At 64.2% G+C, this 57,159-nt stretch carries 52 protein-coding genes, 1 tRNA gene and 2 pseudogenes (2 of these 55 cut by a window edge); 36 read left to right on the top strand and 19 right to left on the bottom strand.

The genetic code is table 11. The features are described from left to right. The 4 genes and pseudogenes from glmM to MLD63_RS13540 all read left to right on the top strand — a co-directional run. Positions 1–217: pseudogene (glmM, locus tag MLD63_RS13555) on the top strand (phosphoglucosamine mutase); its annotated part reaches 1,121 nt to the left of the window's first position; the annotation flags it as partial. 87 nt (positions 218–304) lie between these two features. Continuing rightward, positions 305–2,128, top strand: a complete 1,824-nt coding sequence (gene glmS / locus MLD63_RS13550; protein WP_255330430.1) for a glutamine--fructose-6-phosphate transaminase (isomerizing) — start codon at positions 305–307, stop codon at positions 2,126–2,128. Positions 2,129–2,163: 35 nt separating this feature from the next. After that, positions 2,164–3,207, top strand: coding sequence for a UDP-glucose 4-epimerase GalE (gene galE, locus MLD63_RS13545; protein ID WP_255330429.1), 1,044 nt, complete (start codon positions 2,164–2,166; stop codon positions 3,205–3,207). A 260-nt stretch (positions 3,208–3,467) separates the two neighbouring features. After that, positions 3,468–4,454 (top strand): putative glycoside hydrolase, encoded by a 987-nt coding sequence (locus MLD63_RS13540; protein ID WP_255330428.1) that lies wholly within the window; start codon positions 3,468–3,470, stop codon positions 4,452–4,454. Here MLD63_RS13540 and MLD63_RS13535 read toward each other — a convergent pair. Together MLD63_RS13535 and MLD63_RS13530 are read right to left on the bottom strand one after the other, a co-directional pair. Further along, the gene (locus tag MLD63_RS13535; protein ID WP_255330427.1) at positions 4,396–5,748 is read right to left on the bottom strand and encodes a tetratricopeptide repeat protein; all 1,353 of its coding nucleotides are present in this window, start codon (positions 5,746–5,748) and stop codon (positions 4,396–4,398) included. The genes MLD63_RS13540 and MLD63_RS13535 overlap by 59 nt on opposite strands. 1 nt (position 5,749) lies before the next feature. Beyond that, positions 5,750–7,882, bottom strand: a complete 2,133-nt coding sequence (locus tag MLD63_RS13530) for a polysaccharide deacetylase family protein (protein ID WP_255330426.1) — start codon at positions 7,880–7,882, stop codon at positions 5,750–5,752. 400 nt (positions 7,883–8,282) lie between these two features. Between MLD63_RS13530 and MLD63_RS13525 the strand changes: the two genes are divergently transcribed. From MLD63_RS13525 to MLD63_RS13500, 6 genes are all read left to right on the top strand, one after another. After that, positions 8,283–9,821, top strand: coding sequence for a polysaccharide biosynthesis/export family protein (locus MLD63_RS13525; RefSeq protein ID WP_255330425.1), 1,539 nt, complete (start codon positions 8,283–8,285; stop codon positions 9,819–9,821). 152 nt (positions 9,822–9,973) lie between these two features. Further along, on the top strand, positions 9,974–10,786 hold the full coding sequence (locus tag MLD63_RS13520; RefSeq protein ID WP_255330424.1) for a hypothetical protein: 813 nt from the start codon (positions 9,974–9,976) through the stop codon (positions 10,784–10,786). Continuing rightward, entirely contained in the window at positions 10,779–11,591 is an 813-nt protein-coding gene (locus MLD63_RS13515; RefSeq protein WP_255330423.1) for a hypothetical protein, read from the top strand. The genes MLD63_RS13520 and MLD63_RS13515 overlap by 8 nt, the downstream gene beginning before the upstream one ends. Next, entirely contained in the window at positions 11,592–13,097 is a 1,506-nt protein-coding gene (pelF, locus tag MLD63_RS13510) for a GT4 family glycosyltransferase PelF (RefSeq protein WP_255330422.1), read from the top strand. Continuing rightward, positions 13,097–14,713 (top strand): exopolysaccharide Pel transporter PelG, encoded by a 1,617-nt coding sequence (gene pelG, locus MLD63_RS13505; RefSeq protein WP_255330421.1) that lies wholly within the window; start codon positions 13,097–13,099, stop codon positions 14,711–14,713. Before pelF ends, pelG begins: the two co-directional genes overlap by 1 nt. 69 nt (positions 14,714–14,782) lie before the next feature. Further along, positions 14,783–15,655 carry a response regulator transcription factor gene (locus MLD63_RS13500; protein ID WP_255330420.1) on the top strand — a complete coding sequence of 291 codons (873 nt, stop codon included), beginning with the start codon at positions 14,783–14,785 and terminating at the stop codon, positions 15,653–15,655. Between the two features lie 119 nt (positions 15,656–15,774). Here MLD63_RS13500 and MLD63_RS13495 read toward each other — a convergent pair whose 3' ends face one another. Next, complete coding sequence (locus tag MLD63_RS13495) at positions 15,775–16,803, bottom strand: GlxA family transcriptional regulator (protein ID WP_255330419.1); 1,029 nt, start codon at positions 16,801–16,803, stop codon at positions 15,775–15,777. A 35-nt stretch (positions 16,804–16,838) separates the two neighbouring features. On the opposite strand from MLD63_RS13495, the gene bcoG reads away from it, so the two are divergent. The 8 genes from bcoG (at position 16,839) to MLD63_RS13455 (ending at position 26,643) form a co-directional block, all read left to right on the top strand. Continuing rightward, on the top strand, positions 16,839–17,750 hold the full coding sequence (gene bcoG, locus MLD63_RS13490; protein WP_255330418.1) for a 3-dehydrocarnitine:acetyl-CoA trimethylamine transferase BcoG: 912 nt from the start codon (positions 16,839–16,841) through the stop codon (positions 17,748–17,750). Next, the gene (locus tag MLD63_RS13485; protein WP_255330417.1) at positions 17,747–19,216 is read left to right on the top strand and encodes a carnitine 3-dehydrogenase; all 1,470 of its coding nucleotides are present in this window, start codon (positions 17,747–17,749) and stop codon (positions 19,214–19,216) included. Before bcoG ends, MLD63_RS13485 begins: the two co-directional genes overlap by 4 nt. A gap of 6 nt (positions 19,217–19,222) precedes the next feature. Continuing rightward, positions 19,223–19,477, top strand: a complete 255-nt coding sequence (locus tag MLD63_RS13480) for a Clp protease/crotonase-like domain-containing protein (protein ID WP_255330416.1) — start codon at positions 19,223–19,225, stop codon at positions 19,475–19,477. Beyond that, positions 19,474–21,471 (top strand): CocE/NonD family hydrolase, encoded by a 1,998-nt coding sequence (locus MLD63_RS13475; RefSeq protein ID WP_255330415.1) that lies wholly within the window; start codon positions 19,474–19,476, stop codon positions 21,469–21,471. The genes MLD63_RS13480 and MLD63_RS13475 overlap by 4 nt, the downstream gene beginning before the upstream one ends. A 166-nt stretch (positions 21,472–21,637) precedes the next feature. Next, positions 21,638–23,221: an ABC transporter substrate-binding protein gene (locus MLD63_RS13470; protein WP_255330414.1), complete on the top strand. Its 1,584-nt coding sequence runs from the start codon at positions 21,638–21,640 to the stop codon at positions 23,219–23,221. 1 nt (position 23,222) lies between these two features. After that, positions 23,223–24,182 (top strand): ABC transporter permease, encoded by a 960-nt coding sequence (locus tag MLD63_RS13465; protein WP_255330413.1) that lies wholly within the window; start codon positions 23,223–23,225, stop codon positions 24,180–24,182. A gap of 9 nt (positions 24,183–24,191) precedes the next feature. Continuing rightward, positions 24,192–25,010, top strand: a complete 819-nt coding sequence (locus MLD63_RS13460; RefSeq protein WP_255330484.1) for an ABC transporter permease — start codon at positions 24,192–24,194, stop codon at positions 25,008–25,010. Further along, positions 25,003–26,643, top strand: a complete 1,641-nt coding sequence (locus MLD63_RS13455) for an ABC transporter ATP-binding protein (RefSeq protein WP_255330412.1) — start codon at positions 25,003–25,005, stop codon at positions 26,641–26,643. The genes MLD63_RS13460 and MLD63_RS13455 overlap by 8 nt, the downstream gene beginning before the upstream one ends. Positions 26,644–26,646: 3 nt before the next feature. Here the strand turns inward: MLD63_RS13455 and MLD63_RS13450 are convergent, their stop codons facing one another. From MLD63_RS13450 to MLD63_RS13410, 9 genes are all read right to left on the bottom strand, one after another. Then, positions 26,647–27,600, bottom strand: coding sequence for an alpha/beta hydrolase fold domain-containing protein (locus MLD63_RS13450; RefSeq protein WP_255330411.1), 954 nt, complete (start codon positions 27,598–27,600; stop codon positions 26,647–26,649). After that, positions 27,600–28,454: a TonB C-terminal domain-containing protein gene (locus MLD63_RS13445; protein WP_255330410.1), complete on the bottom strand. Its 855-nt coding sequence runs from the start codon at positions 28,452–28,454 to the stop codon at positions 27,600–27,602. Before MLD63_RS13445 ends, MLD63_RS13450 begins: the two co-directional genes overlap by 1 nt. Next, entirely contained in the window at positions 28,451–28,894 is a 444-nt protein-coding gene (exbD, locus tag MLD63_RS13440) for a TonB system transport protein ExbD (protein WP_255330409.1), read from the bottom strand. The genes MLD63_RS13445 and exbD overlap by 4 nt, the downstream gene beginning before the upstream one ends. Next, positions 28,894–29,664 carry a tonB-system energizer ExbB gene (gene exbB, locus MLD63_RS13435; RefSeq protein WP_255330408.1) on the bottom strand — a complete coding sequence of 257 codons (771 nt, stop codon included), beginning with the start codon at positions 29,662–29,664 and terminating at the stop codon, positions 28,894–28,896. The genes exbD and exbB overlap by 1 nt, the downstream gene beginning before the upstream one ends. A gap of 97 nt (positions 29,665–29,761) precedes the next feature. Further along, on the bottom strand, positions 29,762–29,971 hold the full coding sequence (locus MLD63_RS13430; protein ID WP_255330407.1) for a hypothetical protein: 210 nt from the start codon (positions 29,969–29,971) through the stop codon (positions 29,762–29,764). Further along, on the bottom strand, positions 29,968–31,308 hold the full coding sequence (locus tag MLD63_RS13425; RefSeq protein ID WP_255330406.1) for an amidase: 1,341 nt from the start codon (positions 31,306–31,308) through the stop codon (positions 29,968–29,970). Before MLD63_RS13425 ends, MLD63_RS13430 begins: the two co-directional genes overlap by 4 nt. After that, entirely contained in the window at positions 31,298–32,716 is a 1,419-nt protein-coding gene (locus MLD63_RS13420; protein ID WP_255330405.1) for a TRAP transporter large permease, read from the bottom strand. The genes MLD63_RS13425 and MLD63_RS13420 overlap by 11 nt, the downstream gene beginning before the upstream one ends. Positions 32,717–32,770: 54 nt before the next feature. Then, positions 32,771–33,355, bottom strand: a complete 585-nt coding sequence (locus tag MLD63_RS13415) for a TRAP transporter small permease subunit (RefSeq protein WP_255330404.1) — start codon at positions 33,353–33,355, stop codon at positions 32,771–32,773. A gap of 69 nt (positions 33,356–33,424) precedes the next feature. Continuing rightward, positions 33,425–34,570, bottom strand: coding sequence for a TRAP transporter substrate-binding protein (locus MLD63_RS13410; RefSeq protein WP_255330403.1), 1,146 nt, complete (start codon positions 34,568–34,570; stop codon positions 33,425–33,427). A gap of 213 nt (positions 34,571–34,783) precedes the next feature. Between MLD63_RS13410 and MLD63_RS18040 the strand changes: the two genes are divergently transcribed. From MLD63_RS18040 to MLD63_RS13375, 8 genes and pseudogenes are all read left to right on the top strand, one after another. Beyond that, a complete protein-coding gene (locus tag MLD63_RS18040) occupies positions 34,784–35,383 on the top strand; it encodes a twin-arginine translocation signal domain-containing protein (RefSeq protein WP_507185075.1) in 600 nt (199 codons plus the stop codon). Positions 35,384–35,395: 12 nt separating this feature from the next. Next, entirely contained in the window at positions 35,396–37,867 is a 2,472-nt protein-coding gene (fdnG, locus tag MLD63_RS13405) for a formate dehydrogenase-N subunit alpha (RefSeq protein ID WP_507185074.1), read from the top strand. Next, complete coding sequence (fdxH, locus tag MLD63_RS13400) at positions 37,864–38,853, top strand: formate dehydrogenase subunit beta (protein WP_304364000.1); 990 nt, start codon at positions 37,864–37,866, stop codon at positions 38,851–38,853. The genes fdnG and fdxH overlap by 4 nt, the downstream gene beginning before the upstream one ends. Beyond that, positions 38,853–39,533, top strand: a complete 681-nt coding sequence (locus tag MLD63_RS13395) for a formate dehydrogenase subunit gamma (protein ID WP_255330401.1) — start codon at positions 38,853–38,855, stop codon at positions 39,531–39,533. The genes fdxH and MLD63_RS13395 overlap by 1 nt, the downstream gene beginning before the upstream one ends. 39 nt (positions 39,534–39,572) lie before the next feature. Then, entirely contained in the window at positions 39,573–40,487 is a 915-nt protein-coding gene (gene fdhE, locus MLD63_RS13390) for a formate dehydrogenase accessory protein FdhE (protein ID WP_255330400.1), read from the top strand. After that, positions 40,487–41,854, top strand: a complete 1,368-nt coding sequence (gene selA, locus MLD63_RS13385; protein WP_255330399.1) for an L-seryl-tRNA(Sec) selenium transferase — start codon at positions 40,487–40,489, stop codon at positions 41,852–41,854. Before fdhE ends, selA begins: the two co-directional genes overlap by 1 nt. Continuing rightward, a pseudogene (gene selB / locus MLD63_RS13380) lies at positions 41,851–43,662 on the top strand (selenocysteine-specific translation elongation factor); the annotation flags it as partial. The gene selA and the pseudogene selB, both read left to right, overlap by 4 nt. Positions 43,663–43,764: 102 nt before the next feature. Then, positions 43,765–43,860, top strand: a tRNA-Sec gene (locus MLD63_RS13375). 11 nt (positions 43,861–43,871) lie between these two features. Here MLD63_RS13375 and MLD63_RS13370 read toward each other — a convergent pair. Together MLD63_RS13370 and MLD63_RS13365 are read right to left on the bottom strand one after the other, a co-directional pair. Beyond that, positions 43,872–44,285, bottom strand: a complete 414-nt coding sequence (locus tag MLD63_RS13370) for a hypothetical protein (protein ID WP_255330398.1) — start codon at positions 44,283–44,285, stop codon at positions 43,872–43,874. Positions 44,286–44,367: 82 nt separating this feature from the next. Further along, a complete protein-coding gene (locus MLD63_RS13365) occupies positions 44,368–45,408 on the bottom strand; it encodes an A/G-specific adenine glycosylase (protein ID WP_255330397.1) in 1,041 nt (346 codons plus the stop codon). An 86-nt stretch (positions 45,409–45,494) separates the two neighbouring features. Between MLD63_RS13365 and MLD63_RS13360 the strand changes: the two genes are divergently transcribed. The 3 genes from MLD63_RS13360 (at position 45,495) to mscL (ending at position 47,321) form a co-directional block, all read left to right on the top strand. Continuing rightward, on the top strand, positions 45,495–46,055 hold the full coding sequence (locus tag MLD63_RS13360; protein ID WP_255330396.1) for a DUF721 domain-containing protein: 561 nt from the start codon (positions 45,495–45,497) through the stop codon (positions 46,053–46,055). Continuing rightward, entirely contained in the window at positions 46,049–46,732 is a 684-nt protein-coding gene (locus MLD63_RS13355) for a DsbA family protein (RefSeq protein ID WP_255330395.1), read from the top strand. Before MLD63_RS13360 ends, MLD63_RS13355 begins: the two co-directional genes overlap by 7 nt. A gap of 151 nt (positions 46,733–46,883) precedes the next feature. Next, on the top strand, positions 46,884–47,321 hold the full coding sequence (mscL, locus tag MLD63_RS13350; RefSeq protein WP_255330394.1) for a large conductance mechanosensitive channel protein MscL: 438 nt from the start codon (positions 46,884–46,886) through the stop codon (positions 47,319–47,321). Between the two features lie 336 nt (positions 47,322–47,657). Here the strand turns inward: mscL and ald are convergent, their stop codons facing one another. Next, on the bottom strand, positions 47,658–48,776 hold the full coding sequence (gene ald, locus MLD63_RS13345) for an alanine dehydrogenase (protein ID WP_255330393.1): 1,119 nt from the start codon (positions 48,774–48,776) through the stop codon (positions 47,658–47,660). Between the two features lie 136 nt (positions 48,777–48,912). Here ald and MLD63_RS13340 point away from each other — a divergent pair, with 136 nt between their 5' ends. Next, the gene (locus MLD63_RS13340; protein ID WP_255330392.1) at positions 48,913–49,374 is read left to right on the top strand and encodes an Lrp/AsnC family transcriptional regulator; all 462 of its coding nucleotides are present in this window, start codon (positions 48,913–48,915) and stop codon (positions 49,372–49,374) included. Here MLD63_RS13340 and MLD63_RS13335 read toward each other — a convergent pair. After that, entirely contained in the window at positions 49,369–50,094 is a 726-nt protein-coding gene (locus MLD63_RS13335) for a DUF8692 domain-containing protein (RefSeq protein WP_255330391.1), read from the bottom strand. The genes MLD63_RS13340 and MLD63_RS13335 overlap by 6 nt on opposite strands. A gap of 185 nt (positions 50,095–50,279) precedes the next feature. Next, the gene (gene rpsU, locus MLD63_RS13330; RefSeq protein WP_255330390.1) at positions 50,280–50,486 is read right to left on the bottom strand and encodes a 30S ribosomal protein S21; all 207 of its coding nucleotides are present in this window, start codon (positions 50,484–50,486) and stop codon (positions 50,280–50,282) included. Positions 50,487–50,587: 101 nt separating this feature from the next. Here rpsU and MLD63_RS13325 point away from each other — a divergent pair, with 101 nt between their 5' ends. Genes MLD63_RS13325 through MLD63_RS13315 form a run of 3 tightly spaced genes read left to right on the top strand, consistent with a single transcriptional unit; the run spans position 50,588 to position 53,540 of the window. Beyond that, the gene (locus MLD63_RS13325; RefSeq protein WP_255330389.1) at positions 50,588–51,247 is read left to right on the top strand and encodes a COQ9 family protein; all 660 of its coding nucleotides are present in this window, start codon (positions 50,588–50,590) and stop codon (positions 51,245–51,247) included. Beyond that, on the top strand, positions 51,244–52,233 hold the full coding sequence (locus MLD63_RS13320; protein WP_255330388.1) for an NAD(P)H-quinone oxidoreductase: 990 nt from the start codon (positions 51,244–51,246) through the stop codon (positions 52,231–52,233). Before MLD63_RS13325 ends, MLD63_RS13320 begins: the two co-directional genes overlap by 4 nt. A 50-nt stretch (positions 52,234–52,283) precedes the next feature. Next, a complete protein-coding gene (locus MLD63_RS13315; RefSeq protein ID WP_255330387.1) occupies positions 52,284–53,540 on the top strand; it encodes an MFS transporter in 1,257 nt (418 codons plus the stop codon). On the opposite strand, the gene MLD63_RS13310 is transcribed toward MLD63_RS13315, so the two are convergent. Then, positions 53,537–54,190, bottom strand: a complete 654-nt coding sequence (locus MLD63_RS13310; RefSeq protein ID WP_255330386.1) for a ribonuclease T2 family protein — start codon at positions 54,188–54,190, stop codon at positions 53,537–53,539. The two genes, MLD63_RS13315 and MLD63_RS13310, sit on opposite strands and share 4 nt — an antisense overlap. A 181-nt stretch (positions 54,191–54,371) precedes the next feature. Between MLD63_RS13310 and MLD63_RS13305 the strand changes: the two genes are divergently transcribed. Genes MLD63_RS13305 through MLD63_RS13295 form a run of 3 tightly spaced genes read left to right on the top strand, consistent with a single transcriptional unit; the run spans position 54,372 to position 57,004 of the window. After that, positions 54,372–55,148 carry a DUF1013 domain-containing protein gene (locus tag MLD63_RS13305; RefSeq protein ID WP_255330385.1) on the top strand — a complete coding sequence of 259 codons (777 nt, stop codon included), beginning with the start codon at positions 54,372–54,374 and terminating at the stop codon, positions 55,146–55,148. Further along, positions 55,148–56,365: a glutathionylspermidine synthase family protein gene (locus MLD63_RS13300; protein ID WP_255330384.1), complete on the top strand. Its 1,218-nt coding sequence runs from the start codon at positions 55,148–55,150 to the stop codon at positions 56,363–56,365. The genes MLD63_RS13305 and MLD63_RS13300 overlap by 1 nt, the downstream gene beginning before the upstream one ends. A gap of 51 nt (positions 56,366–56,416) precedes the next feature. Beyond that, positions 56,417–57,004, top strand: coding sequence for a DUF1190 domain-containing protein (locus MLD63_RS13295; protein WP_255330383.1), 588 nt, complete (start codon positions 56,417–56,419; stop codon positions 57,002–57,004). A 67-nt stretch (positions 57,005–57,071) separates the two neighbouring features. Here MLD63_RS13295 and MLD63_RS13290 read toward each other — a convergent pair whose 3' ends face one another. Then, on the bottom strand, positions 57,072–57,159 hold the final stretch of the coding sequence (locus tag MLD63_RS13290) for an NAD-dependent succinate-semialdehyde dehydrogenase (protein WP_255330382.1). It continues 1,388 nt past the right edge of the window; 88 of the gene's 1,476 nt are visible here — the last part of the coding sequence; the start codon falls outside the window, past its right edge; its stop codon occupies positions 57,072–57,074.

Below are 57,159 nucleotides of genomic sequence, written 5' to 3'. Positions count from 1 at the left end.
CCGTAACGTCCCGATCCTGCGCGGCACCAGCCCGCTGGACCAGCGCGAAGTCAGCGACGTCATCGACCGGATGACACGGCGTCTGGGCGGGTCGGGGCGTCTGATGGTGCGCGCTTCTGGCACCGAGCCGCTGGTCCGCATCATGGCCGAGGGCGACGACGTCGACCTGCTGTCCGAGATCGCCGACGAGATCGCCGACGCCCTACGTGGCGAGGCTTGCCCCCATCCTGCCGCTGTTGAAGCGGCGACCGCAGCCCGTCCGCTGCACCCGCAACTTGTCCGCAGCACCTGACGAGGTTCAACCATGTGCGGTATCGTCGGCGTCATCGCTAATCAACCTGCGGCTCCGATCCTTCTGGCGTCGCTGAAGCGACTTGAATATCGCGGATACGATTCGGCCGGCATGGCGACGCTTGAAGGTGGCGTGCTGGACCGGCGCCGCGCCGAAGGCAAACTGTCGGCGCTGGCGGCGCTTTTGCTTGACCAGCCGCTGCGCGGGACCACCGGGATCGGCCATACCCGTTGGGCGACGCATGGCAGCCCGTCCGAGGCCAATGCACATCCTCATCGCTCTGGTCCCGTTGCAGTCGTCCACAACGGCATCATCGAAAACTATCTGGAGCTGAAACGCGACCTCGTCGACGCCGGCTACAGCTTTGAATCGCAGACTGATACCGAGGTCATCGCGACGCTGTGCGCATCCATGCTCGCCCGGGGTCTGGATTGCGAGGATGCGGCTGCGGCCACGATCGCCCGTCTGCGCGGTGCCTATGCTTTGTGCTTCGTCTTCGACGGTCGGCCCGACCTGCTGATCTGCGCGCGCCGCGGCTCTCCGCTGGTGCTGGGGTTCGGCGAGGGTGAAAACTTCGTCGGCTCCGACGCGATCGCGCTGGCGCCGCTGACCGATCGCATCTGCTATCTGGAAGAGGGCGACTGGGCCGTCCTGACCCGCAGCGACGTGCGCATTCACGATGCGGCGGGCAACCCGGTCACGCGGGATGTCCAAACCGTCGCTTTGGAAACCATCGTCGCCGACAAGGGTCAGCATCGGCATTACATGGCCAAGGAGATCCATGAACAGCCCAGCGTCATCGCGCGGGCCTTGGGCGCCTGGATTTCCGAAGACCGTACCCGGATCGCTTGCGCGGCCGAGAACGTGGATTGGGCCAGGGCTCCGCGCCTGACGATCGTGGCCTGCGGCACGGCCTATTACGCGGCCCACGTGGCAAAGGTCTGGATGGAACGGGTCGCCCGGATCCCGGTCGAGATAGAGATCGCATCCGAATTCCGCTACCGCGAGCCGCCGCTGCCCGACCGCGGCGTGACGATGGTCGTGAGCCAGTCGGGAGAGACGGCGGATACCCTGGCGGCTTTGCGCTACGCGCAGTCGCGCGGTCAGATCACGCTGGGTCTGGTCAATGTCACGACCTCGACCATCGCACGCGAGGCGGATGTCATCCTGCCGATCCATGCGGGACCCGAGATCGGGGTTGCCTCGACCAAGGCATTCACCGCGATGGTGTTCTGTCTGTCGGCGCTGGCCGTCCTGATCGCGCGAAAGCGCGGAGAGATCGGCCTGGACGAGGAGCATGGCTATGTCGAGCTTCTTTCCACGGTGCCGCGCCTGATGTCCGAGACGATCGCGCTTGAGCCACAGTTCGAGGCGCTGGCCCATGATATCGCACGGTCGAGCGACACTTTGTTCCTGGGCCGCGGACTGATGTATCCGCTGGCGCTTGAAGGGGCGCTGAAGCTCAAGGAGATCACCTACATTCACGCAGAGGGCTACGCGGCCGGCGAGATCAAGCACGGTCCGATCGCGCTGGTGGACGAACTGACCCCGATCATCGCGCTGGCCCCCTTCGATGGGCTGTTCGACAAGCTGGCGTCGAACCTGCGCGAAGTGATGGGTCGCAAGGGCAGGGTTGCGCTGATCGGTGACGCCGAGGCGAGCCGGGATCTGGCGGAAGAGGTATGGCGCCGCGTCGAGATGCCGGCGGTCGATCCGCTGATCGCTCCCTACATCTATGCAGTTGCGGTCCAGTTCATCGCCTACCACGCAGCGGTCGCGAAGGGCACGGACGTGGACCAACCCCGCAACCTCGCCAAATCCGTCACGGTGGAATGATGATGATGGGCGCATCTTCGGCTTCGCGACTGCCAATGGTCAGAAACATTCTTACGACAGGCGGCGCCGGATATATCGGGTCCCATGTCGTGGTCGAACTGCTTCAGGCAGGCCACCGCGTCGTCATACTCGACAATTTCGAGAACTCGGACCGACGCGCCGTCGCGCGCATCCCTCAGCTTGCCGCCGGCATGGTCGTTCTGGTCGAAGGCGACGTCCGCGATCAGACGGTGGTCGCCGAGGCGCTGGAACAATATCGGATCGACGCCGTCATCCATCTGGCAGGCAAGAAGGCGGTGGGCGAGTCGGTTTCAAATCCGCTGTTATACTTTCACGACAACCTGTTGGGGGCCATTTCGCTGCTGCAGGCGATGCAGGCGACGCGGGTGCGAAAGCTTGTGTTTTCGTCTTCCGCGACGGTCTACGGTGTTCCGAAGGAATTGCCCATCTCCGAGACGGCGCAGACCGGTATCACCAACCCCTATGGCCGAACCAAGCTGATGATAGAGGAAATCGTCGATGACCTCGTCGAAGCAGATCCAAGGTTCACCGCGATCTCGTTGCGGTACTTCAACCCGGTCGGGGCCCATGCGAGCGGACTGATCGGCGAACGGCCCAAGGATACGCCTAACAACCTGTTCCCCTATGTCGCGCAGACAGCGATCGGGCAGCGGCAGGAGGTGCAGGTTTTCGGCGACGATTACGACACGCCGGACGGGACTGGCGTGCGCGATTACATCCATGTCGTCGATCTTGCACGGGGCCATGTTGCCGCGATCGACCGCCTGTTCGGTCCGCCGCTGAAGGATCGGCACATGCGCATCAATCTTGGGACGGGCACCGGCTACAGCGTCCTGCAGATCCTCGACGCGTTCTCGGCAGCCTGCGGGTTTCCCATCCCCTACCGCATCACGGCTCGCCGTCCGGGCGACGCCGCGATCTCACTGGCCGATCCGAGTCGGGCCGAAACGGTTCTTGGGTGGCGGGCGACCCGGGATTTGGCCCAGATGTGCGCAGATCACTGGGCCTTCCAGCAACGCGCGGCACTGGACAACTCGCCCTATCTTGTGGCGAACTGAGATTTCGGACCACAAGCCTCCGCGAATCTTGAAGCGCCGGATTTTCAGATATTCGCAGCACGATGCTTGGCGCAACGGGATGTGCAGACGCCGGATCGGACCGCGCGCCGGGGGTGCGGCGCCTTCGGGGATCAACCGTGTTGAAGGTCAGGTTATTGTTCTGGTTCGCCAGCCTCTGCGGATCATTGGTTGTATGGCTTCCCGCACATAAGGCCCATGCTCAGGCTGCCCCTGCGACACTTCCGGATCAGGAATGCATCATGTCCAGCGCCCGATCGCGCGCCGCCGAACTGGCCCTTGCCCTCAAGGACGGGTTCGGCGTCCAATATTGGGGTGCGGGTTACGACGCCGAGTCGCTGGCGAGCCAGCCTCATGGCCTTCTGATCCTGGAAGCGACGAAGGTTGCAGCGCCCTACAGTGATACGGGTCACGAGATCCTGTTCACACCCGATGAGATGGCACTGATCGAACAAAACGGACTTCGGCCCGCCCTGGGTTATCTCAATGTCAGCGAGATCGCCGACTATCGCGACTATTGGATCGACCAGATGGATGGGGTCGACATCGGCGTGCCGGACAGCCTTCCCGCCTGGTACGGACCAAGGACCGCGCATGGCGAGCATCTTTCGGTCTACTGGACCGATGCCTGGCGATCCGTCGTTCTCGCCCAGACTGACAGGCTGATGCAGACCGGGGTAAAGGGTCTCTTTCTGGACGATGTGCTCCATTACTATAGCCACGCGATGGACAAGACCCTTCAATGGCCGAACGGGGTCAGCCCAGTCGCTCCTGACGGAGCGCCGGCCATGGCGATCGAAATGATGGAGCTGGTCGTCCTGATTGCGAAACGTGCCCGACAATGGAACTGCAACGCCTATATCGTCGTGAACAACGGCGTCTTTATCGGCCGAGATGCAGCTGCGGCACCCGGCGTCGAGGGCCGTGTGGCTTTCGCTGCCTATCTGGAGGCGATTGACGGCATCATGGTGGAAAATCTTTCGGCGCCATCGACCCATCCTCATACGATTGAAGCGCTGCAAGAGGACTTCCGCCGTCACGGCGTCGCCGTCCTTTCGCTGGATGTGGCTACGAATTTTACCGATCAGAAGCCCGAGGATCTGAGCGGTTCGATTGCCCGGAAGGCGGCCGAGCTTGGCTATTATCCCTATGTGAGCGCCGACGACGTCTTCAACCAGCTATATCCGCCGATCCGGATGCCGTCACGCTCGCTGGCCGGGCTGGAATGACGCTGTCGCGCAGTCGCTGGCGAAGGCCAATGTTCTGGGCTTCGCCGGCCAGAAGGGCACGATGAAACGGGCTGCCTTTCAACCGGTCCAGAAGTGACATCCAGATCAACTGATCCCACTCTGACTGATCCTGCCCCCCTGCGGCGACGAGATGGCGATAGGTCGAGGCCTGGTCGCCCTGCCAAGCCGACCAGGCCGCGCCCAGCAGCGGCGCCTCCTTGTACACGTCTTCGTTCATCAAGCTGCGATAGGGAACCAGCGCCTGCGCCCCCCGATATCGCATGAACTGCATCAGCGCCCTGCTGGTTGGACCCGCGCCCGCCAGCAGGTTCGACGATAGCGCAACCTGCAGCCCGCGCATGTCGCCCGTGCTTTCGGCAACGATGGTCAGCGTGTCCCATTCCGCCTCGGTCAATGTCCCTTTCGAAGCGAGCCACTCATTCTGAAGGATGCGCGCGATACCGCCGTGCCCGCTTTGCGCGAAGATCGGCAGCACCACGTGGCTATCCTGTGGGGCAAGCCGGAAGCTTTCACGTGCGACGAGGATCGCCGCGTCTATTGCGCCGCGACCGATCAGCGCACGGAGCGAGACGTCCAAAGCTTCGGCCGCGCCCGGTTCCTGCGCCCAGTGCGACGCGACCGCGACCGCACCACTGGATCGGCCGGACTCGACCAGAAATTCCAGCAGGCTGCGCTTGAAGGCGAGATGGTCCTCGACATCGCTGTTGGCTAGGGAAGAGATCAGCGTTTCGTATTCGTCGATCCGTTCGTCATGGATCAGCAGCAACGCGAGACGTTCGATTTCCCACGTTGTCAGTGTCTCTGGCGGCGCCGACAGAAGCAGATCGCGCTCGGCCTCGGGTTGGCGCAATGCTCGATACCATCCCACCAAACGAAGACGCCTCTCGGGAGATGGAAAGATGTCATAGGCCTGTCGCAGGTAGCTGGCGGCGGTCTTCAGATCACCGGCGGTCGCGTTGATCCCCGCGAGAGTGTCCAGAACCTCTTCGGACGGTCCCGCGCGCTTCAGCAACGTCAGAAACGATCTCTGCGCAACATCCAGATCGCCGTCCGCCAGCAGCAGTCGTCCGTATAGCAGTTCCAGATTGTCGTCGAACGCTATGCGGCCATCGACCTCGCGCAGTTCTTGAAGCGCATCTTCAGGTTCCAGGCGTGACAATTCAGCTTCGAGCCTGACGCTAGGGTCGGGCTGCAAGGCCAAGATCCCACCCAAAGCGCCTGCGGCGACAAGCAGCGAAATCATCACGAAATCACGCTTCACGTCGGGACGCATCCTAGCATCCTCCCGCCACGGACAGGCCACGAAGTCCGCCGGGCGCGGTCGGAACACGAATGGTCAGGACGCCCGCTTCGTCTGCGAAGGTCGCGTGGGGTCGTGCGTCATCCATGCCAGAGATCGCGACGTGATATTCCGTCCTTGGATCGGCAGCGAGCGTCACGTCGCCTTCGGAAAAGCCGGACAGTTCCATCTCGATGCTGCACGCGCTGCGGTTCCAGCTTTCGACGATGGGCCGACTAGCCAAAAGGGCGGGCGCGCGCGTTTCGCGGACAATTCCGTCGGGACGGTTGTTGTCTGTCAGGGCAACCAACGGCGCTTCGACGCCGGGTGCCAGCGCGACGTATAGGCTGTCACCCTTTCGGTGCGCGCCCATCACGCCGTCGCTGGCGTCCATGGAAAGCGAGCGATCCCTTGCGTGATCGAACCGCACAGTTTGCAGCGCCCCACGATCATGGACACGCCAAAGGCCGTCCCCTTCCGATGTGATCCGCGCAGACATGAAGCCTTTGACGGCGGCGACGTAGGCTGTGGTCCGGATCGGGACCAGATCCGGAGAACGGCCCAATTCAAGATTGCTCTCAACCGCACGCCGCGTTTCGAAATGGATCATCGAGCGGGCGGCGAACGACAGATGGAAGGGCTTGATCCTGCGCGGCTCCTCCGTCCGGCGCAACGTTTCCGGCAGGCCGTGAAATCCGTACAGTGGGGACGTCCAGTCATCGGTGAAATCCGCATCACCGCCCAGCGCGTCATGTATCTGATGGTGACTGCCCACCTGCGTGACCATCGGTGACAGCGCGGTCAATGACGGTTGCGCCGCCAGCACGATACCGCCGCCCCCGCCGATGCTGTCGATGCCTGCCAGATCCACCGCCTCAAGCGCCGCCTCGAACGGACGGGCGTCCCCGCTCCAGGCATAGAGCCGCGCCGGAATCCTCCCCTCCGACAACTCATTGACCTGGCCGATCGCCGCAGTGACCTCCTGATCCAGGGCAAAGGGCGTGCTGGCGTATTTTCGTGGAGCTCCCGGTGTCCGCGAAAAGGTCGATGCGCCCGTTTCTGCAAAGGCATCCCGCAGCGTCTGCATGGCTGTGTCGACCAGCGCACCTTGGTCGTCGATCACTTCTGGCGTCGTCAGCATCTCTGCCTCGCGGGCGGGATCGTAATGCGCGAAAAAGCCCCAGTTGCGAATGTCGCTGAATCCTTGGACGGCGCCTTCGACATTCGGTGCCGCAAGCAACTGCATCGCAGCTTGGCGACCACGTTCCGCGCTCGGTCCGCCCAGCTCGGGCGACAGATCTCCGGCGAGGATCGCGATCGTCAGCGGCAGATCACCGAAGGGCTCGATCAAGCGCTTTACTAGTAGTTCCGAGGCAAGCTGCTGTTGCTCTCCAATCACCTGACCGGGCATGAGATCGAGCCAGCCCACCGACGAGACAGTGACGAAAAACGTACGTAGGCCCTGAAGCGTGGTCGGATCCGGTTTGGGCTCGTCGGTGTTCCGAAGGATCGCCTCGAAGAAACCGAAAGGATCTACGATCCAGCCGGCTTGCCCCCCCGGGCCGGCGGCGACCGCAGCCGTGGCATGAACATAGCCACCCCGGGGTCCGATAACCGCCAAGGCAATATCCTTGCCATTGGCTTTCAGCTGCAACAGCGGGCGGGCGTCTGGTTCGGCGGCGATGCCCTGGTAATCGCCGGGACTGATCAGGAAATCGTCCTCGTAGTCAACCAAACCGTCAACCTTTTGGGTCACGGTGGCCGAAACACCGACAGCATAGGTGATACCGTCAGTGCGGATGCCCATGGCGGTCATCGCTTTAGACGATAGCACTGGCGAGGCGTCTGTCCAAAATCCGACTTCTCCGAACGCGACGAATTTCGGCCCGTCGCTGCAGAAATCCGTGTCTTGGGTCAGCCACTCATCCAGTGCTGCGGTCCCGCGGACACCCCTGTCGAACCAGGAAATCACAAGTCCGACCTCAGCAGGATCGACCTGTGGCGGCGTCGGGTCGGTGACATCGTGATAGACCAGGACCTGTCCCAAGTGATTGAGAACAAGCTCGGCAAATCGATGGATACGCGTGTCACGAATATCGCCCTCACGACTGCTGTCGTAGAGCGCCAAGGTCGTTCGAGGCAAAGTTGCGCACGCTTCGGCCATCGCTCCGGCTGGAGACCAAGAGAAGATCGCAGTCAGCAGGAGAAAATAAAGTTTCAAGGTCGATCTCTTCGCCAGGGCACGAAACGCAGATCATTGAGACAATAGATCATTCGACTAAATTCGGAAAACATATTATATATTGTCTAGCATAAGTTAGTGGGACGGGTTGCTTCAATTTATTCGGGGTGTAGTCGCCATTATACTAGAGACTAGTTGACTCACCCTTTGGATAAACCTTCGCGGGCGCAGCAGCGATAAGATCACCCGACAGGTCAATTGAGCGAATATTTCAAATGACGTAATTTCGCGACGCTGCAACAGAGATGTCCTGTGGCGCATCGAGGCGACAAGACAGGAAGTCGGTATGTCGAGTGGTTTGGGAAATTTTCTCGCCAGTGCAGCCATCGTCGTCACGGGAATGACCGGCATGTGGGCGTGGCCGATCCTGCAGGACGGTGGCTTCCGGTCGGTCGTTGCAACTGTCACGGACGTTTATCACCGAGCCGATCTGAGGCTCCGACCCGCGATAGCGGCGCTTCAGACGCCTGGCGAATTGAATGGCGCGGCTCTGATCGACCCCGCTGCAATTTCCGAATCGCTCGCCCCCGACAATCTTGCGCCGATAGAACCGCTTATGGTTTCGGCGACAGCGCCGGTCGTTCCCCCGCAATGCGAGGCAACGGAAGGTGATGAGGATACTGCAGTGATCGGTGATCGGTTGCAGATCAGGATTTTTGAAAGCTCGGCCTTGGCCTCCGTTCCCGCGGCGGATGGGGCCGAGGTGCCGCCAACGGATATTGTCTTCGAGCGGCTGGACCTGTCGGGAACCTACGAAGTGGGTGCAACCGGAGAGATTTCGCTGCCCGCCATCGGACATATCGACGTCGCGGGGCACGGACTTTCCTGCATCGAGATGTTGGTTTCCCGCGGTGCGTTTGAACGGATTCGCACCCAAAACACAGTCAGCGCAGCATTCGCAGCGCGTCCGTCGATCCTCGTGCGGGGTGCCGTTCGCGCTCCGGGCGGATATGCCCACAGTCCGGGCTTGACGGTCGAGCGGGTGCTTGCCCAGGCAGGAGCGATCGATCACGATCCGACGGTCCAGCTTCGCCTTGTGACGCTTCGTGCCCGCAGAATGGACCTTTACAAGTCTCGGACCAGCCTCGCGCTGGAGCGCACGCGCATTCAGGCTGCACTCGATGACCGCGACAGTCTGGACAACGATGATCCATCGATGCAGGCCGCTCTTGCGTTGCTGGGTGAAGAGCGGGTTGAGCGTGAAAGCAGCACGCTGGCGACCGATCACGAGGCAGAGCAGCTGCGTCAGGTCCGCTCTGACGCGTTGATGACCGATTTGACCGCCCGGATCGAAAGCGCGCGCCAACAGGTGGACGCCGCCGAAAAGCAGGTGAACTACTATGACGGCCGTCACGAGCAGCAGAGCGAGATGCTGCAAAGCGGATTCATCACCGATGCAAAGCTGAACGATACGCTCGCGCGGATCATGGATGCGGAACGGATCCTGCTGGAGAAGCAGGATCTTCTGTTCCGGCTTGAGGCGGAATTGCGTCTCGTAGGGCAGGACGCGGCACTCGCCCGGATCGAACGCCGCAAGAGCCTGACCTCCGAGCTGCGCCAGATTACCGCAGCGTCGGACGCGGCCGAAAGCGAGTATAACGGCGTGGTCGCGGAACTGAACCTGCTGGAGGACGAGGACACCAAGCTTGGCGTGACCATCGACCGCCCGTTGGACAGCGCGACCGCGACGACCCTTATCGCCAGTGCCGATACCCTCGTCCGGCCTGGTGACCTGATTACGGTGCAGATCGAACAGAAGGATACCGATCTGGCCAGCGCCCCACGCGAAGTTCTCCAAGAACCTATCCGGAGCGCGTCGAAATAATGGCCCATCTCACCGACACCACGTTTCAGCCGGTAAACAATTCTGCTTCCGGGTCAGGGCTTTTCCTGCGCGGTTTCGTCGGCAGTGCCGTGTTGCTGCTTCTCATCGATGCTGCCGAGCCGATCCTGTTCGGCGAAGGGCATTTTGCCGCGATGGCCTATCACCCGTTCTGGATCGTCATCCTGCTCGCAGCGGTTCAGCATGGAGTCTTTGTCGGGCTCTCGGTCGTGGGTCTGGCGACGATGATGATGGATTGGCCTACCCGCCCAGTCGGTATGGACATCACCGAACACTACGTCGATGTCGCGACCGCACCTGCACAATGGCTCATTGCCGCCTTGCTGATCGGGCTCTACCGGCAGTCTCAGATTCGTCACGAACGCGCGCTGGAAGCCGACAATGGGCGGCTGCGAGAGATCAACCGGACCCTCGCAGAAGAGATCCATCGCCTCGACGCGTTCGTCGCACGAGCCGAGCTTGCTGCGGCAGCCCGCGGTCCGTCTTTCGCCACGGAACAGCCTGATGGCCGCTTCGAGGCGCTGCACCGTCTGGCGAACGCGGATGCCAAAGATCGAATTGCGGCGTTCGTCGAGGCCGGACGCGCCTGCCTGTCAGATCCGGTTGGCTGGCTGCAGCCGGACGCGGCGGGTGAGATGAAGACCGTTGCCGTGACCAGTCCTGATGCCGCGCTTCCCCAGATTGCTTTGGCAGACTTCCCACCTGAAGGTTCGGGCGTGGCGTCGTTCCCGCAGGAAGGCCAGTACGGCTGTACTGATCTGCCATACCTGCGGCTGGCTGACGCGGGTGATGACGGGGGCGTCCTGGTTGCGTTGCCGAGCGATAGTGATCGGGTAGAGGCAGAGTTTGCATTGGGCGTCCTGGGTCACGCCCTCTCCCACAGTCTTAAACAAAAAGCGGATGCCACGGTCGACGAGAGTCGCGAACCGAACCTGGCCGATGCGTGAGATCGCGGTTCCGCAATCACGCAGGGGCAGCATCACGCCCAGTCTTCTGACCGGACTGGCCGCGCTTGCTGATGCAGCGCTGATGAAGGCCTGGCTGGCGGGCGAGTTGCCCATGGTCGGTGTCATCGCGGTTCATCTGATCGTCAGCGTCGCGTTCGGCGCTTGCTATCATGTGACGTGTGGCCGCTCTGTATCCAAAAGCTTGGCCAACACCGCCGTCCTGGTGTTGATCGGTCCCCTCGGCGGCGCGGCGTTGATGTTGATCGGGTCCGCATCCGTTGGTGCACGGGCCGATGTGACGCATGAACGCCAGTCCTATTCCGTCACGCGCTTGTCCCGCGACCCCGCCGAACTGCTTTACGATCAGATCCGTCAGGGCAGACGACATAAGCTACATCATGGCACCGTCGAGAGCTTCATGAAGACCTTCGACGGTGCGCCGCTTTCACAGCAGCAAGAGGCCATCGCCGCCATATCGCGCGAGTATCACCCCGACCTGCGTCCCGCTCTGGCGGCGGCCCTTGCGTCGCCCGTGCCCGCGCTTCGTGTCCAGGCGGCAGCGGTCTACGCCAAGTTGCGCGGCAGTTACGGTGACCGAGCCAAGGCAATGCTGACCAAAGGCGAGCGCTGCGCCAAGAGCGAAATCATGGATGTCGCCGATTCCGGCTTTGTCGATGAGGACACGCGCGCAAAGCTTCTTGAGCTTGTAGAGGAAATCGAACCGAGTTCTCCCTTGCCATCGCTACATCGCGCTTTGGACTCGATGCCGCGATTGAAGCGCTATTCCTGCGGCGGATTGGCCTGAATGGATGATTGGTCGCCCGTCGATGTCTGCATCGTGGTCGAAGGGTGCTATCCCTTCGTCGCCGGCGGCGTTTCATCGTGGCTCGACTGGCTGATCCGGTCCCAGCCCGACACCTCCTTCGGCATCGTGGCGATCGTGGCCGATGAACGCCCGCGCGAGATCCGCTATGAATTGCCACCGAACGTAGTGGCGCTTCAGGTCCTGCCCCTCGCGCCCAAGGTCAAGAAGCCCGGACTTCGGTCGCCCGACCTTGACGGGGCACGCTTCGCCGAACTGATGTACGGCGTCCTGCGCAAAGGCGACCCAACGGATTTCGACGAACTTCTGGACTTCGTGCGCGAACCTGTAAGCCGACGGCCGTTCGGCTTTTTCGATGTGCCTCGCCCCCCGGAGTACGGCGATCTGACCGCGTCGCCGGCGGCATGGCAGGCCATCACCGAATGCTATCGTCGCATCGCGCCCGAGGCGGCGTTCAGCGACTTTTTCTGGGCATGGCGCAATCTGGCGGGCAGCCTGCTCGCCGTGGTGACGGCCCCTATTGCACCGGCGCGAACGTATCATGCCATCTCGACGGGTTATGCCGGTCTGTACGCTGTCCGCGCCGCGCGACTGAATGATCGAACCGTCGCCATCACCGAACACGGAATCTATACCAACGAACGCCGCATCGATCTGATCATGGCAGACTGGATCAGCGACTCGATCGACATTGGACTGGCGGGTGCGGACAGCCGCACCGATGTCCGCCGCTTCTGGATCGACACGTTCGAAACCTTTGCGCGGATTGCCTATCACGGATGTACCAAGATCACGACGCTTTATGGTGCAAACCAGGCCTTTCAGCGGACACTGGGTGCAGACGAATCCAAGCTTCAGGTCATCCCGAACGGGATCGCCTTGGAAAAATTCGACGCGATCCGTCCGTCAAAGGGTCGTCGTCCGACCGTCGCCCTGATCGGGCGTGTCGTGCCGATCAAGGACATCGAGGCCTGCATCGCAGCCGCAGCCATCGTGAAGCGAGCGATCCCGGAGGTCGAGGTTCTGATCATCGGTCCCACAGACGAGGACGAGGACTACTTTGCGCTTTGCAAGCGCCGCGTGATCGAGCTTGGCCTGTTCGATACCGTCAAGTTCACCGGAAAGGTCAACATCGTCGACTACCTGCCCCGCATCGACGTTCTGATCCTGACCAGCATCAGCGAGGCGCAGCCGCTCGTTCTGCTGGAAGCCGGGGCGGCTCGAATTCCCTGCGTCGCGACCGATGTCGGCTCATGCCGCGAAATCATCGAGGGTGCGCCAGACGAGATTCCGAACCTCGGGCCTGCGGGCCGTGTTGCACCGCCGATGGATGCGGAGGCCATAGGCCAGGCCATAACCGAGTTGATGGCCGATCCGGTGTTACGGGCTGCGTGCGGTGAAACCCTGCGCAAGCGGGTCGAGACGTACTTCACGTCGGAAATATCCGCGGCGCGATATGCCGCGCTTTATCGCGAGCTCGTCGCCTGATGCGCGGGCAGGATCGGATCCGCCTCTGGCTGGCCGGTCCTGCCGCGGACGCTCGATGGCTGGCGGGGGATCCGCTGTTGGCGTCGGTCCGGAAATTCGGGGCTGCGGTCATTCTCGCCGCCGGCCCGTGGCTGGTCTCCGTGGCGGCGCTGGCCATCATCTCGGTGACCATGACACCCGCGATGGGCTTTGCGGCGGTCGAGGATCTGCGCCTGACCGTGGTCTACGCCTTCTGCATCGCTCCTTTGGTCGCGGGGCCGATCGGCGCGGTCGCGGCGCGGCGCATATCGGCGGCGCTGGATGGAGGCGAAACAGCCCCCGTCGCCGAAATCTTCCTCGCAGCCGCCGCCTTGTCGGGCGCCGGCGCCCAGATCATCGCCATCGCCATAAGTCTTTGCCTGGGGATCGGACCATCCGGCGTCGCGGCAGGCTTCGTCTTTCTCAGCACCGTGGCCGCGCTGCTGTGGACCAGCTTCGCCGTTCTGGCTGCCGTCTACTCCTATGCCTTCCTCATCGCAGCCTTTACCGGCGGCATGATCCTGTCGGTCGCGTGTGCGCTGCTTGCCGCCATCCATGAGCCGACAACCGAGCTTCTGATCTGGTCCTTCGCCGTCGGAGTGTCGCTGTGTGTCATCCTGTCGATGCGCCACGTCCAGAAGCGGTTTCCCTGCGAATTCGAAACGTTCGTTCCGACATTCATCGGGCTGCTTCGCCAGCTTCGCGCGAATCTGGCCCTTTGCGCCGGTGTTTTCTTTGCCATCTGCGGCGTCTGGATCGACAAGTGGGTGTTCTGGTTCGGCCCCGAGGGGGCGCGCTCTGCTGCGGGCTTCCTGCATTCCAGTTCTTATGACAGCGTCATGTTCTTCGCCCATCTCTCTGTCATCCCGACCTATGCGGCGCTCCTGGTTTTCCACCACGGCGAGCTTCTGGCGATTATCGAGCGGTTTCGGTCGTCGATTGAGGCGCGTTCAACATACGGGCTCATCCGTGATCGCCTCGACAAGCTGGAGGAATCCGTCTGGTCGGGTGTGTTTACGATCGCGTTCGTCCAGGCGGCCGTCACTATCGGCCTGGTGCTGATGGCCCCACTTCTCGCCAAGATTCTGGATCTCAGCTTCGGCCAATTCCTGATGCTGCGCGTCGGATTGATCGCCGTTTTCTTCCACGCGGTGATCTTTCTGTGCTGCGCCCTTCTTCTGGTCGCGAACCGGCTACGTCACTTCGCCCTCATCCAGGCCATCTTCCTTCTACTGAATTTCGGCCTCAGCCTTATCTTGCATGCGACGATCGGTATGTCCGCGTACGCTTTCCTGATCAGCTCGCTGCTCGGGTCAACGGCAGCGTTCTACGCCGCCTACAGGGCGATCCATAGCTACGATTACAATCTTTTCCTTGGAGAAAACGATTCTCTCTTTCAAAATGATTCGGCTTCATTCCGATTAATTCTGTCACAGTTGAATTCGAAGCTTTGCGCGTTGAGCTTCAACCTTAAGCGCTCGTTGAGACGTTTTGTTCACCCTCAGGTAGAAAATAAAGGGCAGAAATTTAAGCAGTCCATCAGCTGGTCGTATCGCCAGCAAGACAATAAGGGTGACACGATTAATCCAGCAGGTTAATATATTATCAGAAGGCTCAGTCACCGTCCTCTCAACTTTTCGGTCTCCAGTCGTTGTTATAAGGAGGACATGCAAGACATGACCTTCTCATCTGTGTTGTTGTTCGATCTGAATGAACTGCGTCTTGCAGCCTTTGGCGCCTTGTTCGAGCCTTGGGCTCGCGAGGCCGAGTTGAAGATCCAGTACGTTCACGACCCTGAAGCGCTTTCGGGGTTGTCGGATGGTGATCTTCTGGCTTGCCTTTTTTCCGTGGGCAGCCTGTCATTGCGCGACCCGACAGTCAGCGCGATCATCGATCGGATAAGGGGATTGTCCCCCAACACACCACTGATCGTTCTCTCAGACATCGTCGACAGTCTGGAAATTGCGATGGCGATCTGTACCGGACTGCGGGGCTTCATCCCGACCACGATGCCGTCACACGTCGCATTGGCTGCGCTGAACTTCATCATCAACGGCGGTACCTACTATCCCCACTCCACGCCAGGCACCGCGCCCGCGATGTCGTCTGTGGGCCCGGTGTTGAACCAGCACGCCGACGATATGCGTGTGATGAATCCGCCCCGGTCCGGTGAACCATCGGTCGTCTCGATCGGTGTGCGTCAGCATCTGGGAACCTCGGCGGCGTTTCCCTCTCAAAGCAGCCCGATACCGCATGAGGTGGTCAAGGACTCGCTGACGAAACGGCGACATGTCGAAGTGCTGAAATTTCTGGCACAGGGCGAGACCAATAAGGAAATCGCCCGCCATCTGAACCTGACCGAGGCGACCATCAAGGTCTACGTACGGGAGCTGATGCGTCATTTCGGAGCCAAGAACCGGATGCAGGTGGCCTTGAAGGCGTCCAGCGGTCAGGGTGGCGACATTCCCGATCTGCCGATTGCCGACCATCCTGACCACGTGCCGAATATCGGAAGCTTTTCCGGCGCGGCGAGACGCTGAGGAAGTTTTCGGCTTGGGCGGAAGCCGCGAACCTTCGCCTTGATCGCCGAATCAGCGGCGACAATTTGCATTCTGAAATCAGGTGGCGGCAGGCGATGTCCCAGCCGCCGCGTTGACATTCAGCGCGCGCGAACTGCGCGTCGCTCAACCGTCGGAGAGGTCGAATAATGCTGCCGATAGGCGCGGGAGAAAGCGGCGTTCGATCCGAACCCGGTCCTGATCGCGATGTCGAGGATCGGCAATCCGGTATCCAGAACCAGCTTTCGGGCCGCGATCAATCGCAGCGACATATAGTAGCGCGCCGGTGACTGACCCAGTTCGCGACGAAACAGGACTTCCAGTCCGCGAGCCGAAAGCCCGCAGTTGCGCGCGATGGATGCCGTCGTGATCGGTGCGTCCAGCGATGCTTGCATCGCATCGACGGCTCGGATCAGCCGCGGATCGAACCGAGCCGACGGACCGAAAGCGACAGGCGACTGATGATCCTCGGGCCGATGCGCGATGTCATAATTGAAGATGCCGGCCGCGCTGAGCGCAATACCCCGACCTGCGCGCAGACGCAGCAGGTCGATCATCAGGTCGAAGGTCGGCGAGGCGCCTGACGTGGTGACGCAGTGTCCATCGACGACGAAACGCTCGGGGCGGACGTCGACTTGTGGAAATGCGGCTGCGAAATCCTCCAGATCCTCCCAGTGCGTCGTCGCGCGGCGACCGTCCAGCAGGCCGGCCTGTGCCATCGGCCAGCCGCCCGATTCGATTCCCAATGTCAGCGCCGCCCCGCGCGCGGCACGCCAGACCGCCCTCGGCAATGCGCGACCCTGCTGTCCGCCCGCGCCGAAGCCGGCCATGATCCCCAGGATGTCGCAACGCTCGGTCGCATCGAACCTGCCGGTGGTCGGCAAGGGCAGACCGGCCGAGGATCGCGGTTGCGTCGCGTCCAGCGAAAGCGCGCGCCAGTCAAACAGGGTGCGTCCGGCAATACGGTTGCCTGCGCGGAGCGGATCGATGGCACTGGCAAAGTTCATGAGTGACGTGCCGGGCAAGACCAGAAAGCGCACGCTTACAGGACGGCGTCGTTCGATGCTGGCCAAGATCGCTTCGTAATCCATCAAGCAGATTTCGTAATTCATCAAGATGACGCGCGCCAAGCCCTGTTCATTCGGCGCAGCGAAAGGAGTTACGAATGCCGCTTGCCATGAACCGCGAAGTCTTCATCACCTGTGCCGTGACCGGCTCGGGTGGGTCGCAGGATCGCAGCCCGCACGTGCCACGCTCGCCTGCCCAGATTGCAGACTCGGCCATCGAGGCGGCGCGCGCCGGCGCAGCGATCGTTCATTGCCATGTGCGCGACCCAGAGACGGGGAAGCCTTCTCGCGATCCCGCGCTGTTTCGCGAGGTGACTGAACGCATCCGCGAATCGCAGGTCGACGTCGTTCTGAACCTGACCGCTGGGATGGGCGGCGACATGGTCTTAGGACCGACCGAGCGGCCCCTGCCGCTCAACGATACCGGCACCGATATGGCGGGCGCTTCGGAACGCGTGCGGCACGTGGCCGAATGCCGGCCCGAGATCTGCACGCTGGATTGCGGCACGATGAACTTTGCCGAAGCCGATTACGTCATGACCAACACCCCTGGCATGCTGCGGGCGATGGGCGCAATGATGACCGAAATGGGCGTGAAGCCGGAAATCGAGGCGTTCGACACCGGCCATCTGTGGCTGGCCAAGCAACTGGTCAGCGAAGGCGTGCTGGCGCCCGACGCGTTGGTGCAGCTTTGCATGGGAGTGCCCTGGGGTGCGCCGGACGATCTGAACACATTCATGGCGATGGTGAACAACGTGCCCTCCGACTGGACGTGGAGCGCGTTTTCCATTGGCCGCAATCAGATGGCCTATGTCGCGGCCTCGGTGCTGGCTGGGGGCAACGTGCGCGTCGGGCTGGAAGACAATCTGTGGCTCGACAAGGGCGTTCTGGCCACGAACGCGCAACTGGTGGAGCGCGCGGTCGGCATCATCGAGCATATGGGCGCGCGGGTCATCGGCCCCGACGCGGTGCGGACGAAACTGGGCCTGACCAAGCGGGCGCCGGCATGAGTATCGTCCGGGCAGCCATCGTCGGCGGTGGGGTGATCGGCGCGGGCTGGGCCGCGCGCCTGATCGAGAATGCCATCGCCGTCACCGTCTTTGATCCCGCGCCTGACGCGCAGGCAAAGATGCAGGCGGTCCTGGACAACGCCGCGCAGGCCTACGCGAAGCTGACCATGGCGCCGCGGCGAGACACCGGCACGCTGCGCTTCGCCGCAGATTTGGCCGAGGCCGTCGCCGATGCCGACCTGATCGTGGAAAGCGTACCCGAACGGCTGGATATCAAGCGCTCGGTCTATGCGGACATCGAGGCCGCGGCGCGCCCGGATGCACTGATCGCGTCCTCGACTTCGGGCATCATGCCGACGGACCTGCAGGCGGGGATGACCCATCCCGGACGGCTGCTGGTCGCGCATCCCTTCAACCCGGTCTACCTGCTGCCGGTGGTCGAGATCGTGGGCGGGAAGGCCACCGATCCCGGCGCGATCCAGCGCGCGATGGACTTCTACCCGACGATCGGCATGAAGCCCGTCCACATCACCCGCGAGATCGAGGCCTTCGTGGCCGACCGGCTGCTGGAATCGCTGTGGCGGGAATCGCTGTGGCTGATCAAGGATGGAATCTGCACCACGCAGGAACTGGACGACATCATCCGCTATGGCTTCGGTCTGCGTTTCGCGCAGATGGGCATCTTCGAGACCTATCGCGTGGCAGGGGGCGAGGCCGGGATGCGCCACTTCATGGCACAGTTCGGGCCGTGCCTGTCCTGGCCGTGGTCGCATCTGACCGACGTGCCGGACTTCAACGATGAATTGGTCGATCTGATCGCCGATCAGTCCGATGCGCAGTCCGGGCACCACACGATCCGCGAACTGGAACGCATCCGCGACGAAAATCTGGTCGCGATTCAGCAGGCGCTGAAAGCGAATGACTGGGGTGCGGGGCAGGTATTGGCCGAGTATGAACGACGGCTGTTTGACGGCGCGGGGCACCAATCCGAACCCGACCTGACCGCGCCGATCCGAACGACCGAGCGGCGGGTGCCGCCTGACTGGACCGACTACAACAACCACATGAACGAGGCGCGCTACCTGCAAGCCTTCGCAGACGCGACCGATGCGTTCCTTCGCATGATTGGCTGCGACGCGGATTATATCGCGTCGGGCGGATCATACTTCACCGTCGAGACGCATATCCGCCATCTGGCCGAGGTCGCGGCGAACGAGCCGATCCTGACCGAGACCCAGGTGATCGCGGGCGCTGGCAAGAAGCTGCACCTGTTCCACTGGCTCAAGCACGCCGACGGCCGGCTGTTGGCCACGGGCGAGCACATGCTGGTTCATGTGTCATTGCAGACACGCGCGGCGACCGAACCCGCCGCACGGATCGCCAAGGCCTTGGATGAAATCGCCCAAGGTCACGCACGACTTCCGGCACCGGATGGCCTTGGTCGCGCGGTCGGGCAGGGGCGATAGGGAGCGGTGAACAATCCCCTGTCCGCTTCGGAAGCGATAGCGAAGGCCAAGCGCGTGCTGGCGGTCGGGGCGCCGGTGGTCTATGTCGCGATCCGATATGTCGTGTGCGAACCTCGGATCGAGGGTAGCCGCTGCACGATGAGCAATGTCATGCAAGGTCAGCATCGCCGCTGTGGTTGGTTCGGCGGATCCGACGATGCCGTTGAAGGTTTGCGCGCCTTCGCCGGCGAGCGTGACCAGGACTGGAAGGGACATCGATGAAGTTCACGACGGATTTCCCGAGGGCGATCGAGGAACAGCCCGATGTCGGAATCGTCATGGAAGATGGCACCCGCCTGTCCGCGCGGATCTGGAAACCCGTCGATGCCGAGGCCGATCCGGTGCCTGCGATCCTGGAATTCCTGCCCTATCGCAAGCGGGACGGCACCACCTACCGCGACGCCCTGACCCATCCCTGGTTCGCGGGCCACGGCTATGCCGGGGTGCGCGTCGATATGCGCGGATCGGGCGACAGTCAGGGACGGCCAGAGGATGAATATTCCGACGGCGAGTGGGCGGACGCGCTGGCTGTGATCGGATGGCTGGCCGCGCAGCCCTGGTGCAACGGCAGCGTCGGCATGATGGGGATCTCGTGGGGCGGATTCAATTCGCTGCAGCTTGCCGCGCTGCGCCCGCCTGCGCTGAAGGCGATCATCACCATCTGCTCGACGGTGGACCGCTATGCCGACGACATCCATTACAAGGGTGGCTGTCTGCTGAACGAAAACCTCGGTTGGGGCGCGAACATGCTGTCCTACATCGCGCGCCCGCCTGACCCGGCGCTGGTGGGCGACGCTTGGCGTGACATGTGGCGCGAGCGGATCGAGGCGATGCCGTTCTTCCCCCAGATCTGGCTGAACCATCAGGCCCGCGACGATTACTGGCGGCGTGGCTCGGTCTGCGAGGATTACGGCGCCATCGAGGCCGCCGTCCTGACCATCTCTGGCTGGCATGACGGCTATCGCAACACCACCGCGCATCTGGTGGAAAACCTGTCCGCGCCGGTGAAGGGCATTGTCGGCCCGTGGATCCACAAATATCCCCATTATGCCGGCCCTCAGCCGGCCATCGGCTTTCTGCAAGAGGCAAAGCGCTGGTGGGATCGCTGGCTGAAAGGCGTGGACACCGGCGTCCAGGACGATCCAGCGATGCGGCTGTGGCTGATGGACAGCGTCCGGCCTGACCGCTGGCACGACGAACGGCCCGGTCACTGGATCGCCGAGGCCGAATGGCCCACGTCGACAATCGGCGCCAAGGTCCTGCATCTGGGCGACGGCAGGCTGCAAGATGCACCCATCGAAATCGCGGTTCCGGTCGCGTCTCCGCAAGATTGCGGTCTGGCGGGCGGCGAGTATTTCCCGTTCATGTTCGGTCCTGAACTGCCCGGTGACCAGCGCGAGGATGATGAGCGCTCGGCCTGTTTCGATGGTGCAGCGCTGGCTGAACCGCTCGATCTGGTCGGCGCTCCGTCGATCGTGCTGACGCTGGACGCAGACCGGCCGCAGGCCAATCTGTGCGTTCGGTTGTGCGACGTCCATCCCGACGGCGCGAGCGAGCTGATATCCTACGGTCTGCTGAACCTGAGCCAGCGCAACTCGCGCAGCGAACCGACCCCCTTGCAGCCCGGCGAGCGGGTCGAGGTTTCCGTCACCCTGGATCAGTGCGCCTATCGCATCCCTAAGGGTCACCATTTGCGAATTGCCGTCTCGACCGCCTACTGGCCGGTGATCTGGCCATCGCCTGAAGCGGCGACGGTGACGCTTCACCGCGGCGCGGTGACCTTGCCGGTGCGTCCGACCGCAGCGGGTGACGAGTGGCGCTTCGAGACGCCGGAAGGCGCCGAACCATGGAAGACGACCCAGATCCGGCCGTCATCGTCGTATCGCCATGTCGAACGGGATGAAGGCGGAGAGGTGCGCGTCATCGTGGAAAACGACTTCGGCTCGCTGACCGATGATGACCACGGCCTGATCAATGACAGCCGAATGCGAGAGGTCTGGACGATTGATCCCGACGACCCGCTGTCCGCTCGGGCGGAAATAGCCTGGTACCAGGCGGGCGGTCGCGGTGACTGGAGCTGGCGGACCGAGGTGCAGGCAAGCATGCAGTCCGACGCGGAGTCTTTCACGATGCAGGCGCGACTGACCGCCCATGAAGGCGACAGACCCTTCGCCCAGCGTGACTTCAATACGGTCATTCCACGGTTCGGGCTGTGAATTCGTCAGCGCTAACGTGGTTTGACTTGATGTTTCGGGTCAACGTGTTGTCCTATGGCGCCAACATGTCGGCCGAAGAACGGCGCAACGTCCTGCGGACCGATTGCGCCACCAAAGCCAGACTGAACCAACAAGCCGCAAAGCGGCAGATCAGGGAGAGGTAACGATGTCAAAGGAACTGGAATATCTGAGCCGCCGGGTGATCCTCGGCCGTTTGGACCGGCGCGCGTTTCTGGGTCGGGCGGCGGCGCTTGGCGTTGGCGCGACATTCGCAAACACGCTGCTGAGCAGCGCGGCCCGGGCGCAGGAAGCGGTGCGCGGCGGCGTGATGAAGGTCGGCCTGCAGGGTGGTGCGGCGACCGACAGCCTCGATCCGGCGACCTGGCTCAGCTCGGTCATGTTCGTCTTCGGACGGCAATGGGGCGAGCAACTGGTCGAGCTTGCGCCCGATGGCAGCCTTGTCCCGGCGCTGGCCGAAGAATGGAGCTCGACCCCAGACGCGAAGGAATGGACCTTCCGCATCCGCAAGGGCGTGCAGTTCCACAACGGGCAGGAAATGACTGCGCAGGACGTGCTGGCGACGCTGGAGCGTCACGCCGACGAAAGCTCGCAATCCGGCGCGCTTGGCGTTCTGACCGGCATCTCGGGCCTGTCGGCCGATGGCGACAGCGTCAAGATCACGCTCAGCGAGCCCAACGCCGACATGCCTTATCTGATGGACGACTACCATCTGAAGATCCAGCCGAACGGCGGCAAGGACGATCCGGCCGCGGGGATCGGCACCGGCCCCTACAAGGTCGTCGCGAATGAGCCCGGCGTCCGTCATGTGGGCGAGAAATACGAGAACTATTGGCGTGATGATCGCGGATGGGCCGACCAGATCGAGGTCACTGTCATCAACGACGCGACCGCGCGGATGGCCGCGCTGCAAAGCGGCCAAGTCCACATGATCAACCGCGTCGAGCCGAAGATCGTGGACCTGATCAAGCGCGTTCCGGGTGTCACCGTCCAGAACGTAGCCGGCCGCGGTCATTACGTGTTCATCGCGCATTGCAACACCGCGCCCTTCGACAACAACGACCTGCGGCTTGCGCTGAAATACGCGATCAACCGCGAAGAGATGGTCGAGAAGATCCTGCTGGGCTACGGATCGGCTGGTAACGATACGCCGGTGAACCAGGCCTATCCGCTGTTCACCCAGCTTGAGCAGCGCAGCTACGATCCCGAGCGCGCGGCCGAGCATTACAAGAAATCCGGCCACGAAGGCCCGATCCTTCTGCGCACGTCCGAAGTCGCCTTCCCCGGCGCGATCGATGCCACGCAGCTGTTCCAGCAAAGCGCGGCCGAAGCAGGCATCACGCTGGAAATCCAGCGCGAGCCGGGGGACGGCTACTGGTCCGAGGTCTGGAACGTGCAGCCCTTCTGCGCGTCCTACTGGGGCGGTCGCCCGACGCAGGACCAGATGTACACGACGGCCTACTATTCCAAGGCCGACTGGAACGACACGCGCTTCATGCGCGAGGATTTTGACAAGATGCTGATCGCCGCGCGGGGCGAACTGGACGAGGCGCGACGCACGCAGATGTACGCCGACATGAGCCAGATAGTCCACGACGAGGGGGGCGTGATCACCCCCATGTTCAACGATTGGGTCGAGGCGACGGGTCCTGCGGTCGGCGGTTGGGTGCCTGATGGCAACCACGAGATGATGCAAGGTTACGCGCCGTCGAAATGCTGGCTGAACAGCTAAGGTGCGTGGCGCTGTCGCCAAACTGATAGCGCAGCGGGTCGGTTTAGGCCTGCTGCTGCTTTTCGCGGTCTCGCTGCTGATCTTCGTCGGCACCCAGATCCTGCCTGGTGACGTGGCCCAGTCGATTCTGGGCCAGACCGCGACCCCGCAGGCGCTGGCGAACCTGCGCGAGAAACTGGGCCTGAACGAACCTGCCTACATGCGATACCTGTCCTGGCTGGGCGGAGTCGTGACCGGCGATCTGGGCACGTCATTGACCAGCGGGCAGAATATCGCGGCCACGATCGGGCCGCGGCTGAAGAACACGCTGTTCCTGGCGGGTGTCGCCGCGATCATCGCGGTGCCCCTGGCGATCCTGCTGGGCTTGCTGGCCGTTCGCTTCCGCGGACGGTGGCCGGACAAGCTGATCTCGGGGGCGACTTTGGCGTCGATCTCGCTGCCCGAATTCTTCATCGGCTATCTGCTGATCTACTTTGTCGCGGTGAAGCTTGGCTGGTTCACCTCGGTTTCGACGGTCTATGACGGGATGGGCTTCGGTGCGCGGCTGAACGCGGTGGCGCTGCCCGCCGCCACGCTGACTCTGGTCGTGCTTGCGCACATGATGCGGATGACGCGCGCCGCGATCCTGAACGTCATGCAATCGGCTTACATCGAGACCGCCGAACTGAAGGGCCTCAGCCAGTTCCGTGTCATCCTGCGCCACGCGTTTCCCAACGCGATCGCGCCGATCGTCAACGTGGTGATGTTGAACCTCGCCTATCTGGTCGTCGGCGTCGTCGTGGTCGAGGTGATCTTCGTCTATCCCGGCATGGGCCAGTTCCTGGTCGATCATGTGGCCAAGCGCGACGTCCCGGTGGTGCAGGCGGCGGGGCTGATCTTCGCGGCGGTCTTCATCGGGCTGAACATCGTGGCCGATGTCGTCTCGATCCTCGCCAATCCGCGTTTGCGACATCCGAGGTAGATGATGTCCTTGCGTCGCATCCCCATCAGCGCCTGGATCGGTATCATCCTCACGCTCATGTTCGTTTTTGCCGCGGTCTTCGCGCCGTGGGTCGCGCCGTTCCCAAACACCCAGATCGTCGGCGGCGTGTGGGAGCCTTCGTCTTCCACGCATCTTCTGGGCACCGACAACCTGGGCCGCGACCTGCTGTCGCGACTGATCTACGGCGCGCGCACCACGATCCTGATTGCCGCGCTGGCGACGGCCTTGTCCTTCTCGCTGGGCTCGATCCTGGGCTTCACAGCCGCAGTGATGGGTGGGTGGGTCGACATGGTGCTGTCGCGCTTCGTCGATATGCTGATGGCGATCCCGACGTTGATCTTCGCGCTGGTGGTGCTGTCGGTCCTGCCCTCGACGCTGGTCGTGCTGGTCTGCGTGATGGGCGTGCTGGACGCGACACGGGTCTATCGCCTGGCCCGCGCGGTCGCCGTCGACATCAACGTGATGGATTACGTCGAGGCTGCGCGGCTGCGCGGCGAGGGGCATCTGTGGGTCATCTTCCGAGAGATCCTGCCAAACGCCTTGACCCCGTTGGTGGCGGAACTGGGCCTGCGCTTCATCTTCCAGATCCTGCTTCTGTCGGCGCTGTCCTTCCTGGGTCTCGGCATCCAGCCACCGGAAGCCGACTGGGGCTCGATGGTGAAGGAAAACAAGGACGGGATCGTCTTCGGTGTCGGCGCCGCGTTGCTGCCGGCCGCCGCGATCGCGCTTCTGGCGATTTCGGTCAACCTGGTGGCCGACTGGATCCTGAATCGGACCACAGATCTGAAGGGGGGACGCGGTGGCTGAACCGACCGCATTGCTCGATGTCCGCGACCTGAAGATCGGCGCCACGGTCTACGCGCCGGGTGAACCGCCCGAGGATATCACCATCGTCCATGGTGTCTCCTTCACGCTGGAGAAGGGTCGGGTGCTGGGGCTGATCGGCGAATCCGGCGCCGGCAAGTCCACCATCGGTCTCGCCTCCATGGCCTACGGTCGGGGCGGGGTTCGCATCACCGGGGGTGAAGTCTATCTGAACGGCCGCGACATCCTGAAGGTCGGGCCGCGGGGTCTGCGACGCCTGCGCAGCAACGAGGTGGCCTATGTCGCGCAATCGGCGGCAGCGTCCTTCAACCCGGCGCTGAAACTGATGGATCAGGTCGTCGAGGCGGTGCTGGCGCACGGCAAGTCGGGCAGGCGGGCGGTCGAGGCGCGGGCGCGCGAATTGTTCGCCAAGCTGAAGCTGCCCAATCCCGACACGTTCGGCGACCGCTATCCGCATCAGGTTTCGGGCGGGCAGCTGCAGCGTGCGATGACCGCGATGGCACTGGCCTGCAAGCCCGACCTGATCGTCTTTGACGAGCCGACGACCGCACTGGACGTGACCACCCAGATCGGTGTTCTGGCCGCGATCAAGGACGCGATCCGCGACGAAGGCGTGGCGGCGCTTTACATCACCCACGATCTGGCCGTCGTGGCGCAGGTTTCGGACGAGATCATGGTGCTGCGCCATGGCCGAATGGTCGAACACGGCGACACCCGCCAGATCATCGAAGCGCCGCGTGAGGATTACACGCGTGCGCTGGTTTCGGTCCGCGAGATTGAACACGAGGCCAAGCAGCCAGGCGACGCCCCCGTTCTAGCTGCCCGCAAGATCGGCGCGGCCTATAGCGGCAGCCTGAAGGTGCTGCACGATGTCTCGGTTGAGGTCTATCCCGGCCAGACGATCGCGGTGGTCGGTGAATCCGGGTCCGGCAAGTCGACGCTGGCGCGTGTGATCACCGGGCTTCTGCCGCCAAGCGAAGGCCGGATCGAATTTGCGGGTCGCACGCTGTCGCCCGCGCTGTCGGGACGAAGCAAGGACGACCTGCGCGAATTGCAGATGGTCTATCAGATGGCCGATGTCGCGATGAATCCGCGTCAGACCGTCGCCCAGATCATCGGCCGTCCACTGGAATTCTATTTTGGCCTGAAGGGCGCCGAAAAGCGGCAGCGCATCGCCGAATTGCTTGACGAGATCGAAATGGGCAAGGGCTTTGCCGACCGCTACCCGGCTGAACTGTCCGGCGGGCAGAAGCAGCGCGTGTGCATCGCGCGTGCCCTTGCCGCCAAGCCGAAACTGATCATCTGCGACGAGGTGACCAGCGCGCTCGACCCGCTGATCGCCGACGGGATCCTGAAGCTGTTGTTGGACCTGCAGAAGGTCGAGGGCGTGGCCTATCTGTTCATCACGCACGATCTGGCGACGGTGAAGGCCATCGCCGATTCCATCGCCGTGATGCATCAGGGCAAGGTGGTCCGCTACGGTCCGAAGGATCAGGTCCTGTCGCCGCCCTTCGATGCCTATACCGAGATGCTGCTCGCTTCGGTCCCCGAGATGCATCTGGGGTGGCTGGAGCAGGCGATCGAGCGCACGCGGATGAAGCCCGCCGGGCATTGAGCGTCAGTACGGCCAGCGTCCATGCCCAAGCGCCTCGATCGCGTCCACCGCCACATCGAAAGCGCGACGGGCGACATCGGCTGCATGACGCGCGCGCAGACCGCCATGCACCCAGCCCTGCTGGATCAGGCAGACCGAACGTCCGCCTGCCTGCCTGATCGCGTCATCATAAACCACCGCGTCGTCGCATAATGGATCACATTCTGCAGGGATGACGACGGTCGGCGGCAGCCCGGAAAAGTCGGGCTGGCCCAGCGGCGTGGGTGCCGTGACACCGCGCAGTGCATCGTAGGCTTTGACCTCGGCGCGTGTCAGCATCGGCGCCTCGGCATGCTCGATACGCGAGGACAGGTCATCCGCGCCGCCGAGGCCCGGATAGATCAGCACCTGCCCTGCGGCCTGCCGCGCCTCGCCGCGCATGGCTTGAACGGCCATCGCGGCCAGCAGCCCGCCAGCGCTGTCGCCGACCACGACGACCGGCACGCCGCTTTCGTCAAGAAGCCAGCGCAAGGCGGCGAGGGCATCGTCGCATGCATCGGCGTAGGAATGTTCCGGCAGCAGTCGATAATCGGCGGCAGTCACGCGGAAACCGGTTCGCGCGCAGATCTCGGCGCAGACATCGTCGTGACTGTCCAAGCCGCCGACCACCAGCCCGCCCCCGTGCAGATAGAGGACGGCGGCGACCTGCGTGACCACGTCATGGCGGCGATACTGGCGAAGCGGGATCGGATGCGAACTGGGCGGCAGCACATCTTCGACCAGAACATCGGCAGGACGCACGGCGCGAAACGCTGTGCACATCCGATCGTAGATCGCGCGCTGCGCCATGACCGACGCGTCGATCGTGTCCGGCGGATAGTGGGCGTTGGTTGCGTCTATAAAGCCCAGCATCTGCGGGTCGAGCCGCAGCGCGTAGTCGTTGGCAGTCCACGTCCGGCGCTGAGGGGGTGCCGCCATCACCGAAACTGTATCGTGACGGGCAGAACGAAACTCTGCGCCTGGCCGCCGGGCGGTGCAGGCATTGATGGCATCCGGGCGGCCTGCGACGCGAGTGCCTGATCGGCTCGCGCGTCGCCTGTCGAGCCGTTCAGACGCGCCGCAGCCGCGCCGCTCGCGTTGATGTTGATCGCGATCTGAACCGTCGCGCTGCCAGCGCGCCCGACGCGCGTCCGCGACATATGCCGGGCGATCCGCTGGCCGACCTGCTGCTGCCAAGACGCGATCTGCCCGGCGCTCGGCGCCGCCGGTGCGGCTGGCTGCGGTGCGGGCTGCGCGGGTGTGGGGCTGGCAGTTTGCTGTTGTCGCTGTGGTTCAGGCTCGCGCTGCTGTCGCGGCTCCGGCTCCGGCTCCGGTTCGCGGCGGACGGGCCGGGCAAGCGGACGTTCGGACTGGTCGAGCGCCAGTTCCGAGACGGGCGGCGTGGGGATGAAGTCCGAAATATTGCCGATCGGCGGCAATTCGGTCAGCGGTGGCGGTGTGAAATCCGGCGGCGGCGCGACGACTTCCTCAGGCAAGGGTTCCGGTTCCGGGATCGGCTCCGGTTCGGGTTTTGGCTCCGGCTCCTGCTGCGGCTCGGGCTCCGGCTGAGGTTCAGGCTCGGGCGCTGGTTCGGGCGCGGGCTGTTCTTCCGCCGGTTGCGGCGCAGGTGGCGCGGGCTCGAACTCGACGGAGATCGGTGCAGCGGGCGCGTGCGGTAGGCCCAAGCGGTCGGTCCGCATCAGCCAGTCCGCCAGTCCGACATGCAGCGCGACCACTGCAACCCCCGCCAGCGGCCAGCGCAGAAGCGAACCCGTTCTGCGTGCAAGGCTCACTCTGCGGGGACCTCGGCCCCGGATGCATCGGCGCTTTCCAGCCCGACCAATGCGATCTTGGTCCAGCCGCCGTCGCGGATGTCGTTCATCACCGCCATCAAATCGCCATAGCTGACCTCACGATCCGCGCGCAGGAAGATCCGCGCTTCCGGATCGTTGTCGGTCGCCTGCGCCAGACCTTGCGCCAGCGCCTCGCGCGGGACATTGGTGTCGCCTAGGCTGAGCGACAGGTCGGGCGCGACGGTCAACCAAACCGGCTGATCCGGACGTTGAGCGGGATTTGCGTTGGATTGCGGCAGATCGACATTGATGTCGACGGTGGCCAGCGGTGCCGCGACCATGAAGATGATCAGCAGGACCAGCATCACGTCGATGAACGGCGTCACGTTGATCTCGTGCGCTTCGGTCAGGTCGTCGCCATCATCCAACCGCCCCGCCATCAGATCGCTCCCGTGCGGTCCAGATCGCGGCTGACCAGCCGTTCGATGGACGAGGCGATCAGTGCCAGCCGCTGACGATAGCCGGCGATGCCGCGTGCGAACATGTTGTAGATCACCACCGCCGGAATGGCCGCGACCAGGCCAAGCGCCGTCGCCAGCAGCGCCTCGGCGATGCCCGGCGCGACGACGGCGAGGTTCGTCGTCTGTGCCTGCGAAATGCCGATGAAGCTGTTCATGATTCCCCAGACCGTGCCGAAAAGACCGACGAAAGGCGCGGTCGAGCCGATCGTGGCCAGCAGTCCGGTGCCGATCGCCATGCCGCGTCCCGCCTGCGCAGCGATATCGGAGAGACGCGAGGACACACGCTCTTTCAGCGCCGCATCGTTGCGGCCTTGCGCCGACAATGCAATCTCGGCCCGGGCGTTGTGCAGCATCTGTTCCGCGACGCTGCCGCGCTGATTGCAGGCAGAAACGGCAGCCGTCAGGCTGTCTGATCGCTCGATCGTGGTCAGGGCGCGGCTGGCACGGGCGGCGGCGAAGCGCAGTTCCAGTGCCTTCACCACGAAGACGGTCCAGGTCACAATCGAGGCGAAGATCAGACCGACCATCACCGCCTTAACGACGATGTCCGCGGCCATGAACATGCCCAGCGGTGACAGATCATGCGGCAGCGTGCCGGCAGACGGAAGCGCCAGTACCTGCGCACCCGCCGGCAGAGCGCCGGCAAGGATCGCCGCTATCGTCACCAAGACCCGATCGATCGTCCGCATCATGACCGTCCATTAACCTGACTAAAGTTGTTGCTTAATCGCCTGCGCTTCGATGCGCAAGGCGGCAACAAGTCCGTACAGGTCGGATGGCGGGGCTTCAGATGTCGTCGCGCGGGTCGTGTGGCGGATGCGTTTCGTGCCCCGGACGCTGGTGACTGCGCATCACCTGCAACGTGTCCCAGCCTGCCAGAAGCAGGGTGACGATCACCACGCCTGCCAGATCGAAACGCGGAACATAGATCAGCAGGATGACCAGAAACGCCGCCATCACGACGTAGGCGATCAGCGCCAGAACCTTGTCGGTCATGTCTCGTTCCCTTCGCTTAGATAGGTCATCAGCCAGTTCGCGGTTCGCAGCAGTCGCGCGTCATCCCCCACGCGCCCGATCAGTTGCAGCCCCATCGGCATTCCGTCCGCGTCCTGAAAGACCGGCAGCGTCACGACCGGTGTGCCGCACAGCGTCCAGATCCCGTTGAACGACGGATCGCCGGTCGTCTCGAGCCCGGGCGCTGGCCCTGGACTGGCAGCGCAAAGGATCGCATCGCAACGCTCGAAAATGCGGTCGAGACCGGCGTTCAGCACCGCCCGCCAATCCAGCGCCGACAGGTAATCGCGCGCCAGCACCGCCTTTCCTTCGTCCAGCGCGTCGGTCACGATCTGCGACATCTGCGCGCGGCCCTTCTTTTCAAGCGCGTAATAATGCTTGGCCATTTCGGCCATGTTGATGCGGCTGCGGATCTCGCGCGCCTCGGCGAATTCTGCAGGGAGCGTGAAGCGCTCGCAACGATCGCCAAGCAGTTCGGCCAGTTCGTCCATCGCAGACTGCATTGCAGGTGAGGTTTCGGGCGGGGCGGGTAGATCGGCCAGGGCGAAATCCGGCGTCACCGGCGGCGCCTCTGCCGCCGTTTGCGCCAGACGCGGCGCGGGCATCGGGGCACTGGCGAGATCGGCGGGATCGTGACCCGCAAGGACCTCGGCCAGCAGGGCTGCATCACCCACGTTGCGGGCGAAGACGCCGACAGTGTCGAGGAAGGGCGATTGCGGCAGGGTGCCCGTCCGGCCGATCATTCCGAAGCTGGGCTTGAAGCCGACGATCCCGCAAAAGGACGCGGGCCGGATGACCGACCCGCCGGTTTGCGTGCCGACGGCCAACGGCACATGTCCCGCAGCGACGGCCACAGCGGACCCGGCTGAGGAGCCACCGGGCGTCCGCGTGCCGTCGTGCGGATTGCGCGATTTCGACGGGTTCATGAAGGCAAGCTCGGTGGTGACGGTCTTGCCCATGATCACCGCTCCGGAGGCGCGCAGGCGTGCGATCAGCGCCGCATCCTCGCGCGGAACGCGCCCCTTGCCGATGGGTGAGCCGTATTCGCAGGGCACACGCGCGACGTCGATGATGTCCTTGATCCCGACCGGCACGCCGTGCAGCGGCCCGATCGCGGCGCCCGACTTGCGCCGATCGTCCAGCGCGCGGGCCTGTGCCAGCGCATGCTCGCCGTCAAGCCACGCCCAGGCCTGCAACTCCGCCTCGGTTTCCGCGATACGCTTGAGATGCGCAGTCACGACCTCGACCACCGACAGCTCACCCCTGGCCAGGCGGTCGCGCAGATCGGTCGCGTCAAGCCTTGTCAGCTCAGCCGCCATAGAAGACCTGCGGCAGCCAGTAGACCGTCTGCGGGAAGATGTAGACCACCGCCATCGCGATGAAGACCATGAACAGGAACGGCATCACGCCCGCGAAGATCTGCGTCAGCCGAACCTCGGGCGGGGCGATCCCCTTGAGGTAGTAGGCCGACATCGCCATCGGCGGTGTCAGGAACGAGGTCTGAAGGTTCAGCGCCACGAGGATACCGAAGAACAGTGGGTCGACGCCGAACATGTTTAGAAGCGGCAGGAAGATCGGCACGAAGATGATGATGATCTCGGACCATTCCAGCGGCCAGCCCAGCAGGAAGATGATCAGCTGCGCGAGCAGCAGGAATTGCAGCGGCGTCAGGTCCATGCCGGCCACGAATTCCGAAATCAGGTGCTCGCCGCCGAGATAGCTGAAGACCGAACTGAACGTGTACGAGCCCACGAACAGCCAGCAGACCATCGCGGTCGTCCGTACCGTCAGGTAGACGGACTCGCGCAGCCGCTGGAACGTCAGCGAACGATAGGCAGCGGCCAGCACCAGCCCGCCCAATGCGCCGATCGCGGCGGCCTCGGTCGGCGTGGCGAGGCCCAGCAGGATCGAGCCCAGCACCGCGAGGATCAGGACCGCGAGCGGAAAGAACGATGTCACCATCATCCAGGCGAGCTTGGCCCCGGGGACGGGCGGAATGTCCTCTTCACTCGGACGCGGGGCCACGGATGGCTGCAGGATCGATCGACCGATGACGTAGAGCAGATACAGCCCGACCAGGACCAGACCCGGGAACATCGCTGCGGCATACAGCCGGACGATCGAAACGCCCGAAGCCGCTGCATAGACGATCAGCATGATCGAGGGTGGGATCAGGATACCCAGTGTGCCGCCGGCGCAGATGATACCGCTGGCGAAACTGGGATTGTAGCGCGCCTTCAGCATCTGCGGCAGCGCCAACAGCCCCATCAGCGTGACCACGGCGCCGACGATGCCGGTCGCCGTCGCGAAGAGCGCGCAGGTGATCAGCGCAGCGACGCCCATCGACCCGGGCATCCGGCGCGCGGCGATGGCCAGCGTGCCGAACAGTCGGTCGACGATGTTGGCGCGTTCCACGATGTAGCCCATGAACAGGAACAGCGGCACCGCCGTCAGCACCTCGTTCGACATCACCGTGTAGGTCTGGTTGATGAACAGGTCGAAGATGCGGTTGTTGAAGAACCCCTCGATCCAGCCCGTCGTCGAAGTCCACCAATCGGCATCCTCGGCCAGCCGGTTGAAGCTGCGCCACATGCGGTCTGCGTCGAAATAGGCGTAGTAGCCGAACATGATCCCAAGTGCCATGAGCGTGAAGGCAATGGGGAAGCCCAGAAAGACGAGGATGATGAACACGCCCAGCATCGACAGGGCAACCTGAGGATCGGTCAATTTCCATACTCCGGCAGGGTCGGGACGCAGGCAGGGCGGCAGTTGCGCGCGGGATCAGCGGTCATGGGCATGCGCCTCGGCTGCCTTTTCGCGGATCAGTAGCTCTTCGGTTTCCTCGACATCCTCTTCGGCTTCGGTCCAGTAGCCGTCGCGGATCGCGAGGATGCAGCGACAGATCTGGGCAAGGCCCTGGATGAACAGCAGGATGCCGGCCGCGACGATCACCGTCTTGAACTGGAAAATCGGGATGCCGGCGGGACTATTCACGCTGACCTCGCCATATTGCCAGCTGCGCGAAGCGTATTTCCAGCCCGCGAAAATCAGTGCGGAGACGCCGGGAAAGAAGAAGATCAGATACAGGACCAGATCGACCGACGCCTGCACCCGCACCGGCCAAAGGCGGTACAGGAAATCCCCACGCACATGGCCGCCGCGCGACAGCGTATAGGCGCCGCCCATCATGAAGAGGGTTCCGTACATGATGAAGCTCACGTCCAGCGACCATGAGGTCGGGGCGTTGAAGATGTAGCGAACGGCGACCTCGTAGCTGACACCGATGGTCATCAGCATGATGAGCCAGCCGAAGGTCTTGCCGAACCACGCCGACAGGCCGTCGGCAAAGCGCACAAAGCGGAGCATGGGATCTCTCGGATTAGCGAAAGGGCCCGGCGCCATCCAAGGCGCCGGGTGCGGTCTTTCGATGCGCGATCAGATCTTCAGTTCGCCCGGGAAGAAATGCTCGTATGCCAGCGTGTAATCCGGCTTGTCGAGCAGTTCGTAGTAGACCGTCCGCTTGACCCAGTCTCGCTGGCTGTCAAGGATCTTCTTGATCGTCTCGTCGGCTTCCAGCGTCGCGATCATCTCGGACCACGCATCCAACTGCGCCTGCAGGATGTCCTGCGGAGTCTTCTGGATCGTCACCCCGGCTTCGTCGCGCAGCTTCAGCAGGTCGGCCGAATAATTGTCCAGCGCGTAGGCGGTATTGTAGGTCGAGACCGCTTCAACACCATGTTCCAGAATGGCGCGCAGATCCGGTTCCAGATCGTCCATCACATCGCGGTTGAACAGGAACTCGAACGCTTCCGACGCCTGATGATAGCTGCCGAGGTAATAGTTCTTGGCCACGTCCTGCGCGCCGAAGCGCATGTCGGACGAGGGGTTGTTGAACTCGAACGCGTCGATGACGCCACGCTCCATCGCGGCCACGATCTCGCCCCCGGGAAGCTGGGCGACCGACATGCCCATCGATTGCAGCAGGTCTGCGGCCAGGCCGACGGTGCGGTACTTCATCCCCTGGATGTCGGCGACGCCGTTGATCGGGTTCTTGAACCAGCCGAAGGGCTGCGCGGGCATCGGGAAGGCCATCAGGCCGACCACGTTCAGGCCCATCTGGTCCTGGGTCAGTTCGCGGTAAAGCTCGCGCCCGCCGCCCTGGTAGAACCACGACAGCATGTTGGTTGGGTCGCCGCCGAAGACGGGACCGGTGCCGAACAACGACGCCGCCTTGTTCTTGCCATACCAGTAGGCCGAGACCGAGTGCGCGATGTCGATCACGCCGTCGCTGACGCCGTCCATGACCTGGAACGCACCGACGACCGCGCCTGCGGGCAGCAGGTCGATCTTGATGCGGTCGCCCGACATGGCCTGAACGCGGTCGACATATTGCTGCGCCATCGTCTGCCAGATATCGGATGCGGGCCAGCTGGTCTGCATCTTCAGCGTCAACGGCGATTGCGCCAGGACGGCCGGAGCCGCTACCAGCGTGCTTGCCGCCGCACCCCCTGCAATCGCCCCCCCGCGACGCAGGAACGAACGGCGAGAGACCGCGGCTGCGGCCTTGTCGTTGTTGGTCATAGTTTCCTCCCTTTGAGCGATCATGCGACGTCGCCCCACCCGTCAGTCTTTCGGCATCGGTCCATCAAATCAAGACTCATGTGCTTTGAACCACTGGCGCGGAGTTGATGGGCTGCCAGTCCCGCCCGACACCGCTTTTCCTTGACTTGGAGGCACGCTCTTCGCACTCTCGATCCTGTACCTATCATCACGACAGGCATCAGGAGGGTCATCATGAATATCGACCTTTCGCGTCGCGGCTTTCTCAGGCTGGCGGGTGCGGGGGTTGCGGCAACGTCGCTGGGAGCCATGGGCTTCGGCGAGGCGGAGGCGGCAGAGGCTGCGCATGTGCGCGCTTTCAAGCTGGCTACCACGACGGAAACGCGCAACACCTGTCCCTATTGCTCGGTCGCCTGCGGCATCATCATGTATTCGAAGGGTGACGTGAAGGCTGGCGAGACCGCCGAGATCATCCACATCGAAGGCGACAGCGACCACCCGACGAACCGCGGTACGCTGTGCCCGAAAGGCGCCGCCTTGAAGGATTTCGTCCACGCGCCGACGCGCTTGACGAAGCCGCGCTATCGCAAGCCGGGCGGCACCTCGTTCGAGGAAATCAGCTGGGACGACGCGCTGAACATGATCGCCCGCGCGATCAAGGATGACCGCGACGCCAACCTGCTGCAGGTCAACGAGGCGGGTCAGACCGTCAATCGCTGGACCACCGCCGGTTTTCTGGCCGCATCGGCCACCACAAACGAAACCGCATGGCTGACCTACAAGACGGTCCGGTCCATGGGGATCGTCGGATTCGATAACCAGGCGCGCGTCTGACACGGCCCCACGGTGTCCAGTTTGGGCCCGACTTTTGGCCGTGGAGCGATGACCAACTCCTGGACCGATATCAAGAACACCGATCTGGTGATCGTGATGGGCGGCAACGCCGCCGAAGCGCATCCGTGCGGCTTCAAATGGGTGACAGAAGCGAAGGCGCATCGCGGCGCCAAGCTGATCGTGGTCGACCCTCGCTATACCCGCACCGCCGCGGTTTCGGACTATTACGCGCCGATCCGCCCGGGCAGCGACATCGCCTTCCTGATGGGCGTGATCCGCTGGTGCATCGAGAACGACAAGGTGCAGTGGGAATACGTGACCAACTACACGAACGCGTCCTTCCTGGTGAAGGACGAGTTCGGCTGGTCTGACGGGCTTTTCACCGGCTACGACGAGGAAAAGCGCGACTACGACAAGAAAAGCTGGGACTACAAGATCGGCGAGGACGGCTTTGCCGAGGTCGACATGACCCTGCAGGATCCGCGCTGCGTGTGGAACCTGCTCAAGGCGCATGTCGACGTCTATACGCCCGAATTCGTCGAGAACATCTGCGGCACACCGCGGGACAAGTTTCTCGCGATCTGCGAGATGATCGGCGAGTGCAGCGCACCCGACAAGGTGATGACGTCAATGTACGCCCTGGGCTGGACCCAGCATTCCAAGGGCGCCCAGAACATCCGCGGCATGGCGATGCTGCAGCTGATCCTGGGCAATATCGGGATGCGGGGCGGCGGGATGAACGCGCTGCGAGGCCATTCCAACATCCAGGGCCTCACCGATCTGGGCCTGATGTCGAACCTGATCCCGGGATATCTGAACATCCCGACCGAGAAGGAGCCGGACTGGGAAACCTACATGTCGACGCGGGCCTTCAAGCCGCTACGGCCGAACCAGACCAGCTATTGGCAGAACTATCCCAAATTCATGGTCAGCTTCATGAAGGCCATGTGGGGTGACGCCGCGACGGCGGAAAACGACTGGGCTTACGATTACCTGCCCAAGCTCGACGTGCCGACCTACGACGTGCTGCGCATGTTCGATCTGATGCATCACGGGCGGATCAACCTGTACTTCTGCCAGGGCTTCAATCCGCTGCTGTCCTTCCCCGACCGGGCCAAGCTGACCCGGGCGCTGTCCAACCTGAAACTGCTGGTCGTCATGGACCCGCTGGAAACAGAGACGGCGCATTTCTGGGAAAATCACGGCGTCTACAACGACGTGGACCCTGCCGAGATTCAGACCGAAGTGCTGGAACTGCCCACGACCTGCTTTGCCGAGGATGAAGGTGCGCTGGTCAATTCGGGCCGCTGGCTGCAATGGCACTGGGCCGGTGGCACGCCGCCGGGCGAGGCCAAGCACGACACCTGGATCATGGCGGGCATCCAACGGCGCGTCCGCGCGCTTTACGAGGCCGAGGGCGGCGTCCTGCCCGATCCGATCCTGAACCTGACCTGGGACTATGCCGATCCTTTCGAGCCGACGCCCGAGGAACTGGCGAAGGAAATGAACGGTCGTGCGCTCAGGACGGTCCCCGATCCGGCGAACGAGGGCGCGGTTCTGGTCGAGGCCGGCCAGCAGGTGAAGAACTTCACCCAGTTGCAAGCCGACGGCTCGACCGCGTGTGGGTGCTGGCTCTATTCCGGGTGTTGGAACGAGGACGGCAACAACATGGCGCGGCGGGACAACACCGATCCCGACGAGACCGGTGCCTATCTCAATTGGGCGTGGTCGTGGCCGGTGAACCGCCGGATCCTCTACAATCGCGCCTCGGCCGACATGCAGGGCAAGCCCTGGGCCGAGGATCGTCCGCTGATCTGGTGGACGGGCGAAAAGTGGGAAGGCTATGACGTGCCCGATATCGGCGTGACGTCGAAGCCGGGTGAGGTGATGCCGTTCATCATGAACGCCGAAGGCACGTCGCGCCTGTTCACCCGCGCGATGATGCGCGACGGGCCGTTCCCAACCCACATGGAGCCGTTCGAAAGCCCGCTGGCCAACGTCTTCAACGCGCGGATGCGGGGCAACCCGGTCAGCCGCATGTTCGAGGATGATGCCCAGAACCTCGGGTCCAGCGACCAATTCCCGTTTGTCGCGACTTCCTATCGCCTGACCGAGCACTTCCACTACTGGACCAAGCACAACCCGGTGAATGCCGCGTTGCAGCCCGAGTTCTTCGTGGAGATCAGCCAGGAACTGGCGGCCGAGCGTGGCATCGTCAACGGCAGCCGCGTCCGGGTCTGGGGCAAACGGGGAGAGGTCTGGGCCAAGGCGCTGGTGACGCGGCGGCTCCAGCCGATGACCTGCGATGGCAAGACCATCCATGTCGTCGGAATCCCGCTGCACTGGGGCTTCATGGGCGCCGCGAAGAAGGGCTGGGGGCCGAACAGCCTGACGCCCTATGTCGGTGACGCCAATGTCGAGACGCCGGAATTCAAGGCGTTCCTCGTCAACATCGAACCCGCAGCAGAGGAGCCGGTGGCATGACGACTGCGCCCCAACCGACGACGGCGGTTTCGAACCCCCCGGTCCAGCCGATGGACCTGAACCTGCTGCCGAGCGATGTGATCCGCGCCTCGGCCACCTATGACCTTCCCGAGCCGTCACGACAGCTCGAGAAGGTCGCCAAGCTGATCGACATCAGCAAGTGCATCGGTTGCAAGGCGTGCCAGTCGGCCTGCGTGGAATGGAACGACACCCATCCCGAGGTTGGCGAGAACGTCGGCAGCTACGAGAACCCGCACGACCTGACCGCCGAGATGTTCACCCTGATGCGTTTCGAGGAATGGGTGAACCCCGACACCTCGGACCTGGAATGGCTGATCCGCAAGGACGGCTGCATGCATTGCGAGGATCCGGGCTGCCTGAAAGCCTGCCCGGCGCCCGGCGCGATCGTGCAATATTCCAACGGGATCGTGGATTTCGTCCACGAGAACTGCATCGGGTGCGGCTATTGCGTGACCGGCTGTCCCTTCGACATCCCGCGCATCAGCAAGGTCGACCACAAGAGCTACAAGTGCACCTTGTGTTCGGACCGCGTGGCCGTGGGTCAGGGGCCGGCCTGCGCCAAGGCCTGTCCGACGCAGGCGATCGTGTTCGGCACCAAGGCCGACATGATCGAGCATGCCCATACGCGGATCGAGGATCTGAACGCGCGCGGCTACGACAACGCCGGGATCTACGATCCGGCGGGCGTCGGCGGGACGCACGTGATCTATGTCCTGCCGCATGCCGAAAAGCCCTCGATCTACAGCGGGCTGCCGGACGATCCGCGCATCTCGCCGCTGGTGGAAGGCTGGAAGGGCGTGACCAAGACCGCCGGTATGGCGGTAATGGGCATCGCGGCGGCTGGCGCCCTGCTGGCCGGGTTCTTCACCCGCGGCAGTCGCGTGGACGACCACGACGAGCAGGAAGCCGAGCGGCTGGTCGAGGATGATCTCGGCGGTCCCGACAAGGGAACGGGGGCGGGCTGATGGTGAAATATTCCGAACGCGGCGATCACATCGAATCGACCGAGCCGGTCACCGTCAGCCGGTATCGCGGCATCACCCGGATCAATCACTGGGTGACCGCCGCCTCTCTGATCGTGCTGGCGCTGTCGGGCCTCGCCTTCTTCACGCCCGCTCTCTACTTCCTGACGGCCCTGTTCGGGGGCGGGCAGGTGACGCGCTGGCTGCATCCGATCGTCGGTGTGATCCTGTTCTTCAGCTTCCTGCTGCTGTTCCTGCAGATGTGGCGGCTGAACCTGCCACGACCCGAGGACAAGACATGGGTCGCCAATATCGGCGAGCTGATCAAGGACAACGAGGAAAAGCTGCCTGAGCTTGGCAAATACAATGCCGGGCAGAAGTTTGTGTTCTGGGCAATGACGGTCCTGATCCTTGTGCTGATCGTGTCGGGCATCATGATCTGGGAACAGTTCTTCCCCGACCTGGTCACGATCCCGACACGACGGGTGGCGATGCTGGTTCACTCGCTCGCGGCTGTGGGCATCATCCTCGTCTTCATCGTCCATGTCTTCGCGGCCTTCTGGACGCGCGGCACGATCAGGGCGATGACGCGCGGCTCGGTCACGGGGGGCTGGGCGTGGAAGCACCATCGCAAGTGGCTGCGTGAAGTCGCTGGACGGCGCACGCAGGGCCCGGCAGAGTAAAGCCTGATTTCCCTCGTGGCCGGTCGGCCCGGAGCGTGCATGAACACAGATCTGAAACCCGACCCTTCGGTCATCGGCGGCGTCCCCAAGGCGCCGCTGGCTTTTTTGCCCGAGCCCGGCAAGCTTTTCGCCGATCGCGCGAAACGCTTCGCCTTTCTTGGCCAGCATTCCGAGCGTCTTGGCCCCTATCTGGCCTTTCTGGGAGAGCTGACACGCGTTCAGGCGCGGCTGGTGGCCGACCTGCCGGCACCTTCGCGGATCGCGCCCGATCGCATCGCGATGGCCCGCGCCAACCGGATGCCCCCCATCGATCGGGCTGCGCTCGCGACCGATCCTGCCCTTCATGAAACCCTGTTGTCGCTCTGTCGTGCCGCGCAGTCGCTGACCATGCCAGAACCTGCGCGTCTCGCGCTGGCCGCGATCCTGGACGGGGATCTGGGCGACCGGCATTGGCTGCTGTCGAACATCCTGTCGGACACGGTGCCTGAAGACAGCGCGGCCCCGCATCTGTTCGCGGCCGCTGCGGTGCAGGTGCATATGGCGCGGCTGTCAGCGACTTTGGATGCGGATGCTCTGGTGCGCATTGATACTGGCGTATGCCCGTCCTGCGGGGGCCGACCGGTATCGTCTTCGGTGATGGGTGCGCAGGGGATCGAGAATGCGCGCTACGCCACCTGTGCCTGCTGTTCGACGCAATGGAACGAGGTGCGGGTCAAGTGCCTTTGCTGCGGGTCGAACGCGGCGATCAGCTATCGTGCCGCCGGGACCGAGGACGCGGTCATCAAGGCCGAGGTCTGTGGCGATTGTCAGGCTTGGGTGAAGATCCTCTACAAGGTCAAGAACCACAGCCTTGACCCCGTGGCCGACGATGTCGGCAGCCTTGGGCTGGACCTGATGATGAAGGAGACGGACTTCCGGCGCGGCGCGTTCAACCCCTACCTGACAGGCTATTGATGCAGGGCTTTCGGGCCCTGCCTTCCGTCGATCAGCTTCTGCAATCCGAGATCGGGCAGGCGCTGACCCAAGCGCATGGTCGCGCGCAGGTCACGGCTGCAGCGCGTGAGCGACTGGATGCGGCGCGGCAAGCGATCCGAGATGGTGCCGATGGCGGTACCGAGGCCGCGCGTCTGCCGCATCTGTTGGCTGCCGATCTGGCGGCGGCGGCGCGATCGAATTTGCGGCCCATGCTGAACCTGACTGGCACGGTGCTGCACACCAACCTTGGCCGCGCGATCTTGGCGGATGAGGCGATCGCCGCGGCCAGCGCGGCAATGGCTGCGCCGCTGGCGCTGGAATTCAACCTGGAAACCGGCGGTCGCGGGCAGCGCGACGATCACCTGGGCAGGCTTCTGTGCGAGTTGACGGGGGCGGAGGATGCGACCTTCGTCAACAACAATGCTGCCGCCGTGCTGATCGCGCTGAACACGCTGGGGCAGGGGCGCGAGGCGATCGTGTCGCGTGGCGAGCTGATCGAGATCGGCGGCGCCTTCCGCATGCCCGACATCATGGCGCGCGCCGGCGTGAATTTGGTCGAGGTCGGCACGACCAACCGCACGCATCCGCGCGACTACCAAGGCGCGATCACGCCCCAGACCGGCCTGATCCTCAAGGTCCACACCTCGAATTACCGCATCGAGGGATTTACGGCAGAGGTCGCGGCGCCCGATCTGGCAAGACTGGCGGCGGATGCGGGCGTGCCTTTGCTGAACGATCTGGGCGCGGGCTCGCTGGTTGATCTGTCGCGTTGGGGCCTGCGACGTGAGCCGACCGTGGCTGAAGCCGTAGCCGAGGGCGCGGACCTGATCACATTCTCCGGCGACAAGCTGTTGGGCGGGCCGCAGGCGGGCTTCGTTGTCGGCAGGCGAGACCTGATCGCCGCGATCAACAAGAACCCGCTGAAACGCGCGGTGCGGCTGGACAAGATCCGCATCGCCGCACTGGAAGCGACGCTGCGGCTCTACCGCGATCCAGACCGGCTGGCCGAGCGGTTGCCCGTGCTGCGCATGCTGTCGCGCCCACAGGCCGAGATCGCGGCCCAGGCCGCACGCCTGGCATCGCAGGTCGCTTCGCTGCTGCCCGATTACAACGTCGCGCCCTGCGACTGCGCCAGCCAGATCGGATCAGGGGCGCTGCCGGTGGACACGATCCCTTCGGCGGGCCTGCGCATCACCGGGCAGGGCGGTGACGCGCCCGACCGGCTGGCCGCATATCTGCGCGGACTTTCGACGCCGATCGTGGGGCATATTCACGACGGCGCGCTGATCCTTGACCTGCGCTGTCTCGGCGATGACCGCGCGCTGCTGGACGCGCTGGCGGGATGATCGTCGGCACGGCAGGCCATATCGACCACGGCAAGACCGCGCTGGTGACGGCGCTGACCGGGACCGATGCCGACCGTCTGGCCGAAGAAAAGGCGCGTGGAATCACCATCGATCTGGGCTTCGCCTACGCCGACCTGGGTGGCGGTGCTGTCACCGGCTTCGTCGACGTGCCGGGCCACGAGCGGTTGATCCATACGATGCTGGCGGGCGCCGGCGGGATCGACATGGCTTTGCTGGTCGTGGCCGCCGATGACGGCGTGATGCCGCAGACGCGTGAGCATCTGGCGATCCTGAACCTGCTGGGGATCGGTCGCGCGATCGTCGCGCTGACCAAGGCCGATCTGGCGGACGATGCCCGTCGGGGCGCGGTGACCCAGCAGATTCGCGAGGCGCTGTCGGGGAGCGCTCTGTCGGATGCGCCGGTGATGCCTGTCTCGTCCCTGACCGGAGAGGGGATCACCGCGCTGAAAGCCGCGTTGGCGGCGGCCGAGGACGAAACGGCTGCAACCCGCGCCGACGGGCTCTTTCGACTGGCTGTCGACCGCAGTTTCACGCTGTCGGGGGCCGGGACCGTCGTGACCGGAACGGTCCTGACCGGGCAGGCGAGGATTGGCGATCAGGTCGTGGTATCGCCGACGGGGATCGTCGCGCGCGTGCGCGGCATCCACGCATTGAACCGCCCGGCCGAAATCGCCATTGCCGGCCAGCGTTGTGCGCTGAACCTTGCGGGTGAAGCGGTCGCCAAGGATGCGATCCATCGTGGGGACGTCGTGGTCGCGCCCCCACTTCACGCGCCGACGGATCGAATCGATGCCTGGCTGGACGTGCTGGCATCGGAACCAAAACCCCTCGGGACCTGGTTCCCGGCACGGCTGCACAGCCACGCGGTGGAGGCGGGGGCACGGATCGTGCCGCTGCAGGATGCGATCGCGCCAGGCTCAGGCGGGCCGGTGCAGATTGTCCTCGATCGGCCCATTGCGGCCTCGGTGCTGGATCGCTTCATCCTGCGCGACGTGTCGGCCAGCCGCACCATCGGCGGCGGGCGTTTCGCCGACCTGCGCCCGCCCGCCCGCAAGCGCCGCGCGCCCGAGCGACTGGCGCTGATCGCCGCCGCGCTCAACGACGCGCCCGGCAGGGCCCTGGCCGCGATGGTGGCGATCGCGCCCATCGATCTCGGGATCTTTTCCCGTGATCGTGCCTTGTCCGGCGCGGCTCTGGCGGATGCCGAGATAAGCGCCTCGGTCCATCGCGTAGGTGGCCTGGCGCTGTCGGCGCCGGTCGCACAGGGACTACAGCGCGACCTGACCGTGATGTTGAAGTCGTTCCACGACGGCAGTCCCGAAATGCCGGGGCTGGGCCGTGAAAAGCTGCGTCTGTCGGTGACACCGCGTCTTCCGAAGACCGATTTTGTAGAGCTTCTGCAAGCCGAGGCGCAGGCGGGTCGGCTGATTCTTGACGGAGCGTTCGTCAGACTGCCCGGGCACGAGGTGCGCCTGTCGGACGACGATGAGGCGCTGTGGGCACGGATCGCCCCCGCTCTGGCGGGTGAGGCACGGTTCCGACCGCCGCGCGTGCGTGATTTCGCGACCGGACTTGGCCTCGACGAACGCGAGGTGCGGCAGGTGCTGAAGCTGACGCAGAAACTGGGTCGCACCGACCAGATTGCGCGCGACCACTTCTTCCTGCGAACGACCACAGCCGAGATGGTGGCCATCATCGTCGATGTCGCGGCGGCGACCGACGATGGCTGGTTCACCGCACCGGCGTTTCGCGACAGGGTTCACAACGGTCGAAAGGTCGCGATCGAGATCCTCGATTTCTTCGACCGGATGGGCGTGACCTTGCGTCGTGGCGATCTGCGTCGCATCAATCCTCATCGGCTGGACCTGTTCGGTCCGCTGCCGGTTTCAGGAAGGGAATCGTCCCCGGTGGGGCGGCCGGACTTCAAATCCGGTTGGGGCAGCGAGCCTGTCCCGGGTGGGTTCGACTCCCATTCCCTTCCGCCAGATCCGGGCGTCTAGCAGTCCGGCGCGACCGGGCTTGCGCCTGCGTCCAGCGATGCCTGCGTCGGCTCGGGCACGCCTTTGAGATCCAGGCCGCGCGCGGTCGGCGCGTGCCACGTCTTCGAGCGGGAAACGGCACCCTGCGGGTTGGTCCCGATCAGTGAACCGCCTGTGCCGCCTGTCCAACCTGAGTTGCCTGCAACCGTGCCATCCGGACTGGGAACAGGGGCTGTGGCAGGCTCTGCCGTCGCGGCTGCGTCTGTGCAGGTGCCTTCGGTCGCGGGGGTTGCGTCGGTCGTGGCCACATCCTCTGCCTGGGATGCAGCGGCGGGTTCATCGGTGGCAGGATCTGTCGATGCGGTCTGTGCAAAGCCTGACGAGGCCATCAGAGCAAGCAATGCGGCGGTGGCACCGAGCCGCCGGGTCATTTCGGTCAATCCGCTGGAGGTCATGGCACACCTGATCGCTATGGGGTCATTGGGAAACGTAACATGCGAAACCGCGGTTCCCCTAGCCTTTCCTGTGATCGGCCCGCGCCAGCGTCCAGACCTTGCGCATCAGGCCAGGCAGGCTGGAGGGATCGAGGGTTTCGCCTGACACCAGCCTGCCACGATCCGGTTCGCCGGCGATCTCAGCCACCAAAACCGTCAGAACCAGTTCGAAATGGGTGAAGACGTGTCGAACCTCGCCCGTAGGTTCCCAGTCTGCCGCTGCCGGCGGGGGCAAATCGGTGCCGTCCCATCCGGTCGATGGGAAGGCCAGCGTGCCGCCCAGCAACCCCTTTGCAGGTCGCGTCTCGACCAGCACCTGATCGCCCCGCCAGCCAAGCCAGACGATGCCGGTTCGTTGCGGCTTGGGCTTTTTCGCCAGCTTGCGCGGCAGGTCGGCCGCGATCCCCTGCGCACGTGCGGCGCAGAGGTCGAGCAGCGGGCAGATACCGCAGGCCGGGCTGCGCGGAGTGCAGATCGTGGCACCCAGATCCATCATCGCCTGCGCATAATCGCCCGGCCGCAGGGCAGGGGTCAGCGTTTCGGCGAGCGCGATCAGTTCGGGCTTTGCGCGCGGCAGGGGCGTGTCGACCGCGAACAGCCGCGCGACGACACGCTCGACGTTGCCGTCGACCACGGTTTCCGGCGCATCATGGGCGATGGCAGCAATCGCGGCAGAGGTATAGGCACCGATCCCCGGCAGCTCGCGCAGCCCGGCACGATCCGTGGGGAACCCCCCTTGCGCGACGACGGCGCGCGCGCAGGCAAGCAGGTTGCGGGCACGCGCGTAATAACCAAGCCCGGCCCATTCGGCCATGACATCGGCGTCATCGGCTTCGGCCATCGCCTTCACATTCGGCCAGAGGGCGGTGAAGCGCTCGAAATACGCCTTTACCGCGGCAACCGTCGTCTGCTGCAGCATCACTTCGGACAGCCAGACACGATAGGGATCGGCCCGACCCTGACCCGGCGGGACGCGCCACGGCAGAACCCGCGCGTGGCGGTCATACCAGGCCAGAAGACGGCGCGAGACCTCGTCCGTGCTCAACTTCGCGTCACGCATTATTCAGGTTTGTTTCAGGCCCGAAGGCTTTCATCGACGCGCCGTGCCGCTTATTGCTGAGAAGGTCACGAACCATAGGGGCGAGGATGGCGCGCCGTAAAGACAGCTTGGCCGGTGAACGCGCTCCTGCGCGCCGGATGCGCGGGTTCGAGGCGGCAGCGGCGCTGGTCGCCCCGCGCGTCCAGCGCGCGGCCGAAGGTCGCGGCTTCGCTGTCGCGCGTTTACTGACCCAATGGGCCGAGGTCGCGGGCGCGGATATCGCCCAGGTCACGCGCCCGGTCAGGGTCGGTTACGGCAAGGGCGGCTTCGGTGCGACCCTGACTCTGCTGACCACCGGTCCGATGGCGCCGATGGTCGAGATGCGGCTGCCCGCTTTGCGCGACCGGATCAATGCCTGTTACGGCTACAACGCGATCCAGCGCATCGTGTTGACCCAGACCGCGCCCGAAGGCTTTGCCGAAGGGCAGGCGTCCTTCACGCCTGCTTCGACCGCTGAACCTGTTGCGCCGTCCGAAGAAGACTGCCGGCAGGCCGACGACGTCGCGGCCCGGTTCGACGATCCGGCGCTGGCCGAGGCGATGGCGCGCTTCGCCCTGAATCATGCGGAGCGTCTTGCCCGCAAAACCCGAAAGGACATTTCATGCTGATCCGTTCCACCCTGACCGCGCTGGCCCTTGTGCTGGCCGGACCCGCGCTGGCGCAGGACGCGACGACCGAGGCGCCGGCCGCTGATGCCGGCACGACTGAGGTTCCGGCCGAGGCGACCAATGCCGAGGCGCCCGCGGCCGAGGTGCTGCCCGATATCGCGCTGGGGGCCGAGGACGCGCCGCTGACGATTTACGAATATGCCAGTTTCACCTGCGGGCATTGCGCGAACTTCCATGACGAGAACTTTCCGAAGCTGAAGTCGGAATACATCGACACGGGCAAGGTCCGCTTCATCCAGCGCGACATCTATTTCGATGCTGTCGGGCTTTGGGCCGGGATCCTTGCGCGTTGTGGCGGTGACGACAAATACTACCCGATCGCCGACATGCTGTTCGATGAACAGAAGACATGGCTGTCGGGCCAGAGCGGTGACGAGATCGCGGGCAACCTGCGCAAGATCGGCCTGAAGGCTGGCCTGACCGAAGATCAGATGAACGCCTGCTGGGAAGACACCGCCAAGGTTGAGCAGCTGGTCGCAACCTTCCAGACCAACGCGACCGCAGACGGGATCGACGCAACGCCGACCTTCATGATCGGCGGCGACAAGGTCAAGAACCAGCCGTGGGATGACATGAAGGCGATCATCGACGACAAGCTCGCCGAAGCGCAGAACTGAGCGACATCGCAGCGCCAAAGAACGCCGGTTCCGTCAAACGGGGCCGGCGTTCGTCGTTGCGATCCGCGCCGCTACTTTCTGTTTGGTGCCTGACAATTCCGTGATATTTCCGCCTTGTTCACAGGGTTCGAACAAGGGGCAAGGTAAGAGCATGATCAAGGAATTCAGGGACTTCATCGCCAAGGGCAATGTCATGGACATGGCGGTGGGCATCATCATCGGTGCGGCCTTCACCGCCATCGTCACCTCGATGGTCAGCGATCTTCTGAACCCGATCATCGGGATCATCACCGGCGGAACCGATTTCAGCGACAAGTATTTCGTGCTGTCGGGCACCGCGCCCGAGGGCGTGGGGCTGGAAGCGGCGCGGGCGGCGGGTGCGAACGTGTTTGCCTATGGCTCGTTCTTCTCGGCGGTCATCAACTTCCTTATCATCGCGTTCGTTGTGTTCCTGCTGGTCAAGGCGGTGAACCGGATCAAGGACGCGGCGCTTCGCAAGGAAGAGGTCGTGCCGGGCGCGCCCGCGGGCCCGACGCAGGAAGAACTGCTGGCGCAGATCCGCGACCTTCTGGCGACCCGCGCGGCCTGACGTCGCGTTAAGCAATCTGAACGGCAACACCAGCGTCCGGTGCCGCGCAACAGCGCAACACCGGACGCTGTCTTTCGGCCAGCATTTGCTGGGTTTGGTGAGTCACAGCCCGTACACCGCGCGTACACAGGCTGTACACAGCCTGTACACAGGCTGCGAACGTGCGGTTCAGGAAGCGTTAAGGGATCCCGGCTGCGCCGGGATGCCTCCGGCGGGGATATTTTCCTGACGGATGAGAGGGTTGGGCTGTGAAGGACCGTGTTGCGCGACCATCAGCCGGCATGAAAAGGGGCGCGGCCCGATGGCGCGCGCCCCGTAGCGTTCAGGCGTTGTCGATCAGGCGGCGAGCAGATCGTCGGGGGTGATCGCCTCGAGGCTTAGCGCCTCGCCCACCGGCAGCGAGGTCAGCTTGCCCTGATGCGTCGACAGTCCCGCGCGCAGATGCGGGTCGTCCTGAATCGCCTGCTTCCAGCCCTTGTCGGCCAGCGCGAGCATGAACGGCATCGTTGCGTTGCCGAGCGCGATGGTCGAGGTGCGCGCGACGGCGCCGGGCATGTTGGCCACGCAGTAATGCATGATCCCGTCAACTTCGTAGATCGGGTCCTGATGCGTGGTCGGTTTCGAGGTTTCGAAACAGCCGCCCTGGTCGATGGCGACATCGACCAGCACCGCGCCGGGCTTCATCGTGGACAACTGCGCCCGGCTGACCAGTTTCGGCGCGGCGGCGCCCGGGATCAGGACGGCGCCGATGACCATGTCGGCCTGGGCGATCTGTTCGGCAATGTTGGCGCCGCTGGCGAATTGGGTGCGAAAGACCTGTCCGAACATGTCGTCGAGTTGCCGCATCCGGGGCAGCGAGCGGTCCAGCACGGTGACTTCAGCGCCCATTCCGGCGGCGATCCGTGCCGCGTGGGTGCCGACGACGCCGCCGCCGATCACGGCGACGCGGGCCGGACCGACGCCGGGAACGCCGCCCATCAGCACGCCGCGTCCGCCATTGGCCTTCTGCAGCGTCCAGGCGCCGACCTGAGGGGCCAGACGGCCGGCCACTTCGGACATCGGTGCCAGGAGCGGCAGGCCGCCCATGCGGTCGGTCACCGTCTCGTAGGCGATCGAGGTCACGCCGGAGCCGAGCAGATCACGGGTCTGATCGGGATCGGGCGCGAGGTGAAGATAGGTGAACAGAAGCTGGCCTTCGCGCAGCATCGCGCGTTCGACCGCCTGCGGTTCCTTCACCTTTACCACCATCTCGGCCTTGTCGAAGACGGTCTCTGCGTCACCCGCGATCTCTGCCCCTGCGGCGGTGTAGTCGGCATCGGGAAAACCCGAGCCGATGCCGGCCCCGGTTTCGACCAGCACCTTGTGGCCGTGCGAGACCGCCTCGGCCGCAGCGGCAGGCGTCAGGCCGACGCGAAATTCCTGCGGTTTGATTTCCTTCGGGCAGCCGATGAGCATGGTGACCTCCTGTTCTGTGCGTTTTCGGCATTGTCGCACGGACGGCGCCGAATATGTGACGAAACGCGCCCGTATCCGGTCGGGTTCGGCGAAGATCCTGTTGCGCAGGTGCCGGATGCTCGAAGATACTGCGTCGATGGCACAGATGGATGAAACGGACCTGCGTATTCTGCGGGTCCTGCAACGCGACGGCCGAATCAGCAACGCCGATCTGGCAGCGCAGGTGAACCTGTCGGCCAGCGCCTGCCACAAGCGCGTGCGCCAGCTTGAAGCTGCGGGGATCATCCATGATTACGTCGCGCTGCTGGACCGCCGCCGCGTCGGTTGCCCCACAATGGTCTTCGTTGAGATCACCCTGTCGGGGCAGGCCGACGAGGTGCTGGAGGGTTTCGAGCGGGCGGTGCGCGGCATACCGGACGTGCTGGAATGCCATCTGATGTCGGGTGCGGCCGACTACCTGTTGAAGGTCGTCGCCCGCGATACCGAGGATTTCGCCCGCATTCACCGCCAGCATCTGGCCAAGCTGCCGGGCGTGCAGCAGATGCATTCATCCTTTGCGCTGCGCACGGTCTTCAGGACGACGGCGCTGCCGCTATAGGGCTGTGCCGGTCGCGGTCGGTTTGGGCCCGAATGTCCCGATCGCATAGGCGAGCATGGCCGACATGAACACCATCTCTCCACCATCCTCGAATACGCCCGAAACCCGGCTGAGGCCGAGACCCAGATCACCGTCGACATGACCCGCAAGCGAGTGAACCAGATCGAAGGCCACGGCGCAGATCACGACGCCGCCGAACAGCGCCAGAAGCGGCACGATCGCGCGGCGCACCGGGGGCGAGGCACGCCACCATCCCAGCGCCATCGGAACGATCAGGATCGAACCGGCAAAGAGCCAGTAGACGATTTCCAGAAAGTAATACGGGATTCCCAGGTCCTGGATCGCAGCAGGCAGGAACAGGTTGTTGCTTTCATGCATCTGCAGTGAATCATCGGCGAGGCAGTAGGCGAACAGGACCGCCAGCGCGATGAAGACGATCTCGCGCCGTTGCGCGTAGGCCCAGAGCATCAGACCGACCAGCGCGACCCAGCTGGCGTAGTTGACGATTTCGCCCAGCGTCCAGTCATTGCCGATGTTGAAGAATGCCGGGCGGTCGATCGGCATTCCCACCATGGTCGCAACGGTCGGGCCGACATGGGCGGCGATGATCGCCAGATCGAGGGTGAGAAGGACGGCGAGCCAGCCAGGCGCGAAGACCGGAATCGGATCGTCAGCGGGCACCGCCCGACGGGCGGTGGTAGAAAGCGAGGCGTTGAACATGACATTAAACCAAACAAATTGTGACACCCCTTGCTGGGCGCCCAAGGCCCGTCGAGTCAACCCGTGCGGCCGGTTTGGCATTGATATTGCATCAAAAAGCAAAACCCCCGCCGGGGCGGGGGCTTCGTGATTTCGGTATCGCGTCTGTCGTGACGGCGCCATCGCGTGGCGCTTGCGCGAGGACCTTACAGCGCGCCTTCGCGCTGGGCCTTCTTGCGCGCCAGCTTGCGGGCGCGGCGGACGGCCTCGGCCTTTTCACGGGCTTTCTTGACCGACGGCTTCTCGAAATGTTGCCGAAGCTTCATCTCGCGGAAAACACCCTCGCGCTGAAGTTTTTTCTTCAGGGCACGAAGCGCCTGTTCGACGTTGTTGTCGCGAACGCTGACCTGCATGTGGTTGTCACCACCTTCCTAGGTTAAAGTTACGTGTCTTTGCAGGAACCTGCCCCATAACAGCGGGGAACCGGCCTGTCCAGTTTTACATTGAGGCTCAGATGACCGACAGCCGCGACCTTCTGATCGACGCCGCCCTGACCCATGTCCCGTTCGAGGGGATGAATGCGCGGGCGCTGGCCGCGGGTGCGCGGGATGCGGGCATCGCCCCGGCGATGGTGCCGGTACTGGTGCCCGATGGCGGTGCCGGGCTGGCCGCGGCGTATCATCGGCGGGGCGACGCCAGGCTGGCCGCGTGGATGGAAGGCGCGAATTCCTCGGGTCGTTTCCGGGACCGGATCGCCGAGGCCGTGTGGCAGCGCATCCGGATGGCCGACCGCGAACTGGTCCGGGCTGGCGCCGCGACGCTGGCGCTGCCGCAGAACTCGGCCCTGGCCGCGCGGCTGGTCTGGGAGACGGCGGACGTGATCTGGACCGGGTTGGGTGATCCGTCCCGCGACGTGAACTGGTATTCAAAGCGCGCGACGCTGGCGGCCGTGATCGGGTCCAGCGTGCTCTACTGGCTGGGCGATGACAGCGCGGACCAGAAGGCGACGCGCGAATTCATCGACCGCCGCATCGACGGCGTGATGGGGTTCGAGAAGGTCAAGGCGCGGCTGCGCAACCTTCCCGGCGCCGAAACGCTGACCGGGATCGCCACCGGCTGGATCCGTGCGCCCGAACCCCGCGACCTGCCCGGAAGAACCAAGGAGAAGACATGACACCCGACACGATGAAGGCGATCGAGATCGCCGGTCCCGGCGATGCCGACCAGCTGCAGGAAACCAGCCGGCCAGTGCCGGTGCCCGGTCACGACCAGATCCTGATCCGGCTGGCCTGGGCGGGCGTGAACCGCCCCGACGTGCTGCAGCGGCAGGGCGCCTACAAGGCGCCACCGGATGCGTCGGATCTGCCGGGACTGGAATGTTCGGGCGAGGTCGTGGGCTGCGGTGCCGGCGTGACGCGCTGGAAGAAGGGCGACAAGGTCTGCGCGCTGCTGCCCGGCGGCGGTTATGCCGAATACGCCGTCTGCAATGCGGATCACGCACTGCCGGTCCCCGAAGGCATGTCGATGCAAGAGGCGGCCTGTCTGCCCGAGACCGCCTTCACCGTCTGGTCGACGGTGATGATGCGCGGCGGCCTGCAGGCGGGCGAGCGCTTCCTGGTCCATGGCGGATCGTCCGGGATCGGGACGATGGCGATCCAGATCGCCAAGGCGATGGGCGCGCGCGTCTTCGCGACGGCCGGGTCGGACGAGAAATGCAAGGCGTGCGAGGATCTGGGCGCTGTCGCGATCAACTACAAGACCGACGATTTCGTCGAGGTGCTGAAGGGCGAGGGCGGTGCGGACCTGATCCTCGACATGGTGGGCGGCGATTACATCCCGCGCAACATCAAGGCGATGGCCGACGATGGGCGGCTGGTCTTCATCGCCTTCCTGGGCGGGCCGAAGGTCGAGCTGAATTTCGCGCAGATCATGCTGCGGCGGCTGACCATCACCGGCGCGACCTTGCGCCCGCAATCCGATCTGGCCAAGGCGCAGATCGCGGATCAGTTGCGAGAGCAATTGTGGCCGTTGATCGCGGCGGGCAAGGTCAAGGTCCTGATCGACAGTGAGTTCGATCTGGCGAACGCGAGCGACGCCCACCGGCGGATGGAATCCAGCGGCCATATCGGCAAGATCGCAATGAAAGTGGCGGGCGGCTAAGGGCCGCACATTCCGCTGGAACGCGGCGCGGGGCGCGCTAAACCAAGGCCATGGCCGACCGCGCCGATTCCACCATCCTGCAGCCTGTCCTGCTGCGCCCCTCGCCGGGGTTTCGCGATTTCGCGACGCTCGGCGGGCTGGAGGCGTCCGTCCGAGGCACCCTCGTCGCCGTCTGGCCGCTGGAGATGTATGCGCGGCTGGGCAGCAAGGCGTCGGTGAGCTGGGCCTATTTCGTCGTCGGCTGCGCCTCGCTGGCGGCCGGGCTGGCGGTGCCGGTGCTGGCCCGTCACATCCCGCGGCGCTGGCTTTATACGATGGGTGCTGGGCTTTACGTCATCGCGATGGTGCTGGCGATCGTTGGCGGGGTCTGGCTGACGCCACTGGCGCTGCTGGCGATGGGTATCGGCGTCGTCACGAACCAGATCTGCGTCAACGCCTATCTGATGGACTACATCTCGCGTCGCGACCTGGGCCGGTCCGAGACGCTGCGGATGTTCTATTCCGCCTTGCCGTGGGCGATCGGGCCGGCGGTCTCGGTCACGTTGTGGCAATACTGGCAACCATTCCCCTTCGTGATCGCCGCCTGCGCCAGCCTGCTGATGCTGGCGAAGTTCTGGCAGCTTCGGATGGGCAACGGCAAGGCGATCACGCGGGCGCGCAGCACACCGCCGCATCCACTGGCCTATCTGGGCCGGTTCCGGGCGCAGCCGCGGTTGGTCGCGGGCTGGATGTTCGCGGTGATGCGATCGTCGGGCTGGTGGATTTTCGTGGTTTACCTGCCGATCTTCTGCGTCGAGGCGGGCCTTGGCGATCGCATCGCGGGCCTGGCCTTCGCCACCTCCTCGCTGATGCTGTTTCTGGCGCCGCGGATGTTGCGGCTGCAGCACCGCATGACGCTGCGCCGTTCGATGATCGCGGCCTTCACCGGCGCCGCGATCTGCTTTGCGCTGGCAAGCTTTGGTGCCTGGTGGCCGTTGATGGCTGTCGGGGGCATCCTCGCCGCATCGGTCTTCCTGGTGTCGCTGGACGCCTTTGGCTCATTGCCGTTCCTGATGGCGGTGAAGCCCGGTGAGCGGACCGAGATGAGCGCGATCTTCACCTCGTTCCGCGATGTGTCGGGCATCCTGACGCCGGGCGTCGCGTTCCTGATCCTGCTGGCGACCGGCTCGATCCCGCTGGTGTTTCTGGCCTCTGCGATCGGCATGGCGGCGATGGCTCTGCTGGCGCGACGGTTGAATCCCAGGCTGGGTGTGGGGCCGGGGCCGCGCGCCGTCGCGGGCCAGAAGGTTTCGCCAAAGGTGGCTTAGCGCACCGCTTCCATCAGCACTGATCCGCGCGAACAGTCGCGGCGCACGTCGGGTGCGCAGTCGCGCGGTTCAAGATCGCGGGTCAGGCAGATGCGGACTTCCTGCAGCGCCTCGCCGCGGCAGGTCACGGTGATGCCGTCGCGGGCCAGGTCGGCGTTGGCTTCGATGAACGCGTCCTCGATCACCGCGGGCGGCACGCTGACATCGCGGTCGAGCGCGTCAAAAAAGGGTGGAATGGGTACCACCGCGGCCGCGTCGCGGATCGCCTGGTAATAGGCGCGCGCCGAAAGACCCGAACAGCGGCCGTGCTTCTGCCATTGATACCAGGCCAGTCCGCCCGACCCCATCACATCCGCCATGGCCTGACTGTCCCGGCGCGACGGGTCGCGTTCGGACGTCGCGCAATCGGATGGCCAGCCCTGTTCGTATTGCGGCCACAGGCCGTGGACGACGAAGTCGATCTTGCGGCCCGCATCGCATTGTTCGGCATCGCGCGCATCGCCCGTCGCCGCGCACCAGGCGGGCGACCATGACAGGGCGAGCACGTAATAGTCGAATTCGCCCGCCACGTCTGTTCGGGCCACGTCTGCCGCTGCTGCGGCGGGCATGGCAAGGCCGAGCGTCAGGCAGGCGGCTTGCAGCGTCTTCATGGCGTCTCCGGTCACGAACAGGCGCTAGCCTAGACAGCGCCCCGGCGTCCCACAATGCGCGAATCCCCTTTTCGCGGGCACGGGGAATCGTTATATCACCCGGCAATTCCCCCCGAAGACGCAGACAGGCATCCGCCGAAAGCCGTTTTCCCGGCCCGGGACAGGTATGAAGGAGAGCACCATGAACAAGCCGCTGATGGCACGTGCCACCGCCGTCTGGCTGGTGGACAACACCACGCTGAGCTTCAAGCAGATCGGCGATTTCACCGGAATGCACGAGCTGGAAATCCAGGGCATCGCCGATGGCGACGTGGCAACGGGTGTGAAAGGGTATGACCCGATCGCCTCGAACCAGCTGAACGCCGAAGAGATCAAGAAGGGCGAGGCCGATCCCGCCTACAAGCTGCGGCTGAAGCACAACCCCGCCTCGGAAGGTGAGGAAAAGCGCCGCGGCCCGCGTTACACGCCGCTGTCCAAGCGCCAGGATCGTCCTGCGGCGATCCTGTGGCTGGTCAAGTTCCATCCCGAACTGACGGACGCGCAGATTTCGAAGCTGGTCGGCACCACCAAGCCGACGATCCAGGCGATCCGCGACCGGACGCACTGGAACATCCAGAACATCCAGCCGATCGACCCGGTGGCGCTGGGCCTTTGCCGTCAGACGGAACTGGACGCCGCCGTGCAGAAGGCCGCCCAGAAGAAGGCTGCCGAAGGTGGCGTGATGTCGGACGACGAGCGTCGCAAGCTGGTCTCGACCGAGACCTCGCTGTCGATGACGGACGACGCTCGGTTGCCGACCGCCATTGCCGGGTTGGAGAATTTCAGCCTGAGCGATGACGGCGACAAGGCCGATCGGCGCGAGGAACTGGACGCCGAAAGCTTCTTCAAGAAGCCGGCTGCCGATGTGTCCGACGATGCGGACGAGGATGGCGAGGGCGAGGACGGCGACTCCCGCTGATGGAGCGTCGCGACCTGCCCGAGCGGCCCGGCTGGCGGGACGAGGCCGAACGGCTGGGCTTCACCTTCGCCGACATGCACGGCCAGCCCTATTGGGACGAGACCTCGGCCTACGTCTTCACGTTGGCCGAGATCGAGGAGCGGATCGAGGACCCGGCGACCGAATTGCACGCGCTGGTCCGCGAGGCGGTGGACCGCATCGTCGCGGACGAGTCGCTGATGGACCGGATGGGGATTCCGGCGGGCTTTCGCGACCTGGTGGCGCAAAGCTGGCGGGCGGGCGAGCCCGAGCTTTATGGCCGGATGGACCTTGCCTATGACGGCGAGGGTCCGGCGAAGCTTCTGGAATACAACGCCGACACGCCGACCTCGCTTTACGAATCCGCCTCGTTCCAGTGGTTGTGGCTGGAACAGCAGATCGCGGCGGGCGTGCTGCCCGAGGGCGCCGATCAGTTCAACGGCATCCACGAGGCGCTGGTCGAGCGTTTCACCCAGATCGCGGCGCCCGGCACCGACATCCATTTCGCCGCGATGGCCGACGCGCCCGAGGATTACGCCACGGTCGAGGCGATGGCCTGGGCCGCGCGCGAGGCGGGGATGGGCGCGCATTACACCGATCTGCAGGCAGTGGGACTGAGCGATCAGGGCCAGTTCGCCGACGCCGATGATCGGGTGATCGGCACGCTGTTCAAGCTTTACCCGTGGGAGGATCTGTTCGCCGACGAGTTCGCCGCGCATGTCGGTCCGTCGGGTGTCCGGATGATCGAGCCCGCTTGGAAGGCGCTGGTGTCGAACAAGGCGATCCTGCCGGTGTTGTGGCAGATCGCGCCGGGCCATCCCAACCTGCTGCCGGCGTTCTTCCATGACGATGTCGCCGACGCGTTGGCGGGTCGCGGTGCCGGAAAGGCGCCGGGCTTCGATGCGGTGGCGGACCAGATGGCCGCGGGCCATGTGATCAAGCCGATCTTCTCGCGCGAGGGGGCGGGCGTCCGCATCGTCGAGGGCGGCGATACGACCGAAGCCTCTGCCGACCGCGACTACGATCGCCACCCGTTGATCGTGCAGGGCTATGCGCCCTTGCCGGTGCTGGGTGGGTTCCGTCCGGTCATCGGCGCCTGGATCGTGGGAGAGACCTGCGTCGGCATGGGTATCCGCGAAGATGCCAGCCGGATCACGCAGGATCTGTCGCGGTTCAAGCCGCACGTGATCCTGGATTGATTGCCGCGGCGCCCGTGCGCCCCTATATTTGCTGAACCAAGGGGAGGTCTCATGCGCAAACGGTCCCGTCACGTCTCGCTCGCCATTCTGGGCGCTGCCGCCTTCGGGCTGGCTGGCTGCAAGTCGCAGGAAACCGACGCGCAGGCTTTCCCGGACGAGGCGTCCTGCGTCGCGGCGGCCGAGGAAGGCAGCCTTTTCTTCACGGTCGAGGATTGCCGGACGACCTTCGCCGAGGCGCAGCAGAACCATCTGGAAACCGCACCGCGCTATGACAGTCTCGAAGTCTGCGAGGAACAGCATGGCGAGGGCAATTGCGGTGGCGACCCGGCAGCGGCGCAGCAGGGCGGCGGTGGCGGATCGATCTTCATGCCGCTGATGATGGGCTATCTGATCGGCTCGATGATGGGCGGAAATCGCGGCGTGATGAGCCAGCCCCTGTCGCGCACTGCCAATGGCGGCTTTGCCACGCCCTCGGGCGACACGCGGCTCAGCACAAATACCGGCGCGGGCAAGGCGCCGGCCAATGCCTTCAACCGCGCGCCCACCACGATGGGTCAGCCCCCGATGAGCCGGGCGACCGTCGCCCAGCGGGGCGGTTTCGGCAGCACCGCCGCATCCCGCGGAAGCTACGGCGGCTGACGGCCGTCTTCGTCTTCACATCAGTATCCTGCGGGGGTCCGGGGGCGCAAAGCCCCCGGCGCGTCGATCAGACCGACAGGCAGATGTATTTCATCTCCAGATAATCCTCGATCCCGTGGCGGCTGCCTTCGCGGCCAAGGCCCGATTGCTTGACG

It is taken from the genome of Paracoccus albicereus, assembly GCF_024359525.1.
Taxonomy (GTDB): domain Bacteria; phylum Pseudomonadota; class Alphaproteobacteria; order Rhodobacterales; family Rhodobacteraceae; genus Paracoccus; species Paracoccus albicereus.
This window is presented reverse-complemented; position numbering and strand designations above follow the sequence as displayed.

Excerpts from the sequence above, each read along its gene's own strand:
- MLD63_RS13485 (WP_255330417.1), top strand. The coding sequence starts at position 17,747 with ATGAGTATCGTCCGGGCAGCCATCGTCGGCGGTGGGGTGATCGGCGCG.
- exbB (WP_255330408.1), bottom strand. The coding sequence starts at position 29,664 with ATGCGGACGATCGATCGGGTCTTGGTGACGATAGCGGCGATCCTTGCC.
- bcoG (WP_255330418.1), top strand. The coding sequence starts at position 16,839 with ATGCCGCTTGCCATGAACCGCGAAGTCTTCATCACCTGTGCCGTGACC.
- mscL (WP_255330394.1), top strand. The coding sequence starts at position 46,884 with ATGATCAAGGAATTCAGGGACTTCATCGCCAAGGGCAATGTCATGGAC.
- MLD63_RS13540 (WP_255330428.1), top strand. The coding sequence starts at position 3,468 with ATGTCCAGCGCCCGATCGCGCGCCGCCGAACTGGCCCTTGCCCTCAAG.
- MLD63_RS13340 (WP_255330392.1), top strand. The coding sequence starts at position 48,913 with ATGGCACAGATGGATGAAACGGACCTGCGTATTCTGCGGGTCCTGCAA.
- MLD63_RS18040 (WP_507185075.1), top strand. The coding sequence starts at position 34,784 with ATGAATATCGACCTTTCGCGTCGCGGCTTTCTCAGGCTGGCGGGTGCG.
- ald (WP_255330393.1), bottom strand. The coding sequence starts at position 48,776 with ATGCTCATCGGCTGCCCGAAGGAAATCAAACCGCAGGAATTTCGCGTC.
- exbD (WP_255330409.1), bottom strand. The coding sequence starts at position 28,894 with ATGGCGGGGCGGTTGGATGATGGCGACGACCTGACCGAAGCGCACGAG.
- MLD63_RS13310 (WP_255330386.1), bottom strand. The coding sequence starts at position 54,190 with ATGAAGACGCTGCAAGCCGCCTGCCTGACGCTCGGCCTTGCCATGCCC.
- MLD63_RS13450 (WP_255330411.1), bottom strand. The coding sequence starts at position 27,600 with ATGGCGGCACCCCCTCAGCGCCGGACGTGGACTGCCAACGACTACGCG.
- pelF (WP_255330422.1), top strand. The coding sequence starts at position 11,592 with ATGGATGATTGGTCGCCCGTCGATGTCTGCATCGTGGTCGAAGGGTGC.
- MLD63_RS13325 (WP_255330389.1), top strand. The coding sequence starts at position 50,588 with ATGACCGACAGCCGCGACCTTCTGATCGACGCCGCCCTGACCCATGTC.
- MLD63_RS13470 (WP_255330414.1), top strand. The coding sequence starts at position 21,638 with ATGTCAAAGGAACTGGAATATCTGAGCCGCCGGGTGATCCTCGGCCGT.
- MLD63_RS13315 (WP_255330387.1), top strand. The coding sequence starts at position 52,284 with ATGGCCGACCGCGCCGATTCCACCATCCTGCAGCCTGTCCTGCTGCGC.
- MLD63_RS13320 (WP_255330388.1), top strand. The coding sequence starts at position 51,244 with ATGACACCCGACACGATGAAGGCGATCGAGATCGCCGGTCCCGGCGAT.
- MLD63_RS13295 (WP_255330383.1), top strand. The coding sequence starts at position 56,417 with ATGCGCAAACGGTCCCGTCACGTCTCGCTCGCCATTCTGGGCGCTGCC.
- MLD63_RS13410 (WP_255330403.1), bottom strand. The coding sequence starts at position 34,570 with ATGACCAACAACGACAAGGCCGCAGCCGCGGTCTCTCGCCGTTCGTTC.
- rpsU (WP_255330390.1), bottom strand. The coding sequence starts at position 50,486 with ATGCAGGTCAGCGTTCGCGACAACAACGTCGAACAGGCGCTTCGTGCC.
- MLD63_RS13305 (WP_255330385.1), top strand. The coding sequence starts at position 54,372 with ATGAACAAGCCGCTGATGGCACGTGCCACCGCCGTCTGGCTGGTGGAC.
- MLD63_RS13300 (WP_255330384.1), top strand. The coding sequence starts at position 55,148 with ATGGAGCGTCGCGACCTGCCCGAGCGGCCCGGCTGGCGGGACGAGGCC.
- MLD63_RS13425 (WP_255330406.1), bottom strand. The coding sequence starts at position 31,308 with ATGGCGGCTGAGCTGACAAGGCTTGACGCGACCGATCTGCGCGACCGC.
- MLD63_RS13395 (WP_255330401.1), top strand. The coding sequence starts at position 38,853 with ATGGTGAAATATTCCGAACGCGGCGATCACATCGAATCGACCGAGCCG.
- selA (WP_255330399.1), top strand. The coding sequence starts at position 40,487 with ATGCAGGGCTTTCGGGCCCTGCCTTCCGTCGATCAGCTTCTGCAATCC.
- MLD63_RS13370 (WP_255330398.1), bottom strand. The coding sequence starts at position 44,285 with ATGACCCGGCGGCTCGGTGCCACCGCCGCATTGCTTGCTCTGATGGCC.
- MLD63_RS13355 (WP_255330395.1), top strand. The coding sequence starts at position 46,049 with ATGCTGATCCGTTCCACCCTGACCGCGCTGGCCCTTGTGCTGGCCGGA.
- MLD63_RS13520 (WP_255330424.1), top strand. The coding sequence starts at position 9,974 with ATGGCCTATCACCCGTTCTGGATCGTCATCCTGCTCGCAGCGGTTCAG.
- MLD63_RS13430 (WP_255330407.1), bottom strand. The coding sequence starts at position 29,971 with ATGACCGACAAGGTTCTGGCGCTGATCGCCTACGTCGTGATGGCGGCG.
- fdhE (WP_255330400.1), top strand. The coding sequence starts at position 39,573 with ATGAACACAGATCTGAAACCCGACCCTTCGGTCATCGGCGGCGTCCCC.
- MLD63_RS13515 (WP_255330423.1), top strand. The coding sequence starts at position 10,779 with ATGCGTGAGATCGCGGTTCCGCAATCACGCAGGGGCAGCATCACGCCC.
- glmS (WP_255330430.1), top strand. The coding sequence starts at position 305 with ATGTGCGGTATCGTCGGCGTCATCGCTAATCAACCTGCGGCTCCGATC.
- galE (WP_255330429.1), top strand. The coding sequence starts at position 2,164 with ATGGTCAGAAACATTCTTACGACAGGCGGCGCCGGATATATCGGGTCC.
- MLD63_RS13415 (WP_255330404.1), bottom strand. The coding sequence starts at position 33,355 with ATGCTCCGCTTTGTGCGCTTTGCCGACGGCCTGTCGGCGTGGTTCGGC.
- MLD63_RS13475 (WP_255330415.1), top strand. The coding sequence starts at position 19,474 with ATGAAGTTCACGACGGATTTCCCGAGGGCGATCGAGGAACAGCCCGAT.
- pelG (WP_255330421.1), top strand. The coding sequence starts at position 13,097 with ATGCGCGGGCAGGATCGGATCCGCCTCTGGCTGGCCGGTCCTGCCGCG.
- MLD63_RS13365 (WP_255330397.1), bottom strand. The coding sequence starts at position 45,408 with ATGCGTGACGCGAAGTTGAGCACGGACGAGGTCTCGCGCCGTCTTCTG.
- MLD63_RS13335 (WP_255330391.1), bottom strand. The coding sequence starts at position 50,094 with ATGTTCAACGCCTCGCTTTCTACCACCGCCCGTCGGGCGGTGCCCGCT.
- MLD63_RS13535 (WP_255330427.1), bottom strand. The coding sequence starts at position 5,748 with ATGCGTCCCGACGTGAAGCGTGATTTCGTGATGATTTCGCTGCTTGTC.
- MLD63_RS13525 (WP_255330425.1), top strand. The coding sequence starts at position 8,283 with ATGTCGAGTGGTTTGGGAAATTTTCTCGCCAGTGCAGCCATCGTCGTC.
- MLD63_RS13500 (WP_255330420.1), top strand. The coding sequence starts at position 14,783 with ATGCAAGACATGACCTTCTCATCTGTGTTGTTGTTCGATCTGAATGAA.
- fdxH (WP_304364000.1), top strand. The coding sequence starts at position 37,864 with ATGACGACTGCGCCCCAACCGACGACGGCGGTTTCGAACCCCCCGGTC.
- MLD63_RS13360 (WP_255330396.1), top strand. The coding sequence starts at position 45,495 with ATGGCGCGCCGTAAAGACAGCTTGGCCGGTGAACGCGCTCCTGCGCGC.